Genomic DNA, 55278 nt, shown 5'->3' with positions numbered 1-55278 from the left:
CCGCGACGACATCCACGAAGCCTTCCTCAGCCTGGCCTGCGGCATCATCTGCTGGCGCCGACTGGTCAACCTCTCACTTTGTTAGGAGTTCTTAGCGGGCGCCACGTACCTGCCCTACCACCGGGCACCGGGCGCCGACCGAGCCTCGAGAGGAACAGAACCCGCGGGCGAGTGGCGCGGGCACGCCGGCACGGTGCTGCCCTGGTTCCTGTCCTTTGCCTGCTTCGCGCCGAAGGACGCGAAGCAGGCGGTCGAGGCGGCGATAGGCGACCGGTTCAGGGGCCCGGCCGGCCGCCCAGCGCCGAGGTCGACGCGGTGGGAGAAGACCTGGTGGTGCCTCTGACCGGTCGTCCGCCCTACCGTGACCGGTGACGCTCCGGCAGCACGTGCCGATCAGGCAACAGGCCTACTGGGCTCCGGCGCCGACCACGACGTTCACACCCGTGCATCGAGCGTCGGTGGCTGAACCGCGCCGTGAAGTGGGACCAGCACCGGGGTTGCCGTCGAACCGCGCGAGCGGGCCGCCGTCAATCGGCTGCCGCCTCCTTGCTATGCGGAAGCCACGACTTGGCCGGACATGACCTGGGGAGGGTTGGGGAGCAGCGACGCGAGGTTGTCCCGCACGAAGGCCGCCGCTTTCTCGATCGATTCCTCGGCCCCCTCCTCGCTCTCGAAGACAGTGGTCGAGATCATGACTCCGTCTCCGGCGTCGACCCAGTAGTAGGCGAGCAGTCCCGGGATCCGGCGGACGATCGGCACGAACCCCTCACTCACCTGGCGCCCTGCCTCGGCCGGATCGGTCACCCCTTCGTACCGTCTGACGGCTGCGTACACGCTGCTCTCCTCACGAGTCCGGGGCAACATCTGCTGTCCGCAGACGCCGTACCCCTGCGACCCCTGCTCCGCTCGCAAGTCGTCCGTCAATCACCGGAAGGGGCCGGTCCGTGGTCCGAATGGCGGCCTTCGCTGCCGCGGTTGCGCCTGACCGGCTCGTAGCCGCGTGTCTGGGCGGCCCGCCCGCCATGGGCGCAGTTCCAGGGAATGTGCGAGGTCAGCGTCAGGCGTCGGCATCTCGGAGGCCGACTGCGTCGTGCTGCCAGAACAGCTCCGAGTACACCAGCGTTCCCGTCATCCACTCCTCGTACGCCGGGAGCCTGATCATCTGGAAGGCGGCGTCGGGGATACGCAGGGACGGCTTGCGGAAGTCGAGCTCTCCGCCGGGCACGAACCCGAAACGCGCGTAGTAGGCCGGGTCCCCTTCGCGGAAGACAAGGGGAACCGCCCGCTGCGCGAGGATCTGCACACCGCTCTGGACCAACGCCGCGGTTCTTCGACGGCTTCCAACTGGTCGAGCCGGTCTGGCCCAGGTCCCGTTCCGGCGCCCGGACACCTCGCCGCCGACAAGATCCGGCGGAATAGGTTTCTACGGGGGCGTGGCTCGCAAGACCGCTCTGTCCGCAGGTGCGTGAGCCCTCAACGGGACTCCGGTGAGCATGCGGCAGGCCCCTGCCCTGCGGGCAGGGCTGCCGGGGTGCGGCGAAACGCCTTGGCCACCACCGTGTTCACGATGCCGACGACCGCCATGGTCACTGCGGCAACGTGGTGCCCGACTCCGTGGACGGCCGCTGCGCCACCGCCCAGCACGACCGTCTTGACCACCAGAACGAGCGGCAACCGCGGCCGCCACCGAGCCTTCGGCGCAGCGAACAACGCCGAAGCCCATGTACACCGTAGCTGCGCCACAGCCCGGGAACGAGCGGCAGGTCCCGGGCGGCGCGCCCGGGACCTGCCGCCATGCTCACCGACTCGGCCGGAGCGGGCGTTCGTCCGGCCGACGTCAGGAGCTTGTGAGGATGACGAGTTGCTGGGTCGATCGGGTCATCGCGACATAGTGGTCGACCGCTCCCTCGACGCCCTTGCCGAACCCCTCCGGGTCGATGAGAACGACCAGGTCGAACTCGAGCCCCTTCGCCAGCTCCGGCGTCAGCGACCGGACGCGGGACGTCTCCCGGAACGCGGGGTCGCCGATGACGCAGGCGATCCCGTCGGCCTGCGCGACGAGCCAGGTGTCGAGGACCGAGCCCAGATCCGAAACTGACCCGTGTACGACGGGGACGCCGTTGCTGCGGATGGAGGTCGGCACGTTGGCGTCCGGGAGCACGGCCCGGATGACCGGCTCGGCCTCCGCCATGATCTCTTCCGGCGTCCGGTAGTTGATGCTCAGTGAGGCGAGGTTGATCCGGTCGAACCCGATCCGCTCGAGCCGTTCCTGCCACGACTCCGCGAATCCGTGCCTGGCCTGGGCGCGGTCCCCGACGATGGTGAAGCTCCGGGACGGGCACCGCAGCAGCAGCATCTGCCACTCCGCGTCGGTCAGTTCCTGAGCCTCGTCCACGACGATGTGCGCGAACGGGCCCGCGAGCAGGTCCGGTTCGGTCCGCGGCAGCGCGTCCTCGTCGACCAGGCTGTTCTGCAGGTCCTGCCCGGTCAGCATCGTCATCAGCATGCGCTGCCAGTCGTCATCGGTCCTGAGCAGGTTCTCGGTGACCTGGGCCCGGTACTCACGCTCGGCGGCGACCGCGGCCTCCTGCCGGCGCCTGTGCCGGGACGCCTCCGGGTCGCCGAGCCGCTGCCGTGCCGCGTCCAGGAGGGGCAGATCGGACACCGTCCAGGCCTGGGGGTCCGCGCGCTGCAGTTTGCGGACCTCGTCGGGACCGAGCCAGGGAGCGCACATCCGCAGGTAGGCCGGTACCGACCACAGGTCTCCGACGAGGTCCGCCGCCTCGAGCAGCGGCCACGCGCGGCCGAGGGCCGCGTTCAGCTCCTCGTCCTGCCGCAGCGCCCTGCGGAACAGGTCGGGCGAGACGTCGCCGTCGTACTTGTCCCTGAGGATCGCGACCAGCTTCTCCCAGACCTGGTCGCGCGCCTCGTTGTGCGGAGTGCCCGGCTCGGGCGCCTCGAAGGCCTCGGCCCAGTCGTCGGCGGTGAGCCGGATGTCGGACCAGTCGACCGTGACCGTCATTCCCTCGGCGGGCGGCTCCTCGTAGAACCGGACGGCCCGCTCGATCGCCCTCACCATGTCCGCGGACGACTTCAGCCGGGCCACCTCCGGGTCGGTCTCGACCGCCGCTCCCGCTCCCTCGGCGACGAGGTCCCGCAGGACACAGGTCTGCACGCCCTCCTCGCCGAGGCTGGGCAGGACGTCGGAGACGTACGCCAGATACGGCCGGTGCGGGCCGACGAACAGCACGCCGCCGCGACGGTGACCGAGGCGGGGGTCGGAGTAGAGGAGGTGGGCGGTGCGGTGCAGGGCGACGACCGTCTTGCCCGTGCCCGGACCGCCGTCGACGACGAGGGCGCCCCGGGATCCGGCCCGGATGATGGCGTCCTGGTCGGCCTGGATGGTGGCCAGCACGTCCCGCATCCGCTCCGACCGGTTGGTGCCCAGGCTGGCGATGAACGCGGACTGGTCGTCGAGCGCCGCGTGCCCTTCGAGCCCGTCGGCGGTGAACACCTCGTCCCAGTAGTCGCTGATCCGGCCGCCGGTCCAGCGATACCGGCGGCGGCTGGCCAGGCCCATCGGGTTGGCGTGGGTCGCCGCGAAGAACGGCTCGGCCGCCGGGGAGCGCCAGTCGACCAGCAGCCGGCGGCCCTCGTTGTCGGTGAGGCCCAGTCGTCCGACGTACACGGGGTCGGGGTCGTCCGCGCGGACCATGTGCCCGAGGCACAGGTCCAGGCCGAAGCGGCGCAGGGTGCGCAGCCGGCCGTTCAGCCGGTGGACCTCGATGTCCCGGTCCATCGCCTGCTGGCCCGTGCCGCCGGGCGCCTTGAGCTCGGCGTCGAGACGGTCGGACAGTTCCGCGATCGTCAGCTCGAGGCTCTCCGCGATGGCCGTGAACTGCCGCTCGTCGCGGGCGATCAGCGCCGGGTCGCCCTTGGGCGAGAGGTGGTCGGGAAGGTCGAAAGCGCTGGAGGTCAGGGGGTTCACGTCATCCGCTCCGATGTGGTTCGCCAACGGTCCGGCTCAGCCCGCCGCGTCGAGCAGAAGCTTCGCGGCCACCGTCGCCCCGTCGCTGCGGATCGTGCCGGCCACGGCGGCCGCTCGTGCGCGGGTCCCGGGGGTCAGGGCCGTCCTGAGCGCGGCCGACAGCGACTCGACGGTCGGGGTCGGACCGTCGTGTGCCGCGCCGATGCCCAGGTCGGCCACCCGGCCCGCCCAGTACGGCTGGTCCACGATCTGCGGTACGACCACCTGGGGCGCGCCGGACCGGGTGGCCGTCGTGGTCGTGCCCGCGCCGCCGTGGTGGACGACGGCGGCCACCCGTGGGAACAGTGCCTGGTGGTTGACCTCGCCGACGACGAAGCAGTCGTCCCGGTCGTCGATCAGCGCCAGGTCGGCCCAGCCCCGCCCGACCAGGACCCGGCGGCCCTGCGCGCGGACCGCCTCGATGGCCACCCGGGCGACGTCCGGCGAGCCGTGCATGCGCATGCTGCCGAAGCCCACGTACACCGGCGGTTCGCCGGCCTCCAGGAACGTCAATAGCTCGTCCGGCAGCGGGCGTTCGTCCGGCAGGATCCACGCGCCGGTCGGTACGACGTCGAGGTCCGTGAGGTCCAGCCGCGGCTCCAGGACCGGGTCCACCGCAAGCCATGGGTGGTCGGTGTAGACATGGTCGCGGACGTTGGCCACCGGCGGCAGGCCGATCGAGGCCCGGTGGTTGTTGAGCGCCTCGCCGTACAGTGCGTTCACCTTCTCGGCGTCGAGGGCCCACAGCACCCGGTTGTCGGTCTCGCCGGGCGGGAAGGGCTTGCCCGGCCGTCCCGGCGGCGGGTAGTGCGCCGACGGCAGCGAGAACGGGTGGAAGCACGCGCAGACGTAGCCGATCCCGAGTTTCTCGGTCACCGACCGCGCGCCGGCCGGCATCAGGCCGGTCGCGACCAGCGCGTCGCATCCCTCGGCCGCCTCGGCGACCGGGCCGAAGTGGGCGTCGACCAGCTCGGCCGCGACCCGGAAGGCGTCCTCGGGGGACGGCGGCTTCGCCCCGCTCACCAGCGCGCGCACCGACGGGCCGAACGGCACGTGCTCCACACCGACACCGCCCAGCAGTTCGGAGAACTCCTCGTCCGGTGGTGCGCACACCAGCGCCTCGGCGCCGAGCTCGCGGAGTGCCAGCGCGAGTGCCGCCACGGGTTCGACGTCCCCGCGCGACCCATAGCTCATCAAAAGAACACGCACTTCGTGATTCCCCCGTTTCCGCAGGATCTGACCTTCGGCCGACGATTCTGCGGTACGACGGGGGCCTTGCCGCAAGCCCCCCAGTGCGCTATACGTTAAGAGTGGCAAGGAGTGGGTGACCTCCTTGCCTTTCCCTTTTCGTCGTCCACTGCGGATGGACGAGCCCAGCCCCTTGAGAAGCGGCGGCGCGCCGCGTACGGCGATACGGCCGCCCGGCAGCATCTGCGCCCCTCCCGTCCCGCAGACGTCATGCCGTCAGATGTGCACCGCTCGACTGGGCGTCGTCCTCGGGTCCCGGTTCCCGGGCGCCTCGCGCGCTCACGCGGTCCATCTCGCGCCATTCCGGCCGCAGCCCGGCCAGGTTGGTGGTGAGGAAGTACGTGGCCCCACCGGCGAGGAGCACCGGCACAAGCCCGGCGGAGGCCACCGCCGCCCCAGCGATCAGCCCACCCAGAGGGATGCCGGCCCAGGCCAGCGAGTCGCCGAGCGCGTTGACCCGGCCCAGCATCCGGCGCGGCACCCGCTCGAAGAGCACGGCCCCCAGCACCGGGTTGAGGAAGCCGGCACCGAATCCACTGACCGCGAACACGGCCAGTACCGCCCCCATCGGTGCGTCGAAGGCGAGGATCAGGAATCTCGGCGCCCCGGCCAGCAGGAATCCGGTGAAGAACACAACCCGACGCCGCAGCCGGTGCGCGGCCATCGCGGCGACCAGACTGCCACCGACCGCAGCGGCCCCGCCCACGCTGCCCACCATGCCGATCGCGGTGGGCCCGTTGCCGGACTCTCTGGCCCAGACAGGGATGAGCACCGTGGTGAACCCCGCGTCCAGGAGGTTGGTGATCCCGACCATGACGATGACGCTGAGCAGCAACAGCTCGCCTCGAAGGAAGGTGAAGCCCTCGCCGAACCGCCGCCAGTAACCCGGTCCCGTCGCCCCGGCTTGCGACGGGGTTTCCTCGACCGCATGCCCCATGCCGCGAGGCAGCGCCACCGCGATGATCAACGATCCGAGCGCGAAGCAGCCCGCGTTGACGACAAGACCCGACAGGGGGCCGAGCAGCGCCACCAGGGAGCCGCCGGCCGCAGGGCCGATGGTGGACGCGAGCCGCTCGGTCACACCGGCCAGACCGGTGGCTCGTTCCAGTGGCACCCGGCCGCGCTCGGCTGCCTCCGGAACCATCACCTCCTTGGCCAGGTCGCCGGGGCCGCGGACCGCGCCGATGAGCGCGACCAGGGCGAGCAGGAGCGGAAAGGAGAGCAGGCCCAGGGCATGGAACAGGGGAATCGCGGCGGCGGCGGTGGCGCTGGCCAGATCGGTGGTCCAGGAGACGGACCGCGGACCGATCCGGTCCACGAGTGGCCCGGTGAACGCCTTGACCACCACGTACGGGGTCATCTCGCAGAAGGCGACCAGTCCGGTCCGGGTGGCGCTGCCAGTCGTGACGAGCACGAACCAGGGCAGTGCGACGGCCGAGACCCGCGTACCGGTGAGCGACACGGCGATGGCGGTCAGTACCCCGCCCAGCGGGCGTAAGGACCGCCTGCTGGGTATGCCGTCGGCGCCCGGGACACTCTCGGTCACGATGTCTCCGCTCCTGTCACCGTCTCAGGACCGGGAGGCAACTCCGGTGGGGGAGCGTCCAGTTCGGGCAAGAGATGCGTGACGACACCGATCCGCTCGGCTCCGTCGGGGGCACTCGCGGCCGCCTCCGACGTATCGCGGCGATAGCGGGCGATGACGGCCCTCAGCTCCTCGCGCAGGGCGAGAGCTTCTTCGGGTGTGAGCCGCAGCGCCCAGTCGCTCATGTCGAATGTGTCCCGCCAGGCACGCGGCATCGTCTGCAGCTCGTTCAGCGTCTGCTGGGTGCGAAGGGTGTAAGTGGCGGCGACGGACTGCAGGTAGGCCAGTGTGGCCTCGGGTTCTCGGTCAGCCAGGTCCCGGTCGTTGAGTTCCGTCGCCTGATGCACGGAACGCCACCAGCGCTCTCGCGCGTTGCCGCGTGCCGTGTCCTCCTCGACGAAGCCGGCCGCCCCGAGCTGGCGCAGGTGGTAGCTGGCCGTGCCGGAGTTCACGCCGAGCCGTTCCGCGAGACGGGTAGCGGTCGACGGGCCGTACTTCCGGAGCAGCCCGACCAACTGCACGCGCACTGGATGCGCCAGGGCGCGCAGCCCCTTGGCATCCAGAACAACCGCGTCTCCTTCGACTCGAAGGGCGTCCGGCCCGGCGCTTGTGTCAGTCATATCGCGCACTCTAGACCGCAAACGGTTCTTCGCAAACACTTCTTCGCGAAGAACTGTTTGCGGTTTCGTCAGGCCTAGGATGCGAACGACTGCATCGACCACCTGTGGGGGACGTGTTGAGAGAGTTGGCCTGTGTCGCGCCGGAGGCCCGGGAACGGCTTGTCGTGCGGTTCGGAGCCGAGGTGTCGGCCTGGTGTGACGAGTTGCCGGCTCTCGTCGGCGAACTCGCTGCTCGCTGGAGCCTGGATCTCGTCGCCACCGGCGGGGGAGGCACCTCGCGGGTGTTCCGGTGCTTGAGACGTGACACGGGCACCTCGGCGTGGCTGAAACTCACACCGCAGCCCGCCATCGCCCGAGAGGAAGCCGAAGCCCTGCGGGCCTGGGCGCAGACGCCTTCGGTTGTCACCCTGCTGGCCGACGACCTCGACGCCGGTGCCCTGTTGCTGGAGAACGTCGAGCCGGGGGTGCCGGTGCGGCAGCTCGCCTGGAACCTGCCCGGGGTCGCGGCGCTGCTGCGGGACCTTCGGGGCTCTGCTCCCGTGCCGGGGGAGCACTCGGTACTGCAGCCTCTCTCACACCGGATCAACTTCGTGTTCCACTTGACCGATCGAAGGCTGGCGGCAGCGGGCGTGGCGAAGGCTGGCGGCAGCGGGCGTGGACGGTCTGTTTCCCCCGGCGGTACTCGATCAGGCCCGGGCAGTGGCCCTGGAACTCGCCACCAGTGGTCCCGTGGGACTTGTCCATGGTGATCTTCACCCGGCCAACGTCCTGTCCGGTCCGGGTGCCCGCATGGTGGCGATCGATCCGAGGCCCGCGTGGGGCGACGCGGACTTCGACGCCGTGGACTGGGTACTTGCGGGAGTTACAGGTTTCGCTGTGTTGGAGCAGAGGCTCGAGCAACTGGCGAGGATGGTTCCCGCCCAGTCTCCCCATCGTGTGCTGCGATGGTGCCGAGCCCTGGCCGCCGTCAACGCGGTCCCCAGAATGTGCGCGGGGCGGGACGACGCGGAAACGCAGTTTCTCATGGTCCTGGCCGGCTGCTGATCCGCCCGGTGGGCGAGCCGGATCCGGTCGGCCATTGCCTGGATCTGTCAGCAAGGCAGCCATTGGACGCCTCTGAGCCGGACCGCAGAAAAACGATTCCTCTAACTGGCCGTGCACAGGACCTCAGTCCAGCTCCGGAGGGAAGATGAAATCGCTGAGATCACCGTCGAGATCGCCTCCGATCGAAATGTTGTTGGTCTGATTGATCGTGATGTTCTTGTTGCCCTCGCCGACCTGGCAGGTGAGCTGCTCGGCCAGGTCGCTGTTGGCCAGGTTCGCCTGATCGGGGTCCGTATCGGCTTCTGAACATGCGCTGGCCGGTGAGGCACCACCAAACAGGGCGAGGGCTGTAACAGCCGTTGCCACTCCGATTTTCACGTGCTGACGCACTTTTACCTCCATAGTCCTGACCTTCAGTCTGACAGTTTGATCATCCTGAAGTATGACCAAATTATCCATGGGCGTTGACGCGCATTCGGGTGAAGTCAGTGCCATCCGCTTGCGGGCGTATTGCGCCTTCACAAGCGGCTCGGCATCAGCATGTCCAACACCCAGACGTACACCGAAGCGCATCGGCCGTCCGGCTCGAACGACTGCTTCAACGCCTGGACTGCCCTCACGCACGCGGACAACGGCCGCCCGTGCTCGGCGTCCGTGTCACGCAGGCGCATAAGGTTCCCGAATGATCGAGGTACCGGAAACGTTCGCGCGGACCACGGTGGAGCGCGAAGGTGAGGTGGGAGCGGCATGGCTCGCCGAACTGCCCCGGATCGTGGACGAGTTGCTGCGGCGCTGGGGATGTGGGCTGGACGGCGAGGTCGTGCACGGGGGTGTCGGGATCATCGTCCCGGTCCGACGGGGAGACGGCGCCACAGCAGTCGTGAAGGTGTCGTTTCCTCATCCCGGCAACGTCCATGAGCCGGATGCGTTCGTGGCCTGTGGTGGACGGGGAGCCGTCCTGCTGCACGAGCGCGACGACGACCGTTTCGATGCTGCTCGAGCGGGTCCACACGTCGACCCTGGCGGAGGTCGAAGACGGCGATGAGGTGGTGACGGTCGCGGGGCGGATCAGTCGCCGGCTGGCTGTTCCGCCCCGCCCGGTCTGCCCCGGCTGCGTGAGCAGGCCGATGTCTGGGAGGAGCGGCTGCGCAAGGACGCCCGGGACCTGGCTCACGCTTTGCCGCGTCCTGTCGTGGACACCGCCGTCGCGACCGTCCGAGATCTGGGTCGTGTCCAGCCGGACCTTCTCGTGCACGGCGATCTCCACGCCGGAAACATCCTGCGTGGCGACCGTGAGCCCTGGCTGGCCGTCGATCCCAAGGGGTGTGCGGGAGATCCCGCCTACGACGGCGGCACGCTGCTCAAGTCGCGCGCCCTGACGCTGCTCGAAGCGGACGACCTACGTCGGGCTGTCCACCGCGTCCTGGACATCTTCGCCGAGACGGCGGAAGTCGATCGCGCGCACGTCCGGCGCTGGGCCCAGTTCCACGCCGTTCAGGCCGCGTTCTGGGGCCGCCGTCATGGATTCCGGAGGGCCCGCAGCGGACCACGACGCGACTGGCTCACCGAATTCGCGGGGATCGGACGGCAGCTGCTCGCTCATGGCTTCGGCGAGTCGGGGCTCCATCGGATGTTCGGGCTGCCGGCGTCAGGCGTTGCGCCCGTCGCCGCCGGCAGCCCGAACTTGAGGCTGTCACCGCCAGATGGACTTCAGCTGCCACGCGTGCGTGCCGCTGAAGGTGGCGGTGCCGTTCTCGGCGAAGACGTCGACGCCGGTACTGGAGGGGTCGGGGTAGATCTGGTCGGTGAGGACGACCTGTTCGCCGCGCGTGTTCTCGGCGTAGACCTCGACCGAGGACGCGTCGACGAGGATGCGAAGGTGCAAGGGTTTGCCTTCGAGTGCGAGCGGGGCCCGCTCGGTGACGGCGAAGGTGGGATCGAAGTCGACTGCGCCTGATGCCGTGCGGTCCAGGTACACCTCACCGGTGCTGGTGTCGTAGCCGATCCGGGTGCGCTGCCCGGCGCCCGTGCGGACGTCCAGGCCGAATCGGGTCGCGCTGCCGGCGGTGAGATCAGCCTTGATCTCCAGCGTGCTGCCGCGCACACCGAGCGGGGTGGTGGTGTCCGTGACAGTGGTGGTGGGCACCCGGACGTCGGTGCCGCGCAGGGTGGCCAGTTCGCCGGCCGGCTGCTGGACCAACCGGGTCTTGCCGCTCACGGTCCGCAGGGAGAGTTGGCGGGGGAAGGTGTCGGCGCTGCGCCAGGGGCTCGTGGGGATGTTCCCGGCGTAGTCCCAGTTGTTCATCCAGGCGACCATGACCCGTCGTCCGCCGGGAGCGTCGTTCCAGGAGTTGGCGGCGTAGAAGTCCCGCCCGTAGTCGAGCCAGTGGGCGCGCCGGGTGGCGGACAGGGCAGGCTTGTCGGCGGCGGTGAACTGATCGGCGAGGACGTGTCCCCAGCCGCCGGTTTCGGCGTCGACGACCTGGATCCGCGCCTGCCTGCCCTTGTAGGCGGTGGTGTCGAAGGACGCCCAGTCCAGGTTCTCGGAGTGCGAGCCGGTGGCGCTCTGGACGACCTTGCCGTCGATGAGCAGGTTGACGCCGGTCTCGGTGGAGCGGGGTCTGGCCCGGGTGTCGGACAGGACCACCTGGTCGAGGTTGATGTGTCCCCAGCCGCCGGTTTCGGCGTCCACGATCCTGATCTGGGCCTGCTTGCCATGCAGGTCGGACAGGTCCCAGGAAGCCCAGTTCAGGTGCTCGGCGTCGGCGCCGGTGGCGGAGCGCACCACTGCGCCGTCGACGAGGAGCTCGACCGCAGTGGGGGCGTCGGAGCCGGCGGGGTGGTAGCCGCCGCCGATGAGGAAGTCCAGGTACTTCTTGTCGATGGTGAAGGCCGGCGAGGTCAGCGTGCCCGTGGCGGCGTCGCCGTCCAGGAAGGTGTCGACCAGTCCGTCGCCGAGGTGACCGGAGACTTGCTGCTGGCCGGGCAGGGTGCCCCGGGCCGGTCCTGTGCCGAAGGCGTCGCCGGTGGTGGTCCAGTCGCCGATGGGGCTGGTGTACGTGCTGCCCTCGAAGTCGGCGAGGACCTCACCGGCCGGCGTCGGCTCGTCGCCCAGGACGGGGCACGGTCCTGGCAGACCGTGCCGGCGGCCGGTGACGCGGCCGCCTGTATCGGTGGTGCTTCGCCGTCTCCGGGGTCAGAGTCGGGGCGGCGGAGCGACCGATGCCCGTGCCACCAGCGGGCACGGCAGCATCTCTTGAGTGACCGGACCAGGCTCCCGTCCGGGTGCACCCGTGAGCGCGAGCAGTTGCGCGACTGCGCGCGCCCCCATCTCGTAGTGCGGCAGGGCGACGGTGGTCAGCCCGGGGAACAAGCCGTCACAGATCAGCTCCTGGTCGTCGAAGCCGATCACCGACAGGTCCGCAGGGATCGACAGCTCCAGTTCGGCGGCGGCGCGGTAGGCGCCCATCGCCATCCGGTCGGCGAAGCAGAACAGCGCGGTGGGCCGCGGTGTCGCCCTCAGCAGCGCAAGCGCCGCGCGGTAGCCGCCCGTGGCGTCGGAGGTCTCGGCCACGACCAGCCGCGGGTCGTGGGCGAAGCCGGCTTCGGTGAGGGCGCGCCGATATCCCTCGAGGCGTCCGTGGGTGGCCGGGATGTCGTCGACGTTGGTGGCGAAGCCGATCCGGCGGTGACCATGGCGCACCAGTTCACGCACCGCCGTGTAGCCCCCCTGGACCTCGTCGGGAACCACCGAGGGCATGGACAGGTCGTCCGAGCGTGCGTCCAGCAGCACGGTGGGCACCGTGCGAAGCCGCTCCGGCACCTCGACGACCCGGTGGTACATCGACGCGTACAGGACTCCGTCGACCTGGCGCTGCAGCAGCAGATCGATCTCCTTGCGCTCCAGTTCCGGGTCGCCGCCGGTGTTCAGCATGAGCAGCAGCAGGCCGTGCTCCGCGACGGCGTCCTGCGCCCCCAGGATGATCCGCCCGGCGTGCGGGGTGGTGGCGATCTGGTCACTGACGAAGCCGACGGTGTTCGACCGCTTCAGCCGCAACCCCCGCGCCAGGCCGTTGGGCGCGTACCCCAGCCTGTGGGCCGTCTCGATGACGCGCTGCCGGGTCTCGGGATTGATCCGCTTGCCTTCGACCTCGTTCAGGATGTGGGAGACGGTCGTGACGGAGACTCCGGCGGCCGCCGCCACATCTTTGATCCCGATCCGCCTGCCCATGCTCTGCCCAATCGTTTTGGCAAGTGATTGCGGGATGAGATTGCGCCCCTGGAGCCGTACCTGTCAACGCTCGTCACGAACTCGTGGCCGTGCGATGTCGCCGATGCGCCCCCGCACGGCTCGGTCCGAGGCGGACACTCGCGGCGTCGGCGGAAGAACGCCGCACTGGCCGCCGCAGGGAAGGGCGGGCAGGTGGTGCCCGTGCGGCGGCCAGAGGCGTCTGTGCGATCGCGAACTCGCGGTGATCGGCGAGAGCCGGTCAGATGTGAAAGGAGGAGGGAACCCGTCTCACGCTGTCGCGAGCGCCCCGCTCAGTTGCCGACGTAGTCCGCGAGGTGCTCGCCGGTGAGGGTGGAGCGGGCGGCGACGAGGTCGGCGGGTGTGCCTTCGAAGACGATGCGGCCGCCGTCGTGGCCGGCGCCGGGGCCGAGGTCGATGATCCAGTCGGCGTGCGCCATGACGGCCTGGTGGTGCTCGACGACGATGACCGACTTGCCGGAGTCGACGAGCCGGTCGAGCAGGCAGAGCAACTGCTCGACGTCGGCGAGGTGAAGGCCGGCGGTCGGCTCGTCGAGGACGTAGACGCCGCCCTTCTCGGCCATGTGGGTGGCTAGCTTGAGCCGCTGCCGCTCGCCGCCGGACAGCGTGGTGAGGGGCTGGCCGAGGGTGAGGTAGCCGAGCCCGACGTCGGCGAGCCGGTGCAGGATGGCGTGCGCGGCCGGCGTGCGCGCCTCGCCTGCGCCGAAGAACTCCTCGGCCTCGGCCACCGGCATCGCGAGCACCTCGCTGATGTCGCGGCCGCCGAGGTGATACTCCAGCACCGATGCCTGGAACCGCTTCCCCTCGCACTCCTCGCAGGTGGTGGCGACCCCGGCCATCATCGCCAGATCGGTGTAGATGACACCGGCGCCGTTGCAGGTGGGGCAGGCGCCCTCGGAGTTGGCGCTGAACAGCGCCGGCTTCACACCGTTGGCTTTGGCGAACGCCTTGCGGATCGGGTCGAGGAGTCCCGTGTACGTTGCGGGATTGCTCCGCCGGGAGCCGCGGATCGCGCTCTGGTCGATCGACACCACACCCGCGCCGGCGGGGATCGACCCGTGGACGAGGGAGCTCTTGCCGGAGCCGGCGACGCCGGTGACGACGACCAGCACCCCGAGGGGGATGTCGACGTCGACGCCCCGCAGGTTGTGCGTCGTCGCGCCGCGGATCTCCAGAGTGCCGGTGGGCTTGCGCACCGTGTCCTTGAGCGCGGCCCGGTCGTCGAAATGGCGGCCCGTGATGGTGCCGCTGACACGCAGGCCCTCGACGGCGCCCTCGAAGCAGACGGAGCCGCCCGCCGTACCGGCGCCCGGGCCGAGGTCGACGACGTGGTCGGCGATCGCGATCACCTCCGGCTTGTGCTCCACGACGAGCACCGTGTTGCCCTTGTCCCGCAGCCGCAGCAGCAGGTTGTTCATCCGCTGGATGTCATGGGGGTGCAGGCCTGTGGTGGGCTCGTCGAAGACGTAGGTCACGTCGGTGAGTGGGGAGCCGAGGTGGCGGATCATCTTGACGCGCTGCGCCTCGCCGCCCGACAGCGTGCCCGACGACCGGTCGAGCGAGAGATAGCCCAGGCCGATCTCCGCGAACGAGTCGAGCGTGTGCTGCAGCTTCGCGAGCAGCGGGGCCACCGACGGCTCGTCCAGGCCGCGGACCCACTCCGCCAGGTCGCTGATCTGCATCGCGCAGGCGTCGGCGATGTTGATCCCCTTGATCTTCGACGACCGGGCCGCCTCGCTCAGCCGGGTGCCGTCGCAGTCGGGGCAGGCGGTGAAGGTGACCGCCCGGTCCACGAACGCCCGGATGTGCGGCTGCATCGCCTCCCGGTCTTTGGCGAGCAACGACTTCTGGACCCGAAGGATCAGCCCCTCATAGGTCATGTTGATACCGCTGATCTTCATCCTGGTCGGCTCGTGGTGGAGGAAGTCGTGCAGCTCCGTCTCGGTGTAGTCGCGGATCGGCTTGTCCGGGTCGAGGAGACCCGAGTCCTTGTAGAGCCGCATGTTCCAGCCGCCCGCGTTGTAGCCGGGGATCGTGAGCGCACCCTCGGCGAGCGACCTGGTCTCGTCGTAGAGCTGGGTGAGGTCGATGTCGGTGACCATGCCCCGGCCTTCGCAGCGCGGGCACATGCCGCCGGTGATCTGGAAGTCGCGCCGCTCCTTCACGGTCTTCCCGCCGCGCTCGATGGTGACCGCGCCCGCCCCGCTGATCGAAGCGACGTTGAAGGAGAACGCCTGGGGAGAGCCGATGTGCGGCTGCCCGAGCCGGCTGAAGAGGATGCGCAGCATCGCGTTGGCGTCGGTCGCGGTGCCGACCGTGGAGCGGGGGTCGGCACCCATGCGCTGCTGGTCGACGATGATCGCGGTGGTCAGCCCGTCGAGGACGTCGACCTCGGGCCGGGCAAGCGTCGGCATGAAGCCCTGCACGAAGGCGCTGTAGGTCTCGTTGATCAGCCGCTGCGACTCCGCGGCGATCGTGTCGAACACCAGAGAGCTCTTGCCCGAGCCGGAGACGCCGGTGAACACCGTCAGCCGGCGCTTCGGTATCTCGACGCTGACGTCCTTGAGATTGTTCTCGCGCGCGCCGTGCACGCGGATCAGATCGTGGCTGTCGGCGACGTGCGGCGCAGGCGACTGCGTGTCCGTCCTCGTGGCCATGCTCATGGTGTCTCCATCTGTCGGGCGGGCCGCCTTCGCGGTCTCCGTGGGGATCGCCTGGCTCGATCAGACCGGCTTCGAGCGTAACGGCCGGCCTTCCCCGTGCCGGGCGGATCGGCGGGGCCGACCGAGATCAATGCATCCCGCCGCGTCCACGTCGTCGCGATCCTCGAAGGAATGCTGGAATCCGTGGAGGTCACCCTAGGCGGGCCTCGGTGACCGGTGCTTCTCGAATCCTGATCGGTCACGAGGGCCGGCCGACGCTTCAAGGGCAGTGGCAGACGTCGGAGCGAATCGGGGGAACCGGTACCTCATGGTGGGTGGGGCGGCGCTGGTCCCAGCGCCGGACCCGGACACGGCGCGAGCCGCCCAGGCCTCGGGCCGGTACGCCGCTCGACTTCCTGCAGCGGCGGCCCTTCGAAGGCAGGATGTCCGCCGGGCCGATCGGCCGAGGCCACGGGGGCGTGAGTGGCAGGCATGGCGCTGGAGGCGCTGGACGATGTGCCCTGGGAACGGCTGGAGTCCGGCTGGAGTCGGCGCTCGAGCGTCACACCGCCAAGGACATGCGGCGGGCCCTGCGGCGCCTCGCGCTGAAGGGCGGGGCGGCGACCGAGGAGGACTGCTGTCCGCTGTACGACTGCTTCGCACTGGGCACCGGGCGCGTGGCCTCCGTCGCGACCGCCGCGCTGCCGTTCGTTGCCCTGACCGGTCGGCGCCCCGGTCATCGCGACCTCCTATTGCACCAACAAATCTTGGTCTTATCGAGGCAGGTCGTCAAGACACCCAGACCCGTGAGGTGAGAGGAACCCCTGTGCGCATACGGGCTGGAGGGCAGCGGGTCCGGCAGCGAGTCCTGTGGCTCCTCACCACTCCGCCACCAACGCCGCCATCGACCCGTCGGCGTTCTGAGCGCACGAACTCACGGCGGGTGTGCGGAGGTCAGCGACTTCCCTGGTCAGGCGCGCGTCGGACGGCATGGTCAGGGCTGACGCCGCCACCCGCGGACCGGACTTGAGCTTCCGCTCACGGGTTGCAGGTGACGGCTGCCCCGGAGACTCAGAGGCTGAGCGTGATGGCGGCGGTGATTCCGCCCAGGCCCAGGGCGAAGGCACCCTCGGCCCAGCCGCCCGCACCCCAGCGGAAGAGCCGGTCGATGGCCAGCCGCCCGGGGCCGATGGCGGCGACGGCCAGGGCGACGACGGCGATGCAGACGCCGTACTCCACGCCACCGTCGGTCTCCCACAGGCCGTGGGCGCCGGTCACGGTCGCCATGGCGTTGATCATCACGCCGATGAGGGCGGCGGCCGCGAGCGGGGTGAGCAACCCCACGGCCAGACCGAGGCCGCCGAGGAACTCGGACAGACCGCAGATCGTGGCGAAGACCTTGCCCGGGCGGTAACCGAGGGCTGCGAGCGCCTGTCCGGTCGCGGTCAGGCCCTTGCCGCCGAAGAGCCCGAACAGTTTCTGGGCGCCGTGCCCGGCCATCAGCAGTCCGAAGGTCAGCCTGATGAGCAGGAGTCCGAAGTCGGACGCGGATGACCTCGCTGTGACGGTCTGCCGGACTGCCGGTTCCGCGGGAGCCGAAGCCCGGTGCATAAAACTCTTCGTAACCATGAGATGCTCCCGCGAGCACGTACGTGGGGCGCTTCCCCGGCCGGACCCGGCGTCGGGTCCCCCGGTCGACGACGGACAGCACACGGCATCGACGAAGGATGCTCCGCGCAGTCCGTCCTGCCGCCGGCTCACCGCGCGCAGGCGGTTCCCGGTGCCGAGGGGCCTTTTGGCGCGCCGTCCGCGCGCAGTTCGACGCAGCACGCGTCGGGTCGCGGGGCCAGCACCGCTGTGGTCTTGTCGCTTCCCAGGCCGTGCAGATAGCCGGCCAGGAAAGCCTGGTTGACGGCGCAGACCAGTTCCGGAGCCTTGGCCGCCAGGGGGTGGAAGGGGCAGTTGCGCAGCCGCAAAAGGGCGGGAGCGGCACGCTCCGGCTCGTACCCGAACTCCTCGAGCGTGTCGGCGGCCAGGCTCAGCCCTCGCTCGGCGCCGACCCGCCCGGGGCGTGTCCGTGTGCGTTCGGCGCCGCCCAGGGTTTCCCCGCGCCGGTATGCCACGCGGAGCGCGGCGTCACGGGCTGATTCGGCCTCGGTCTCGGTCAGGACGGCCTCGGTCAGGACGTCGGCGAGCATTCCGAAGCGACGCTCGGGGATGCTTACCGAGACGGCATCGACCATCGGCTCATAGACCTTGGGCCTGCGGCCGACCTTGCGGATGCCGGCGGGGGATTCGTAGTGGGCGTGGAGCAGGCCGACCGCCACCATCTTGTCCAGGTGGAACGCGGCCAGCTTGCGGGAGATCCCGACGCTGTCGGCCACCTCCTCGCGCGTGACCGGGCGCCGCTCCTGCCGGATGAACTCGAACATACGGCGGCGCAGATCGTCGCCGAGGGCGGCGAGGGTGGTCAGCGAGGTGTGATCCAGTCCCACGGCTCCATCATATCGCCAAGGAGATTAGGTGAAACCGTCGAAATCCCGCTTCTTTTGCTGAGGACCGCCCTGCGTTGCTACCGACTGTCTGGGGGAGGGTGCGAACAGCTTGCCGCACCACTCGGTAATGACATCGCCAAGCTTCTTTGAAGTCGGCCTCCGGGAGTTGTTAGGTAAGGCTCGCCTGACTTAGGTTCAGCGCGTCCCCGCACGTCAGACCGGAGCTTCCCCATGTCCAGCGCGAACATCGCCCTGCTCGGCGCGATCGCAGGCTTCACCATCTACCTCGGCCTCCCGATCGGCCGCCTGCGCACCCCCACCCCCCGTCTCAAGGCGGCCCTGAACGCCGTGGCCATCGGCATCCTGACCTTCCTCGTGTGGGATGTTCTCACCCATGCCTGGGAGCCGGTCGACGAGGCGCTGGGCAAGCACGAGTGGGCAACGGTCGCGTCCGGGGGCGCCACCCTGGCCGCGGGCCTGGCGATCGGACTCGCCGGGCTCGTGCACTACGACGCCTGGATCACCCGCCGCCGGACCGCCGCCGCACGGCCCGCCGGGCCCGGTGCCGCCGCCACCGCCGAACTGGCACCCAGGACACGCAGCCAGGCCGGCTCCCTCGCGCTGATGATCGCCACCGGCATCGGCCTGCACAACTTCGCCGAGGGCCTGGCCATCGGCAACTCCGCCGCCAAGGGCGAACTCTCCCTCGCCCTCCTGCTGATCATCGGATTCGGCCTGCACAACGCCACCGAGGGCTTCGGCATCGTCGCCCCCCTGGCCGCCGACGGTGAGCGCCCCTCATGGCCCACCTTGCTGTGGCTCGGCCTGATCGGCGGCGGCCCCACCTTCCTCGGCACACTCGTCGGCCAGCACCTGGTCGACGACACCCTGTCGATCGCCTTCCTCGGCCTCGCCGCCGGGTCGATCCTCTACGTGGTCATCGAACTGCTGGCCGTCGCCCGCAGGACCGGACTCAAGACCCTCACCACTTGGTGCATCCTGATGGGTCTTCTCCTCGGCTTCGCCACGGACGCGGTCGTCACGGCCGCCGGCGCCTGAACCCACTGGCCGTGCACCCGGCATTCAGGCACGCCTCGCTCGCATCCCCGTAACCGCCTACCGGGGGCATGGCCCCACCGCGACCCGGTCCGGACCGGACCGTCGCCGTCTGGGTCCGGCCGTACCACTGCGGACGCCCGGACGTGAAACAGCAGCCTCGAATGGAGGTGGTGTCTCGGGAGGGTCGGCCGGTGCCGTTCCGCCGAACAGGTCCGCGAAATGAGTGGGCGTTGTCCGGCCACCTCATCAGGCACGATGCGGCGATGGCGGGACCGCTGGCTGGGTGACCGATCGGTTGCACAGGGCCACGAGTTCTTACACGGTGGGCTCAAGATCCGACGTTCACCGAAAGGAACACCCATGTGCGGTCTGCCCACACGACGTACCGCTTGCACCGTGCTCTGCGCCGCCTTCCTGGTCGGTATCGCCGGCCCCGTAGCAGTGGCGGGCGACTCGGCCGGCGAGCGCAGCCATGCGGCTTCTCCGCGCACATCCGTCGTCGGCGCGGACGCGCTTCTGGTACAGCTCAAGAGCCTTCGTGACCCCCGGCTCGCCCCGGTCGCCGACCTGGCCAACGCCGTACTGGAGGCCGACAACGGCCGACTGCCCGCCGTCGAGGCCCAGAGGCTCGGCAGCGCCGCGCAGGACGCCCTCGCCCAGTTCCGGGCACAGACGTCGGCAGCTGTGGCCGCGGACCCGGCGAGCGATGCGCTGGCCGCCTTGCAGAAGGCGATCGACGACCTCGTGCAGGCGATCGACTCCGACCCCCGACCGCCACGCCGAGCCCGACCCCCACGCCGACCGTGCCCCTGCCTCCGCTGCCGAGCACCTCGGCCTCCGCGTCAGCCTCGTAGGCCGTCTCGTTCCCGACACGCTGACGGACAGGCTGCCTCCGGCATCGTGAGGTGCCGGCCTGAGGAGTGGTGCCGGCGGCCGCGGTGGGGACGCCGGCACCGCGAAGCGTGCACCGCGGTCAGTGCGTTCAGGTCGTAGAGGTAACTGCCCCACGGTGCCCCTGCATCGGGGCGACCGCCGCGCCCTGAACCGTTGGCAGCGGGGCGGTACGTCACTCGCCCCTGGCGAGGGTGCGCGCCAGGATGCGGGCCGCTGAGGCGATCAGCGTGTTGTCGACCGGGGCGTCCTGTGTGGCCTTCGAAGACAGCACGGTGAGCACGATCGGCGTGTTCCTCGTCCAGGCCACGCCGATGTCGTTGGCGGTCGCGTAGTCACCTGTGCCCGTCTTGTCCGCGACGACCCAGTCCTGCGGCAGCCCGGCGCGAAACCGCTCGCCGCTGGTGGTGTTGCCCTTGAGCCAGGTGACGAGTTGCCGGCGATCGGTGCCGGCCAGTGCCCTGCCCAGCGTCAGCCCTTCCAAGCTCCTGCCGATCGCCTCCGGTGTGGTGGTGTCGCGCAGGTCGCCGGGGACGGCGGTGTTCAGGTCGGTTTCCCAGCGGTCGAGCCGGCTCACCGGATCGCCGACCGAGCGGAAGAACCGGGTGAGGCCGGCCGGCCCGCCGATCTGGCGCAGCAGGAGGTTCCCCGCCGTGTTGTCGCTGTACTGGATGGCGGCCGTGCACAGGTCGCCCACCGTCATGCCGGTGTCGACGTGCTGTTCGGTGATCGGAGAGTTGGGAAGCAGGTCCGCCGGTGGATAGTGGATCACCTTGTCCAACGGCGAGCAGCGGTCGTGGTCGCGCAGGATCGCCGCCGCGGCGAACGCCTTGAACGTCGAGCACATCGCGAACCGCTCCTGCGCCCGGTGGGCCACGACCTGCCCGGTGCGGACGTTCCGGGCGTACACGCCGAGGCGGGCGGCGTACCGCTGTTCGAGATCACGTAACTCGCCTTCGGGGCCGCGCAGTCCCGCGCGCTCCGTCGCCGATGCGGCCGACGCCGTCACGGCGGGGAGGAGTACGGCTGTGGAAACGGCGACGCCGGCCTTGAACACGCGCGCCGCGGCAGAGGGGTGGCACTGGTCATACGCAGAGTTCTCCCGGTGGTCCGTCGTCGATTCCTCGAAGCTTAAGGTCTTTCGAGGCGAGGGAGCCGAGGTGCGCGCCTACCAGGCACAGCACCTTGTCATCCTCGCTGGTGAAGTGCTTGAGGCCGGTGCGGATCGCGACACCGGACGGCCCGAGAGCAACAAACGGCGGATTGATCGAACGAAGGTCAGCCATGCCGGGCGGCCTCTAGGTCCTTGCGGGCGCGGTTCTTCGCCGACCGGCGCCCGTACAGGCGGGCACAGAACGAGGTCAGCACCTCCACCATGTCCGGCACCAGCTCGTCCTCGACCTCGCCGTCGTCCAGCACGACCAACAGGAGCCCGCCGCCTGGCCCGTGGAGATCTGGCCGACCTGGCGGCTGCCTGACGTACGGCACAACCTGATCCGCGTGCTCACCGAAGTCGTCTGCCACAGCGGTCACTTGGACGCGGCGCGCGAACTGATCGACGGCACGACCTGGCTCGTCGCCATCGTGGCGGCCGCGGTCGCCGCCCGTGCCGGGGCGAGCAGTTGCCACGACCGATGATGGCCTCGGGAGGGCTTCGTCACGCGGCGGCCCTGCTCTGTGCCTGCTCGGACTCGGTCAGGGGGTCGCCACCGGTGTGCCAGGGCCAGCCGGTGACCGTGCCGCGGAGTGCCTCGAAGACCGGACGGGCCTCCTGCCATCGGTCGGCCGCCGTCAGCGCGTAAGCGAGGAGGTTCAGGTCGGCAAGTGCTGCGGCATGGCGGAAGAACGCCGGCTGGACCCAGGTGTGTGCCGCACGGTCGAGAGCCTGAGCCGCAGCCCCGTGGGACCAGTGGTTGCGCGCCACCAGCGCTTCGATTCCGCCTCGCGCGAGGACGGCGTGGTACTGCAGGACCTGGGAGGTGAGTTCCGTTGCCGCGCAGGGCGCGTTTGCGGGCATGCGGGCGCACAGGGCGTCGACGAACTCCAGCACCTGGATGCGCGAGCCCGCTTCCTCGGGGCTGAGATAGCGCAGCATGCTCAGGTACGCCTCGCGGTTCCAAGGGTCGCGTGCCAGCACCTCGTTCACACGGCGAACACCTGCTGCTGCTTCCAAAGTTCAAGACGGGACACTCCCAGCAGCACCACCCAGGGAGCGGGGTCTTCCGGTGCGAGCTCGGCGGCCCGGAAGCAGCTCTCGGTGACCTTGGCCGCGTCCTCCAGGTGCCCCTGGGAGCGGCCTTGTACGAGCCGCGTCCATGCGTGCAGGACAAGCGCGTTCGCGTTGCGGGGCTCACGAGTGGCCCAGGCCGACGGCAGATACGACGTGGACAGGTAGTCCGCCAGGACGGACATGCGGTGGGTGCGGCGGTCCCAGTCGTCCGTGTCCTGGTTCATGAGGCGGGACATCTGGGCTATGCACAGGTCCGTCGTCGCGATCGTGCCGGTCTTGGTGGTCGCCAGAAGGGACTTCAGCAGTCGGCGCAGGGGCTCGTCGTCGAGTTCCGGCGCCAGACGTGTCCTTCTGCGGCGGCTTGAGAGAAATGCCGTGTCCGTAGGCTAAGGACGGCGAGCTGTCACACAAGGTGTACGCCAAGATCGTTATCAGTTGCCGTGCCGCCCTGCGTCACCTGGTTGTTCGGCGAGTCGCGACCCGGCCGGGACCAGCTCGCACCGATGATGCCTGCATCTCTTGGCAGAGCGTCGCCGTTGAGGCAGCGCCAGGGCCGGCCGCGGCCGTGCGGTCTGCCGCCACCGGTCAGGAGTAGGTCCAACGCCACCTGCTGCCGCTCGGTGCGCAGGTGATGCTCGTACCGCTGGCGTCCGTCGTCGATGCTCCGTGGCCCGCGCACACGCCGACCGTGAACCACGCGCCCGCAGTGACCCGAGCGACAGCACGGACGGCCCACACGGCCCGCCGCGGCACCCGGACCGGGGCGCCGGCGCCGGCCCGGGTCAGCTCCTCCACGACCCGCACCTTGTCCTCCGCGGGACCTGCGAAGCTGCCGCCGGACGACACAGCAGGTCGGTGGTCACCTCGGTCGCGACTTTTCGGGATGCAGGTCCAGCGACCCGTTGGGAGTGCGGGGCGGCGGCCGTGCAATCCCGTGGCCCCTGCGGACCGTATCTACTGATGTGCAGAGGTTCCGGTTTTCCGTGGGCCGTCTCCCGGACGAGGCTCTGCTGTCCGGGCTGGCCACCGGTGATCCGGAGCTCGCCATCGGCTTCGTACGGAGGTTCCAGGACCGGGTCGTCGGTGTCGCGATCGCCGTCACCGGGGATCCGCAGCTCGCTGAGGACATCGCCCAGCAGACGTTCGAGCGGGCGTGCCGTCATGCGCAGATCTATGACTCGCGCCGCGGGTCGGTGATGACCTGGCTGACGACCATCGCCCACAACCTTGCCATCGACGCCGTCCGTTCCCGGCGGCCGGAGCCGGTGGCGCCCGAGGACCTGGACGCGATGCTGGACGTCGTCAGCGAGACGCCCGAGCACCGGGCCCTCGCCGACGAGGCGTCGTCCCGGCTGCGGGCGGCCGTGGCGGAACTCCCGCGCGAACAGGGCCGTGCCCTGGTGATGGCGGGCATCTACGGAATGACGGCCCAGCAGATCGCCGACTGGGAGAAGATCCCGCTGGGCACCGCCAAGACGCGCATCAGGGCGGCGATGGGAAAGCTGCGCACCACCCTCGCGTCTCCGAAGTGAGGCGACCATGTGCCGTGACGTGACCTGCGAGCAGCTGCGGGAGGACGGTCCCGAGCTGGCTCTCGGCGTGCTGCCCGCACGTGAGCGGGCCGGGGCGGTCGCCCATCTGGACCGTTGCGCGGACTGCCGGGAGTACGTCGAGGAGCTGACCCTCGTCGGCGACCGGCTGATCGGGCTGCTGCCGTGCGCTGAGCCGCCGGTCGGGTTCGAGACCCGGGTGGCGGAGGTGCTGACGCAGGGCGTGCCGGTGCGCGAGGGGCGTCCGCAGGCCCGCGGGTCCGGCTTCCCGCGCCGCCGCCTGCGGGGACGGGTCCGGCTGAGGGCCGCCTCTGCCATGGCCGCGTTGGCCCTCGCCTTCGGGTTCGGGGGCTGGGCGGTCGGCACGGCGATCGAGGGCGTCACGACCGGGCCTTCGCGCCCCGCCGAGGCGGGAGCGCGCATGCTCTGGGCGGGGCTGACGTCCCCACGGGTCAGTCAGTCGACGGGTGAGGTCTTCGCCCATCCCGGTTCTCCGGGCTGGGTCTACATGACCGTCGACCTCGCCGACGCCGGCATTCCGTACAGCGGGGCGGCCTCGCTCCAGCTGGAGCGCCATGACGGCACCTCGGTCCGGGTCGGCAGCTTCGCCCTGCACGACGGCTACGGCTACTGGGGCGGCCCGGCCCCCGTCGATCCCTCGGAGCTGACCGGCGTCCGGTTGACGTCGTCCGACGGCAGGGTGCTCGCCACGGCCCACTTCGACGCCTCCCACCAGGCGTAGGGGGTGGGCGCCATGTGCGGTGGTGAACGGCCGAGCTCAGCTGCGGCCGAGCAGGGCGAGCCGGGCGCCTTCGACTCGTGGGGGCGGCGGCGCGGACCCTCCTTCACCCGCCCTGTTCCTTCTGCTGGACGAGACACATGCCCGGAATGTGAGAAAAATCCACGAACATCCAATACGCCAGTGCGTGTGACTCGTATACAAGGCATGGGGTCAGAACCGAAACTCGCGTCAGGCGCACGCGGAAGCGCAGCAGGCAACAGTCGGCCAGGGGGTCAGGCTGCCGTCGACGAAGCACCGCCTGATGCGGGGCCTTCCCCGCCTCTCCAGGCAACCCGACAGGGAGAGCCGGCCGAACCGCTCGTCGCCGAGGACATGGAGCAGGCTCTCGCGCAGGTGCTGGCCGAGGTCGTGGGCATCGAGCAGGTGAAGGCCGACAGTCACTTCTTCGACGACCTGGGCGCCGATTCCCTGGTGATGGCGCATTTCTGCGCGCGGCTGCGCAAGAGGGCGGACCTGCCCTCGGTGTCGATGAAGGAGATCTATCAACACCCCACGATTCGAAGTCTGGCGGCAGCGGTGCCCGGCACCACGCCCACACCCCCCGCGCCCGCCCAGGCTCCTGCCCGGGAGCCGCAGACCACGGGCGCCCGGCTCGGGGACACAGCCGGCATGGCGGACTACGTCCTGTGCGGAATCCTTCAGGCCCTCGCCTTCCTCGGCTACACCTACGTCGCGGCGACGGCCACCGCCTGGGGGTACGAGTGGATCTCCGCCAGGTCGGGCCTGCTCGATGTGTATGTGCGGTCGGTGCTGTTCGGCGGTGCCGTCTTCGTGGCGTTGTGCGCCCTTCCGATCCTGGTGAAGTGGACGCTCATCGGCCGGTGGAAGCCGGGGCAGATCCGGATATGGTCCCTGGGATACGTCCGCTTCTGGGTCGTGAGGACACTGATCCGTATGAACCCGCTGACGTTGTTCGTCGGCTCGCCCCTGTACGTGTTCTATCTACGGGCACTGGGCGCCGACATCGGCCGAGGTGCCGTGATCCTCTCCCGCAACGTGCCGGTCTGCACCGACCTGCTCACCATCGGTGAGGGCACCGTCATCCGCAAGGACTCCTTCTTCCTCTGCTACCGCGCCCGAGCGGGCGTGATAGAGCCGGGCCCGGTCACGATCGGGAAGTCGGTGCTGGTCAGCGAAGCCACGGTGATGGACATCGGGACAGCGCTGGGCGACGGAGCCCAGCTCGGCCATGCCTCCTCGCTGCACAGCGGGCAGGCGGTGCCGGAGGGCGAGCGCTGGCACGGGTCCCCCGCACAGCGGACCGAGGCCGACTTCCAGGTCGTGGGCGAGACGCCGCACGCCACGCTGCGCAGAGCCCTGCACAGCGCACTGCAACTGGCGACCGCCTTCCTTGTGTACGTGCCGCTCGCGGTCGGTGGCACCATCATGTTGCTCGTCGCGATTCCGCAACTCCACTCGGTCATCGAGCCGGGCCCGGCGGTCCTGACCAACGGCGCCTTCTACCGTGATGTGGCGGTGGCCGCCGCCGTGCTCGTCCTCGGCGGCGTGATCCTCGGCCTGCTGCTCGTCAGCGCTCTTCCCCATGTGCTCCGTCGCGCCGTCGTACCGGGCCGGGACTACCCGTTGTACGGATGGCGCCACTCCGTCCACCGAGCCGTTTCGCGGCTCACCAACAGGCGAATCCTCACGCGTCTGTTCGGTGACAGTTCCTGCATCGTGCACTATCTGCGCGCCATCGGCTACGACTTCTCCCGCATCGAGCAGACGGGGTCGAATTTCGGCATGGAAGTCAGGCACGAGACGCCGTTCATGAGTTCCGTCGGCAGCGGAACGATGGTCGCCGACGGCCTGTCGATCGTGAATGCCGACTTCTCCAGCACCGCTTTCCAGGTATCCCGGGCCTCGATCGGGGCGCACAGCTTCCTGGGGAACCGGATCGCCTATCCGGCGCGGGCACGCACGGGTGACAACTGCCTTCTGGCGACGAAGGTCATGGTGCCTGTCGACGGAGAAATCCGGGAAGGCGTGGGGCTGCTGGGCTCACCCAGCTTCGAGATCCCCAGGACGGTCCTGCGCGACAGCCGGTTCGACCGGTCCAGGAGCGGAGCAGAGCTGCGCCGTGGCCTTGCGGCGAAGAACAAGCACAACGCGGCCACCATGGGCTGGTTCCTGCTGGCGCGGTGGATCTACCTCACGTGTGCCGCCCTGCTCGCCGCCGGGGCGGCCGACACCTACGCCCGGCTGGGCGCGCCTGCCATCGCACTCGCCGATGTGCTCGTCGTCGTCTTCACCGCGGTGTACTTCGTGCTGGTCGAGCGTCTCGTCACCGCGGCGCGCCGTCCAGGTGCCCTGTACTGCTCGATCTACGATCCCCGGTTCTGGTGGCGTGAGCGGTACTGGAAGGTGCCGTCCGAGACGTATCTGCGCTTGTTCAACGGCACTCCGTTCAAGAACGTGATCTGGCGGCTCCTGGGCGTCCGGATCGGGCACCGGGTGTTCGACGACGGCAGCTACGTGACCGAGCGGCCGATGGTGACCATCGGCGACGCGTGCATCCTGAACGCGGGAAGCATCATCCAGTGCCACTCGCAGGAGGACGGCACGTTCAAGTCCGAGAGCATCACTCTCGGTCGTGGCTGCACGATCGGTGTCGGTGCCCTGGTCCACTACGGCGTGACGCTGGGCGACGGGGCGGTGCTCGCCGCGGACTCCTTCCTCATGAAGGGAGAGGTGGTCCCGCAGAACTCCCGGTGGGGCGGGAATCCGGCCCGCGAGCTGGAGCGGGGCCACGACGACGCGGGAAGGAGCAGCCGATGACCCTCGCACCCAACGCCCCTGTGCTCCAGCCCGGGGACGAGGAGTTCTGGCGGTCCGTCCTGACCCGCGGCGGGTTCACCACCGTTCCGCGCTGGACGCTCACCCCGGTGCCGGGCGTGGCACAGCACGAGGTGCCGATCCCCCCGGACGTCATGGCCGCAGCGCGCCGGTTGGCCGACGACACGGCCGTGCCGCTCAGCTCGATCCTGCTGGCGGCGCACGCCAAGGTATTGGGCGCCCTGTCCGGCGAGCACAACGTCACGACCGGCTACATCGCCGAGCCGGGCGCCCGGCCGCTGCCGTGCAGGCTGACGACCGATCACCCCCACTGGAGGGCACTGGTACGGGCAGCCCGGCGTGCCGAAATGGACCTGCTGGCGCACAAGCAAGCCCCGGTCGAGGACCTTGAGCGCGAGTTGCAGCTGCCCGGTCCCCGGAGCGAAGCCTCGTTCGCCGCGTTCCCGGCCGACCGAGAGGCCGATGCCGCAACGGCTGCTGAGCTCCGCGAGCTCCCCGCCGGCACCGTATGGCAGGTCATGTCCACGTGGACCGACAGCGGACACACCCTGCGGCTGCGGTACCGACGCGATGCAGTGGACGCCCCGTGCGCCGCGCGCATCGTGGGCTACCACCTGACCGCCCTGACCTTGATGGCCTCCGATCCCGCCGCCCCGCACGGGCAGCAGAGCCTGCTGTCCGCGGAGGAGGTCCGCCTCCAGCTCGACGGTCTCGCCGGGCCGCGGCGAAAGCTTCCGCAGCGCTGTGTCCACGCCCTGTTCGAGCAGCGTGTACGGGACCACCCCGACAGCGTGGCCATCGTGCACGGGACCCGGCAGTGGACGTACACCGAACTCAACGAGCGTGCCAACGACGTGGCTCGGGCCCTTCTCGGGCTTGGGGCGGGGCGCGAGGACGTCGTCGCGGTGGTGACGGAACGCAACGTGGACTGGGCGGCCGCCGTCCTGGGCGTCTTCAAGGCCGGGTGTGTCTACCTGCCCGTCGAGCCGCACTTCCCCGCCGACCGCATCGCGACCATGCTCTCGCGTGCCGGGTGCCGGCTGGTGCTGACCGAGCCCGGCAGCACCACCACCCTCTCGCGAGCCGTGGACGCACGGCCCGGGGTGCGGACCCTGCTGGTCGAGGCGGCCTACGGCGCGACGGACGCGGCCGGCGACCTGGACCTCGACGTGCCCCTGGACCAGCTCGCCTACATCTTCTTCACCTCCGGCTCCACCGGCGAGCCCAAAGGAGCGATGTTGGAACACGCCGGGATGCTCAACCACATCCACGCCAAGATCGACGACCTGCGGATCAGTGAGGGCCAGGTCGTCGCCCAGACGGCGCCTCAGTGCTTCGACATCTCCCTGTGGCAGTTGTTGGCGGCGCTCGTGGCCGGCGGTCGCACAGTGCTGGTTCCCCAAGAGGTGATCGAGGACGTCCCGCGATACCTCGACACGATCTCCGAGGGCCGCGTCAGCGTCCTGCAGGCCGTGCCCTCCTACCTCGACGCCGTGCTGTCCTCGCTGGAGAAGTGCCCGCGTGAGCTGCCGGACCTGCGGTGCGTGTCGGTCACCGGCGAGGCCCTGAAGAAGGACCTCGTGGAGCGCTGGTTCCGCGCCCAGCCGGGGATCACGCTCGTCAACGCCTACGGGCTCACCGAGACGTCGGACGACACCAACCACGAAGTCATGGACCAGGCGCCGGACACCGACCGGATCCCGCTCGGCCGTCCAGTGAACAACGTGCGGGTCCGCGTCGTCGACGACAACCTGTCACTGGTGCCGCTCGGCGCACCCGGCGAGATCGTCTTCGCCGGAGTCTGCGTCGGCCGCGGCTACGTCAACGATCCCGAGCGCACGCGCCAGTCGTTCACGACCGACCCCTACCGCACCGGCGACCGGCTCTACCGAAGCGGCGACTACGGCCGCTGGCTGCCCGACGGCAAGCTGGAGTTCCTCGGCCGCCGGGACAGCCAGGTGAAGGTCCGCGGATTCCGCGTCGAGATCGAAGAGATCGAGAACGCCCTGCTGAAGGTGCCCGGCGTGCGCGCCGGCGCCGTCGCGGTCGCCCAGGGCGATCGGGGCCGGCGCCTGGTGGCCTTCTGCTGCGGTGAGCACCCGCCTGATGACGACACCGTGCGAGAGCACCTGAGCAGGCAGCTGCCCGCCTACATGGTCCCCTCGGCCTTCCACTGGCGCGATCGCCTCCCACTGACCGGCAACGGAAAGGTCGACCGCAAGGCCCTGGCATCGCTCGCCGGGGAACTCGACCACACCGGACCTCACGACACCTCCGCCGCAGCGGCGTTCGAGATCGGCGAACCACCGCGCACACCGACCGAGCAGCGCCTGGCCGCCGCCTGGGCCGCGGTGCTCGGCATCCCGCAGCACCGGATCGGTCGGCACGCCCACTTCTTCGACGACGGCGGCGGCACCTCACTCACAGCGCTCCAACTCGCCATCCGGCTCGACCGCGCGGTGTCCCTGAAAGACCTCACCCGCCATCCGGTGCTCGCCGATCTGGCCCGCCTGCTCGACGCCCGAGCCGCGTCGTCCCGAGCCGCGTCGTCCCCGACCGTTTCGTGAACCGCTGGAGGCAATGCGAGATGTCGTCCTCATTCACCACACGACCGGTCGATCCGGACCTTCGGCTCGGCCCCGTACCGATCGTGACCACCGGCCCGACCGACGAGCCCGACCGCTGGGCCGCCGAACACCGGGACCTGCTGCGCAGCCTGGTCACCGAGCACGGTGCCGTCATGGTGCGCGGTCTGGGGCTGCACGACGTCGCCGGAACCGCGTCCGTCTTCAGCCGACTGGCCACCGGGCTGATGGTCGAGACGGAGGCGTTCGCCGCACGGCGCAGCTACGGCACCGGCGTGTACTCGTCGTCGACGTGGCCGCCCAACCGGACGATGTGCATGCACCACGAGCTCAGCTACGCGCTGCGGTTCCCGAGCCTGATGCAGTTCGCCTGCCTGGTCTCGCCCAGCCGTGGCGGTGCGACCGCCCTCGCCGACTCGCCGACCGTACTCGCCGCCCTGCCCGAGGCACTCGTCGAGCGGTTCGAGCACGAGGGCTGGTTGCTCGCCCGGAACTACAACGACGACATCGGCGCCTCCTGGACCCAGGCGTTCGGAACCGACGACCGCACAGCCGTCGAAGACTACTGCCGTGCCGCGACCATCGAGTTCGCCTGGCAACCCGACGGCGGCCTGCGCACCAGGCAACGCCGCAGCGCCGTGATCAGTCACCCGCTCACGGGGCGGCGCTGCTGGTTCAACCAGATAGCGTTTCTCAGCGAATGGACGCTGGATCCGGAGATACGCGAATACCTGGTGGATCTCTACGGGTCGGACGGGTTGCCGTTCAACACCCGTTACGGCAACGGCGATGCGATCTCACGGGACACCGTCGACCTCATCAACGAGGTCTACCAGGCCCACACCGTGTGCGAACCGTGGCAGGACGGCGACCTGCTGCTTGTCGACAACCTGCGCACCGCGCACAGCAGAGAGGCCTACGAAGGACCGCGCGACGTCATGGTCGCCTTGGCCGACGCGGTGCACCTGGCCGACTGCTCGCCGACCGTGGAGGTGATGACGCGATGACCACCACCTGCTCGCCCGCCACCCGGCTCACCCCGTCCGGGACTCTACGGGTGCCTCCCTTCGCCGTCATCTCCGGCGCGCAGGTGCAGCGTGCCCTGCAGGGGCGCGAAGAGCACATTGTGGAGCTGGTGCAGGTCGCGTACCGGCTGCACGCCGCAGGAGACTCGGTGAACCCGCCGTCCTCCTTCCTGCGTTTCCACGACCGTCCGTCCTCCCGGATCATCGCGCTACCCGCGTCGCTCGGTGGTCAGACACGGGTGGACGGCCTCAAGTGGATTTCCAGCTTCCCCCAGAACGTCACGGCCGGCATTCCGCGGGCATCGGCGGTGCTCATCCTCAACGACCATGACACCGGCTACCCGTTCGCGTGCCTGGAAAGCTCGATCATCAGCGCCTCCCGGACAGCGGCGTCGGCCGCGCTCGCAGCCGACTGGCTCAGCCGGAAACGGCCGCGCCCGACCCACCTCGGCTTTGTCGGAGCGGGTGTGATCGCCCGTTACATCCACACGTTTCTGGCCGGCACGGGCTGGTCGTTCGAGAACACCGGCGTGTTCGACCTGTCGCCGGACAACGCGACGGCCTTCCGTTGCTGCCTGGAGCAGTCGGGGGCCGCGGGGCCCGTCACCGTGCACGACAGTGCCGAGCAGGTGATCCGCCTCAGCGACCTGGTGGTCTTCGCGACGGTCGCCTCGCGTCCCCACGTCCACGACCCGGCGTGGTTCGCGCACGATCCGGTGGTGCTGCACATATCGCTGCGCGACCTGGCCCCCGCGGTACTGCTCGCCTCGGCCAACATCGTCGACGACGTGGAGCATTGCCTGCGAGCCGACACCTCACCGCACCTGACCGAACAGCTCACCGGGAGCCGGCAGTTCCTCGACGGGACGTTGGAGGACGTCATGTCCGGGCGCGTCACACCGCCGCCGGACCGTCCTGTGATCTTCTCACCCTTCGGTCTGGGAGTGCTCGATCTGGCCGTCGGCAAGTACGTCTACGACCAGGTCGCCGAGTCCGGAGGACTGAACGTCATCGACGACTTCTTCCACGAGCTGAACCGCTACGGATGAGCGGTCGGCGGCACCGCGCACCGAGCCGCCCTTCGATCCACGGAGGCCATCGTGCCAGTCATATCCGATCCGTACAGCTTCAACGAGGAGGACCTCTACGTCGACCTGCGGTCGATCTGCGGGCAGCCGCTGTTCCTGAAGTGCGAGGGGTTCAACTTCGCCGGCTCCATCAAGCTGAAGCCCGCCAGGGAGATGGTGGAGGCCGCGGAACAGGCAGGGGTCATCACACCCGACTCGGTCCTGCTCGAGTCCTCGTCGGGCAACATGGGCGTGGCCATGAGCGTGATCGCGGCCAGCAAGGGCTACCGGTTCCTGTGTGTGACGGACTCGCGCTGCAACCTGTCGACCCGGTTGTTGATGGAGGCACTCGGCGCCCATGTCCACGTCGTCACCGAGCCCAGCCCGCACGGCGGTTTCCTCGGTGCTCGCCTCGACTACATCCGCACGCAATGCGCTCGGAGCGGGAGGTACGTGTGGCTGAGCCAGTACACCAACGCGAACAACTGGAAGGCGCACTATCAGCGGACGGCCCCGGCGATCGCGCGCTCCTTCCCCCGCCTTGACGTGCTGTTCGTCGGAGCGGGCACCACCGGAACGCTCATGGGCTGTGCCCGCTGGTTCCGGCGCTGGCACCGCCCCGTGCGGATCGTCGCGGTCGACACCGTCGGCTCGGTGACCTTCGGCGGAGCGCCGGGACGCCGGATGCTTCCCGGGCTGGGGATGAGCATGCAACCGCCGCTGCTCGACACGTCGTACGTGGATGAGGCGATAGAAGTCGAAGAGGCCGACACCATCCGGGCCTGTCACCGCCTGGCCAGGCACGGTTTCCTCTTCGGGGGCTCCACGGGCACCGTGGTCAGCGGGGCGATCGACTGGCTGGCCCGATATGACACGCCGGCCCTGACCGCGGTGGCCATCGCGCCGGACCTGGGGGAGCGTTATCTCGACACCGTCTACCAGACCAACTGGATCCGGGATCTCTACGGCGACGCCGTCCTGGGCGACGATGTCGTGACGAGCGACGCGCAACTCCGTACCGATCTCCCTGAAACCAGGCCGGCATCGTCGGCTCGGTCGCCGGGCAAACGGTCGTAGGCGCCGGACGCGAAGCTCTCGGCACCTGACAGAACCGACGTGCCCACAAGGCAGTCAGGGGCGGTGTCGTTCCGGCCGTCACCGGTCTCCCACGCCTGACTGGAGCGGCCTGGCCCCGGCCACGGTGACGGCCGTCAGCACAAGGCCGGCGCCCACCACGAAACACCCGTCGAAACCAGCCGGCACCGTCTCGTCGGCGACGCGCTCGAGCAGACGCCCGTGAAAGCTCCCGCCGGAAGAGTGCACGGTGACGAACACATCGGTGAAGTCGAGCCACGTACGGGTCAGCGTGAACCGCGCCTTGTAGATGCTCTCCTTGGCGCTGAAAAGGACCCGGTCCCAGCAGACGGGCCGCGAGGGCAGGTCTTCGAGAGCCGCCCGTTCCGCTGGGGAGGTGATCGTTTCCAGGACACCGGCCGGCAGCCCCTCGTGAGGCTCCGCGTCGATCCCCACCGCCGCCAGGTCCTGCTCCAGCGCCACTGCCGCCGCGCAGTAACCAGGGCAGTGCGTGATGCTGCCGACGATTCCCCGCGGCCACACCGGTTCGCGATGCGCTCCGATCAGGATCGGGGAGGCCGGCAACCCCAGAGCTCGCATGGCGCGCCGGGCGCAGGTCCTGCCGGCGGCGAACTCCCACACCCTGGCTTGCGGGACCCGCCCCAGAACCGCGACCTCCTCGGGCAGGATCCGTACGTCGTCGTCGTGCCCCACGATCTGCGCGGCACGGGCGACGGCCGGCAGCAGCCCGCCCATCGACACCACCGGCTCGGGTACGGAAGGGACGGACATGGCACACCCACCCCACCCCTCACACGCACACAGGCGCGGCCGCGAACCGTGAGGGGGCCGGGACACGGCGGCCTTTCCTTCTTCACCCCACGACCCTGTTGTTTCCCCCTTTGTCCCATTATCCAGCGGCCGGGGCGGTTTCGGAGCCGGGAGGAAGCGGGCCGCGTGCAAGCCGGGTCGGGATCCCTAGCAGAGCACGGCGAGTGCTCCGGGCAGCACCCGGGCCGTGACGGGAAGGACGGCGTCGACCTCGCCGTCGGCGCCGCACGGCACTTCCCGGTCGGCCTCGATGCGCACCTCTCTTCCCTGCGCGATCCGTACTTCGGGCCGGTGGACGTGGGCCCCGGACTTGAGCTCGTTCATCAGGGTGAAGAAGAGCCGGCGCGGTGCTTCGCGGATCATCACCACTTCGAGCAGTCCGTCGTCGATGCGGGCGCCGGGAGCGATGATGCGGCCGGAGCCGTAGTAGGGGGAGTTGGCGGCGACGACGGTGTAGCCGCGGTGCGCGAGGTGCTCGCCGTCGACGGTGACCCGGTAGGCGGCCGGGCGCCAGGTGGCGACGGCTCTCAGTCCGCCCGCGTAGTAGGAGGCGGCGCCCTTCAGGAGTGCGGAGCGGTTGGCGTGACGGTTGGCGAGGGCGTCCACCCCCGCGTACACGCTGCCGAGGACGACACTGCGGCCATGGGCGGACTCCACTTCGATGGTGTCCACTGACCGGGGAGCGCTGTGCAGCAGTACCCGGGCCAGTGCCTCCGGGTCGGTGGGCAGGCCGAGCGCGCGGGCGAAGTCATTGCCTCGGCCGGCCGGGACCAGGCCGAAGAGCGTGTCGGTGCCGCTGAGGGCCCCACCGATGCCGCCGACGACGCCGTCGCCGCCGACCGCGAGGACCACGCGGTTTCGCTGCCCTGCCTGGCGGGCGAGTTCACAGGCGTGGGCCAGGCTGCGGCTGTACTCCGTCTCCAGCTCGGCCCCGGCCTCCCTCATCAGCCGGGCCACGTGGAGCAGTACCGGGACCCCGGTGGATCCGCCGGCGGTGGGGTTGACGATGGCGGTGAACTGTCGCATCGGTGTGCCTCCAGAGGCGCCTGACGGCTTGTGGACGGGTTGGGGGTGGGCCGGGTGGGTCAGTCGGCGGGCAGGAGGACGCCGGGATTGAGCAGACCTGTCGGGTCCAGCCGGCGTTTGACGGCCTGGAGGGCGCCGATGCCGAGCGGACCGGCCTCTCGGACGTACCAGTCGCGGTGGTCCGTGCCCACGCCGTGGTGGTGGCTGATGGTGCCGCCGGCCGTCAGGATCGCCTCGTTGGCGGCGCGCTTCGCGTGGGCCCAGTGCGCCGGGGCGTCCTCGCCCTGAGCGGAGACCACGGTGAAGTACAACGAAGCACCGTTCTCGTAGACGTGGGAGATGTGGCACATCACCAGCGGCGGCGTGCCGGACTGCGTGAGCGTGCCGGTGAGCGCCTCGCGGACGGCGGCGTACAGTCCGGGGAGGCGGGACCAGAAGGCGGCCGTCTCCAGCGTCTCGGCGAACGCCCCGGCGTCCAGCAGCGCGTCCCGCAGGTACGGAGCCGAATAGCGGCCGTGGGCCCAGCGCTCTCCCGGCTCCCGGCCCAGACAGGTGCCGCCGCCGTCGCGCAGCACGGCCGCGGCCCGTTCCCGGCGGTACGCGGTGTCCTCCTCGGTGCCCTCGTAGCCGGTGATGGCCAGACATCCGGCGTTCTGCGGCAGGCCCGAGGTGCCGATGGCGTCGGGCTGGGCGAGGCCGATCAGCGACTCCGTCTCGTCCGACAGGCGCAGCACGGTCGGCCGCGGCCCGTCCTGGGCGAGGTGCCGCAGGGCGGCTGCGCCCGCTTCGAAGGAGTCGAAGCGCCATCCTTCGTAGACGCGCGTGTGGGGGAGAGGACGGACCCGGACGGTCACCGAGGTGATGACGCCGAACGCGCCCTCGGAGCCGAGGATGAGCTGGCGCAGGTCGGGCCCGGCCGCCGAACGCGGGGCACGACCTGCCTCGAGGGTGCCGGAAGGGGTGGCGAGGGTGAGGCCGAGGACCATGTCGTCGAAGCGGCCGTACCCGGCGGAGGCCTGACCGCTGGAGCGGGCCGCGGCGAATCCGCCGATCGTCGCCCACTCGTAGGACTGCGGGAAGTGGCCGAGCATGAAGCCGTGATCGGCCAGGAGGGCTTCGGCGTGCGGGGCGCGCAGGCCGGATTGCAGGGTGGCCGTGCGGGAGACCGGGTCGAGGTCGACCAGGGCGTTCATGCGGCGCAGGTCCAGCGCGACGAAGGGGCGCCGCGGCTCGGGGGCGAGTCCGCCGACGACGGAGGTGCCGCCACCGAAAGGGACCAGGGCCAGGTCGTGCGTGGCACATGCCGTCAGCACCGCGAGCACCTCGTCGTGGCTCGCCGGGAGGGCCACGGCCGCCGGGAGGTCGCTCACGTCGCCGTCCCGGATGCGGAGCAGATCCGGCGTGGACTTGCCGCGGGTGTGCCGGATACGGGGCTCGGCGTCGGTGCGCAGATGCTCTTCACCGCCGACGGCGGTGAGCAGGGCCCGGAGCGCGGCCGGGTCGAGGAGCGGCTCGGGTACGGCGATCTCATCCAGGGCAATCGGCTCCGCGCTGCGCGGTTTGACCCCGAGCAGGTCGCGCAGCAGCCCGATCACCGAATCGGGCAGCGGTGTCGCCCTGGCCGGGTCACCCCAGCCGCTCCACAGCATGTCCATGGCGCTTGTCCTCACCGGTCGTCGCGAGTCAGTCGTCGCGGCAGTGCGGTGGCGGAGGAGTCCCGCCCCTCGCACCACCGAGGGCGTTACACTGTGACACATGACGCCTATTCGTCACAACGCCTCGGACGGCGATGCAGTGCTCGACGCGGTCCGCGACTGCGTCCTGGCCGTCGGCGTGCGGCGCACCACCCTGACCGATGTGGCCCGCCGTGCGGGCGTCTCCCGCATGACGCTGTACCGCCGCTGGCCCGATGTGCGCTCGTTGGTGGGCGACTTGATGACCCGGGAGTGGATCCAGGCGGCCACCGGCGCGATGCCCGACCCAAGGCCAGGGGCGACCACGCGCACGCGGATCGTGGACGGCCTCGTCAACGGCGTGGACGCCTTCCGGAGCCACCCCCTCTTCCGCAAGATCGTGGACGTCGATCCCGAACTGCTCATCCCCTACGTGCTGGACCGGCGCGGGGCGAGCCAGGAAGCCCTCCTGGAACTGCTTGCCGACGCCCTGCGCGAGGGGCACGCGGACGGGTCGGTACGCCCCGGTCACCCCGAACGGCAGGCCAGGTCCCTGCTCCTGGTCGCCCAGTCCTTCACCCTGTCGCTGCGCACCATGACCGACGAGGACGACGCCGAGCTGAGCACGGAGGCCTTCTCCGCAGAACTGCGGACCATCCTCGAGAGGACCCTCACACCATGAGCTCCAGCAGCAGTCCGGCCTCCTCGCAACGACCGGTCGCCGGCTCGTCCCTGACCGCGGGCCGCCGCCTGCGCGAACTGGCTGAGACCGTCGGCGGCGCGCCCGTGGACGTCCTGGTGGTCGGCCTCGGCGCGACCGGCGCCGGGGCCGCCCTGGACGCCGCCGCCCGCGGACTGACGGTCGCCGCCGTCGACGCCCACGACCTGGCCTTCGGCACCTCCCGCTGGAGCTCCAAGCTCATCCACGGCGGACTGCGTTACCTCGCCTCCGGCCAGCTCGACGTCGCTCACGAGAGCGCCCTCGAACGCGGCCTCCTGATGGAGCGCACGGCTCCGCACCTGGTGCGGGCCCAGCCGTTCGTGCTGCCCCTGACCCCGCTGGTCTCCCGAGGCCAGGCGGCGTTGGCCTGGGCCGGGTTCCGCGCCGGCGACACGCTGCGTCTGGCGGCACGCACGGCGCGGACCACACTGCCTGCACCGCGCAGGCTCTCCGCTGCGCAAACCCGTCACCTGGCTCCCGCACTGCGTGGCTCCGGGCTCCGCGGCGGACTGCTGTCCTGGGACGGCCGGGTGACCGACGACGCCCGCCTGGTCACCGCGATCGCGCGTACGGCGGCGGCGCGGGGCGCACGGATCCTCACCCGGGTGCGGGCGCTGGAACTGACCGCGTCCGGTGCCCGGATACGGGACGAACTCACCGGCGAGGAAGGCGAGATCCGCGCCCGCGCGGTGATCAACGCCTCCGGCGTGTGGGCGGGCGGCCTGGTGGACGGGGTCCGCATACGGCCCTCGCGCGGCACCCACCTCGTCCTGCGCGCGGACCACCTGGGCTTTCTGCCGGCCGGCCTGCACATCCCGATCCCCGGCGAGACCAACCGCTTCGTCCTCGTCCTGCCGCAGGGCGACGGCCGGGTCTACGTCGGGCTCACCGACGAACCCGTGGAAGGCGACGTACCGGACGTGCCCGACGTACCGGAGACCGACATCGGATTCCTGCTCGACGTCCTCGGCTCCGCACTGGACGTCCCCGTCCACCGCGGCGACGTCGTGGGCGCGTTCGCGGGACTGCGGCCGCTGCTGGACGGCACTTCGGGCGGGGACCCGGGCGCGGCGCCGAGCACCGCCGACATCTCCCGCAGACACGCCGTGCTCACCTCGCCGGAGGGAGTGGTCACCGTGGTGGGCGGCAAACTGACCACGTATCGGCGCATGGCCGAGGACGCGGTCGACGCCGCTGTCGCCACCCACGGCCTGTCCGCCGGTACCTCCCCGACCAGCGCCCTCCCTCTGGTCGGTGCCGCACCGCCCCGGGCGCTCGGCGCCCTCCGTGCGCCGCGACGCCTGATCAACCGCTACGGCACCGAGGCACCGGCCGTCCACGCGCTGGTCACGGCCGACCCCCGGCTCGGTCGGCCCGTCCTGGAAGGGCACCCGGTGACCCGCGCGGAGCTGCTGTGGGCCGTACGCCACGAAGGGGCACTCGACGCGGCCGACCTCCTCGACCGTCGCACCCGCATCGGGTTGGTCCCCGACGACCGAGCCACCGCGCTGGAAGCCGCACGGGAAGTACTCGACGAGTCCGGGTCGGCGACTGACCGGTAGCGCGTCTGACCCGCCCGCGAAGGACGCGGGCGGGTCAGACGCGGCTGGGCTCGGTGGCGTTCCCGCCGCCGTCCCCCATCCCGTCTGCTGCCGGACCTGGAAGGCGACGAAGGTGCTCATGGCGACGGAGGCGATCGACCGGCAGACCACCGCGAGCGAAAGCCGCACGAACGAAGGCCAGTGGTCCCGCCCCGCCGCGGCCGGCGTGCTGGGACCTGTGCGCGGCGCCTTCTCCACGGCGCGCAGCACCGGCAGCGTCAGCACGCCGCCGACCAGACCGCGAAGGATCAGCAAGGGTCACGGTCGTGGCGCGCCGGTGCGGCTGGTCATCGGCGAGGGCGTTCATCGATGTCTTCCGCCGCGCCTTCGGCTACACCCCGGGACCGCCTCGGGCGGGCGGCCGGCGGAGTGACAGTACGCGTGGCGGGGGGTCGTCCTCCGCAACGGTGTGCACGGCTGCTGGTACGGACCGGATGCCCGGCCTGCGCGTATGCGCTGGACAACCTGACCGAGCGCCGTGTCCGGCGTGCCGTGGTAGCGTCGCGCGGAGTTCGCAGGTGCCCGCCCCCTCGACGAGATGGGCGCCGTATTCGGCGTGCCAGGGCGACACACCGGAGGGTCCTCATGGAGACGGACAAGCACTGGGTCGAATTCGCTGGTGAGGATCCCCGGCCGCGTCCACTCGACGTCCGATGGATCCATGGCTCGCCGTCGGCCAAGCACAACACCGACCCGGACATCCAGGTCCACAGGTACGACGAGCACACGTTCGTTCTTCGGCAGAACATGGCGATCAATTACGAAGCGCCGTTTCTCTTCCTGCTTTTCGGCCGTGCTCAGGCCGTGTTGATCGATACCGGTGCCACCGCATCCGCCGAGTTCTTCCCCTTGCGCCGGACGGTCGACGAACTCGTCGCCGACTGGCTCGTGCGACACCCGCGGGACGGGTACCACCTGCTGGTCCTCCACACGCACCCGCACGGAGACCACATCGCGGGCGACGCCCAGTTCTCCGACCGTGCCGCGACCACGGTGGTGGGAGCGGACCCGGCCACCGCCTGGGCGTACTTCGGATTCGGCGAGGATCCCGACGCCGTGGCCGAGGTCGACCTCGGCGGTCGTGTGCTGGAGTGCCTGGCCACCCCGGGCCATCATGAAGCGGCGGTGACGTTCTATGACCGGTGGACCGGGTTTCTGCTCACCGGTGACACGGTCTATCCGGGCCGGCTCTACATCCAGGACTGGACCGCCTTCGCGCGGACCATCGACCGCCTCATCGAGTTCTCCGACAGCCACCCCGTCACCCACGTGCTCGGATGCCACATCGAGATGACCCGGCAGCCGGGCGTGGACTACCCGATCCGCACCACCTACCAGCCAGACGAGCCCCCGCTGCAGATGACCACCCGTCACCTGCATGACATCCGCGCGGCGATCACGGGGATGGGCGACCATCCCGTCCGACGCGCCTTCCGCGACTTCGTCCTGTGCCCGAATCCCTGAACAGCGGGGCCGGTCCCATCCTGTCAGTTCACACGGTGGCGGGCGACAAGTGGGGCCTTGACCAGGCGTCGTGCCACTGCTTAGCGTGCTCGCAGTGGCTGAGCCACTGGTCCATGAGCGCAGTGGAGATGGTCCGTGGCGGCAGAGAGCATCCGGCGTCAGACGGGGGTCGACCTCCTGGAGGCCCGGCTGCGCGACGCCATCTTCAGTGGGACCCGCCCCCGGGGTGTCTCCAGCCCTCGGAGCGGAGTCGACGCCGTCGCCGCTCAGCTCGCCGATGTGGAAGTCCGCCGTGAGCCGGCTCGGTCCACCGGCAACAGGGTGTACCTGCTGTTGCGCCCTTCGAGGACCCGGCCAAGGCGGCTGCCCAACTCGGCCCGCTGGTGCGGGCCGTGATCGACCGCAGGCCGCAGGACGCGGAGCGGGCAGCGGAGAAGTATCTGCGTGACACGGAGAAGGTCATGCTGGGCGCGCTCGGGAATCGACGCTCCAAACAGTCGGCCCGTGTCTCCTGACCGGCCTGCGACCGCGGCAGGCCGCACGGCGGGCGAGGACCGTCCGGCTCCGGCCCGTGGACAGTACAGCGCCCGTCACATCGGCCGCGGCGCGGGAACCCCCACCCGCTGTCGAAGGCAATCAGTCGGCCCAAGCGGCCGGAGGAAGGCGGAACGGTGGTCAGCCGGATCAGCGATGCCGAGGCGTTCTTCGAGCAGGTGGCGGAAGAGCGCTTCGTTCCCACGGCCTACACCCGGGGCCCCTGGGATGCGCACTGCCAGCACGCCGGGCCACCCGCTGCCCTGCTCGGCCGAGCCGTGCAGTTGCGTCCGGGCGCCCGCGAAGACATGCGTCTTGCCCGGATCACCTTTGAGATTCCCCGTCCGGTGCCGTTGCGTCCGCTGTCCGTGACCACCCGTCTGGTGAAGGAGGGGCGCAGTGTGGAGTTCGTCGAGGCCGCCCTGACAGCCGAATCGGGGGAGGAGGTGATGCGGGCCAGGGCACTGCGGATTCGTACCGTCCCCGGGTCCGTGCCGGCCACGAGTGAGTCTCTCGCCGTACCGGCTCCCGAAGCCTCCCGTCAGGAGCCGTTCTTCCCGGTGCCCTGGGACATGGGTTACCACACGGCCATGGAATGCCGCTTCGCAGCAGGTTCCTTCCTGGAGCGCGGGCCTGCGACCTGCTGGATGAGGATGCGCGTCCCCGTGGTGGCCGGGGAGAAAACCATGCCCTCGGACCGTGTCCTGGTGGCCGCCGACTCCGGTAACGGCCTGAGCAACGTGCTGGACTTCGCCACGCACGTGTTCATCAACCCCGACCTGACCGTACACCTGCACCGGCATCCCATCGGCGAATGGGTCTGCCTCGACGCCCGTACCAGCATCGACGCCGACGGACTGGGGATGGCCGAGGCCGCACTCCATGACCCCCGGGGTGCGATCGGCCGCAGCGTACAGAGCCTGTTCGTGAGCAGCCGTGGGTGAGGCGTCGGCGGGACGCCCATCGCGGTGGGTACCGGTGTCGGGCGAGCGTGGTGGTCAGGCGGATCGGGAGGCGGCCAGGGCCACGGCCGAGGCGGTCCGCTGGAGGCCGTCGCCCGCGCAGTCGGGGAAACCGCCGCACCACCGGGGAGCCGTCCCGAAAGGCGCCGCCCGTCACCGCTTTCGCGCGGCCACCGGCACTCTCAGTGGGCGGGCCAGGCCGACGACCGCCTCGTCCAGGCGCTGCAGGTGCCGCAGCACCCGGTCGGTGATCCGCCCGTACCGCGGTGCGCCGGCCGTGTCGGACACCAGCAGGGAGGCGATGCTCGGTCCCGTCTCGACCTCGTCGGTGGCGTGTTGGTCCGCCACATGCGCGCTGATGGCCGCGATGTTGTCCGTGATGCGGTCACATGCCCGGCGCAGCCGCGGATCCGCCGCGATCGAGGGATGGGTGGCCACGAGCTCGGCGGTCGCGGCCAGGGAACGCGCGTGGTAGGCACATGTCTCCAGGACCGCGACCACGTACTGGGCCGTGTTCCGCCGCGCCCGCAGCGGTGTGATCGGGTGGGTCAGCGGCTGCGTGGCCGCCCGCAGGTCGCCGAGTGCCTCGTCCAGGTCGCGCGCCTTGTCGAGCAGACCTGCCCCGGGCCCGCCGCTGAGCTGGTCGACGGCGGCGTCGGTGACGTCGGCGAGCCGCTCCAGCACAGTGGCGAGCAGCTCGTTCGTGCGGCGGTCCGTGGCCACCGGAAGCACCATTGCCGCCGCGACGATCCCGCAGGCCGCGCCGAGCGCCGTCTCCTCCACGCGCAGTACCAGCACCGACAGGCTGTAGGTGTGCAGCAGCGTGTACAGCAGACCCAGCGCCGCGGTCACGAAGAACGACATCAGTGTGTACGACAGCGGGGCCGTGTAGAACATCGCGAAGACGCACAGCAACACCAGCCCCAGCGCCGTCCACGTGTGGTGCCCCACCAGCCCCGCCAGGACGATGCCGGCCACGACACCGAGGACGGTGCCCACCAGACGGCGGTAGCCCTTGACCAGGACCTCGCCCGTCGACGAGGTGTTCATGAAGACGATCCAGCAGGTCAGCACCGCCCAGTACCAGCGATGGCTGGAGAGGAACTCGCCACCGACGATGGCCAGGGCCGAGCCCACGGAAACCTGCACTGCCGCACGCGTGGTGGGCCGCCGCAGCCCCCTCGGCTCCTGCTGTGTCTCGCGCTCGCTCTCCTGGGCGCCCTCGATGGCGGCGTTCTCGGCGTCCAGCTCCTCCCTCGAGCGCGTCGTCGCGGGCGTGTCGTCGGACTCGTCCTGCGCTTCCTCCAGCGCGACCCTGAGCCCCAGCACGGCCCGCGCGGCCTCGCCGATGCCCCGGAAGACGTCCTGCACGGCTCTCGACGCCGACGGCAGGTTCTCCTCGTCCCGGTAGCCGAGCAGCCGGTTGCGCACATGGGCCACTCCCGTCCCGCCGCGCTGCCCGACGGGCCGCAGCAGGAGCAGGCGGAGCGCCTGTAGTTCGCGGCGGAGCGTGTCGATCGCCTCGTCCCGCACCGGCAGGTGGCCGCCCGGGGGCACGTGCGCGCCGGGCAGGTGCAGGGTGAGTGTGTCCGCCCGCTCGGCACTGCGGGCGTTCAGCAGCAGCAGCCCGAGCCGCTCGGCGGCGATCTCGGCGTCCGCGATCCGGCGCTGCAGCACCTGCGCCACGGCTTCGTCGGATGTCCCGTCGTGCAGCCGGCCCTGGATCATCATGGCCGTCTCGTGCAGCCGTGCGGTGCCCTCTCGCACCTCCTCCAGAGCCTTGTCCGCGTCGTCGGGACCCGCGTCCAACAGCTCCAGCTGCGCCGACACGAGCTGGGCGAGGCGCACGCGGAAGGCGTCGCGCAGTCGTTGCAGGATGCCCGCGGGCGTCTCGTACACGACCAGGAACCGTACGAAGGCGCTGCAGGCGAACGCGAGCGCGATGACGCCGTACAGCCGCGGCAGCGTCGAGAGTGTGGCGCCGACGAACAACGACAGGAAGTACATCTGGAAGCCGATCAGCCCCAGCGCGGTGCCCCGGTCACCGAACCGGCGGCTGTAGACCGCGCAGAAGATCAGGAGGACGAAGAACACATCCCCGGCCACGACGTACGCATTCAGCAGCGCCCCCAGGGACACGGACGCCAGGGCCACCGGCAGACCCAGGGCGAGCGTGACGGCCTGCCGGCCGCGCTGCTTCTCCCGGATGACGAAGGTGGCCACCATGGCCGCGATCGCGCCGGCCACCAGATGCGGCAGGGGGGCGCGCAGCACGGCGAGCACGGCCAGGGTCAGAGCGATCGCGCCCGCCGTCCGCGACCCGGCGGCGAGTCTGAGCAGCCCGGGGTCCGACGCGGTGATGCGATCCCGCAGCCGTGCTGCGACCGGCCGTCCCGCTGCCTTCACGCCGCTGTACTCTCCCCACTCGACTGGATGATCTGCTTCCCCAGCATGCCACTGCCGGAGGCACGTGACGCGGTTCCGGCCGTGGCCGACGGCCGGTCCCCCCGCTCACCGTCGTGCCGTCGACCGCGACTCCGCCTGCGTGGCCGTCCCGACGCGCTGCAACTAGGTCTGGACCATTGACATGGGCATGCGCTAGACGTAGGGAATGCAGTGGTTGGGCGCAGGTCCCCATTCCTCCCCAGCACGAGGAAGCGGCCCCACATGTTCAGACCTCGCACCGCCCGCCGGTGGTCCCGGACCCTGCCACGGTTGTTGGCGCTGTTCGCCGTGCTGCTCGGCCTGCAGGCGGGTCCGGCGCACGCCGCGCAGGCGGCGCCCGCCTTCAAGGTGATCGCCTTCTACGACGGGACGTACGACGCGGCGCACATCAGCTTCGTCCACGAGGCCAACTCCTGGTTTCCTCAGGCCGCCGCGCAGTACGGCTTCTCGTACACCGCGACGAACGACTGGAACCAGCTGAACACCGCCAACCTGGCCGACTACCAGGTGGTGATGTTCCTCGACAACTACCCCCACACCGCCGCGCAGCAGTCGGCGTTCCAGACGTACATGAACAACGGCGGCGGCTTCCTGGGTTTCCACGTCTCGGCTTTCAACACCGACAGCAGCGACTGGCCCTGGTACCACAACACTCTCCTGGGAACGGGCACCTTCCAGACCAACACCTGGGGGCCGACCGCCGAGACGCTCAGGATCGACGACCCCACCCACCCGGCGACGGCGGGCCTGCCCGCCACGATCACCTCCTCGGTCAGCGAGTGGTACAGCTGGCAGTACGACCTGCGGCAGAACCCGGCGATCGACATCCTGGCGTCGATGGATTCCTCCACGTTCCCGGTCGGCACGGACCCCGGCCAGTCCTGGTCCGGCGGCTACTACCCGATCATCTGGTCCAACCGGAACTACAAGATGATCTACGCCAACTTCGGCCACAACGCGATGGACTACTCCACCAACACCACCCTGTCCTCGACCTTCGCCAGCGCCCAGCAGAACCAGTTGCTCCTCCACGGCCTGCGCTGGCTGGGCGGACAGTCGGGCCCGGTCACCCCGCCGCCCCCCACCGGGCCGATCCACGGCTACGGCGGCTAGTGTGTGGACGTGGCCGGTGCCGGCAGCGCCAACGGCACGGCGGTGCAGCTGTACGACTGCAACGGAACGAGCGCGCAGAACTGGACGGTGGCCGGCGACGGCACCCTGCAGGCGCTCGGCAAGTGCATGGACATCACCTCGGGCGGTACGGCAAACGGCACCAAGGTGCAGCTGTACGACTGCAACGGCTCCGGCGCGCAGAAGTGGCAGCGCGGCACGGCCGGTTCGCTGGTGAACCCGCAGTCCGGGAAGTGTCTGGATGCCACCGGTCCCAGCTCCGCCAACGGCACCCGGCTGCAGATCTGGTCGTGCACCGGCGCGGCCAACCAGAGCTGGACACTGCCGTCGTGACGGCGAGTACCTGCTGACGGAGAAGCACCGGGACTTCGGCCCGGTGCTCGCCGCGTGACGCTGGTCAGACCGGCAGCAGCCGGGCGATGAGCGCGCTGAGCTGCCTCGCGTTGCGGCACTCGTACATCTCGACGACATCGGCGTAGGCCGGTGCCGCCGAGTCACCCGTGCCCCACTGGGAGCGCGGCTCGGGGTTCAGCCAGTAGACGCAGCGGGCTCGCTGGGCGATGTGCCGCACAGTCGGCAGATTCGGATCAGCCATGTTAGTCCGGGCATCGCCCAGGACGAACACAGTGGTGCGCGAGCCCACGGCGTCGCCGTACCGCTCGGTGAACTCGCCGAATGCGGTTCCGTAGTCGCTGCTGCCGTGCCAGCCCGTCAGTGCCGCTTCCGAGCGGATCCGGGCGCCCAGAGCGCCGGGATCGGCCGCGCCGTGCACCAGCATCCTCGTCACCTCGTCGATCTGATTGACGAAGGCGAAGACCCGTACCTTGCTGAACTGGTCATGCAGTGCTTGCACCAGCAGCATCGTGAAGTCCGAGAACCCCTGCACCGAACCCGAGACATCGCACAGCAGCACCAGCTCGGGCCGGACGGGACGGCGCCGGCGCAGCACGGGCCGTATCGGCACACCGCCCGTCGACAGCGACCCGCGCAAGGTGCGCCGCAGGTCGATGGTGCCGCGGGCGGCGCGCCTGCGGCGCGCGGCGAGCCGGGTGGCAAGTTTGCGTGCGAGCGGCTGAACGATCCTGCGCAACTCGGCGAGTTGATCCCGCCCGGCGGACAGGAAATCGACCCGGTCCGCCGTGGTGGCCACGGCCCGACGCGCGATCTCGTCCCGGCCGCGCCGCTCGGCGACACGGCGCCGCGCCTCCGCGGCCACCTGCTCACGGAAAACTTGGATGCGCCTGCGGATCTCGTCCTCGAGCAGCCGGTCGGTGAACCCCGCCTCTGCTTCCTGAGCCCGGATGCCGTCGCGGACGCGCGCCAGCAGCGTCTGCGGGCGGAGCCGCTCGAGGGTCTGGTACGACGACCAGCCGTCCGACTCCGGCGATGATCCGTACCCGCCGAAGCCGTCCACCGCCTCAGCCGCCAACTGCGCCATCGTCCCTCGGTCGTTGGCTGCCAGTGCCTCCGCGAGCCGGTTCCGCAGTCCCTCCCGGTCCGCAGGAGCTTCGGTGGCGTGGACCCCGACGCGAGCCGGGAAGTACACATCGAAGACGGCGTCGAACACCCGCCGCTGGCCCTCGGTGTGCAGCAGGCCGGCCGCCAGCCCCTCACGCAGCAACGCGCGGTCCGCCAGGCCGAGTACTTCCACCACCCGCGCGGCATCCAGGGTCTCGCCCGTGCCGATCCCTATGCCGTGCGAACGCAGCGCGTCGACCAGACCCGTCAGCCGCTCGGGGACACCGGTCGCCGGTGCGGAGGCGCTCACACGGCATCCAGGTCGAGCTTCGACGCCGCCTTGAGGACATCCTCCTGATGCTTGAGGACCACGCCGAGGGTCTCGCGCACGACGGTCTCCTCGAGCGTGCCGGCGCCGAGGGCGAGCAGGGTGCGCGCCCAGTCGATCGTCTCGGCGACCGAGGGAACCTTACGCAGGTCCATCTCACGCAGCGCCCTGACCACCCGCACCAGGGACTCGGCCAGCGCCTCGTCGAGGCCCGGAACCTTGAGCCGGACGATGCGATGCTCCAACTCCTCGTCCGGGAAGCCGATGTGCAGGAAGAGGCAGCGGCGGCGCAGCGCCTCCGACAGCTCGCGGCTCGCGTTCGAGGTGAGCACCACGAAGGGGCGCCTGGCCGCAGTGATCGTGCCCAGTTCGGGGACGGTGACCTGGAAATCGCTGAGCACCTCCAGGAGCAGGCCCTCCACCTCGACGTCCGCCTTGTCCGTCTCGTCGATCAGCAGCACCTTCGGTTCGTCCCCGCGGATGGCAGTCAGCAGCGGACGCGCCAGCAGGAACTCCTCGCTGAAGATGTCCGTGCGCGTCTCGTCCCACGCTTCGTCACGGCCCGCGCTGATGCGCAGCAGCTGTTTGGCGTGGTTCCACTCATACAACGCCCGCGACTCGTCGATGCCTTCGTAGCACTGCAACCGGACCAGCCGTGCCCCGGCGACCTGCGCGACGGCCTTGGCGAGTTCGGTCTTGCCGACCCCGGCGGGACCCTCCACCAGCAGCGGCTTGCCGAGCCGGTCGGCGAGGAAGACCGTCGTGGCCACCGCTGGCGACGCCAGATACCCGGTCTCGGCGAGGCGCGCGGAGACCTCGTCGACGGATGCGAACAGCAACGGAGCCTCCATCCTTGCGCGGTACACGTCCGTGGCTATCTAAGCGCTTGCTCACCGTGTTGTCACCCGTGACGGTGCATGCGTTGCCGGCGGCGGGGCCGGTCGCGTACGACCTGCGAGGTCGACGACCGGTAGCAGTTCGCACGGTGACGGGACGTGTCGTGCCCTTGCCGCGCGGGCCACGTGTACGGGGCCCACCGGGGGCGGCCCGCCGGGAGGCCGTCAGGCCGACCGCGCCAGGCGGGCCGACAGAACCCGGGCCCGGGCCTGCTGGACCGCGCCCGCCTGGGAGGCGGCGAAGCGCAGCAGACCCGGGGGCGTCCGCAGACGCAGGGTGTCGGTGACGACGCTGCCGACCTCGTGATGGTCGATGGCGAAGCGGTAGCTCATGCGGACCCGGCCGGGGCTGCGGACCTCGCCGGAGATCTCGGCGGAGTGCGGGAGACCGTCCGGGACGGCGACGAGCGTGACGTCGATGATGTTGTCGTGCCGCAGGACGCCCAGGAACCGGAAGCGCTCCACGGCCGTGTAGTGCACGGTCCCCCCGCTGCGCTGCACGTCGCGGACGGCGACGAGGAGTGGCGACAGGCCGATGTAGTGCGACGGTTCGGCCAGGTGCGCGAAGACCTCCTCCGGCGGCGCGGCGATCTGGAACGTGTGCTTCAGCTCGGCGGACGGCACCTCGGACCCCTCCTCGAACAGCGCGGTGGCACGGTGATCCTCCCATCGCCGGAGCGAGCGCGGCGGGCGTCAGAGCGGAAGTCCCCGCCGGGGGTAGGGCGGCCTGCCCCGTTCTTCACCGTTGCTGCGCGAGCCACTCGTCGAAAGTGGTCGGTGCGATGCGTCCGTCCTCGCTGGGCAGGAGCACGTCACCGGCCATCTCCACGCCGTGCACCGACGACCACGTCGGCACGAGTTTCACTGCGTGGCCGCGCGCGTCGTGCGTGCGCCGGGCGACGAGGGCCTCCACGCCGGCCAGGGCGGCGCCAAGGCCTCGCCGGTCGACAGGTCGACACCGAGCGAGCGGCTGATGCGCACGACGTCGTGTCCGGCCCCTTCCAGGGCGGCCACGGTGAGGGCCCCGATGGTCCCGGTCGCACCGGCGACGGCGATTCGCATGGTGTGCATGGCGCGCCCGGTGCTCCCGCCGGGTGGCCGGTACGAGCACAGGCTCTTCACCGAGGGCCACGGCCGCGCCACCGTCTACCTCCCGGCCGAGCCGCCGCTGCGACCAGGTGCACCGGCCACCGTGAGGAAAGTCCAACTGCCCCGGCGGACCGCCGCCGTCGCCACCCGCTGCGGTCCGCACGACGACCTCGACCCCACCTGCGCCGCCGTGGGCTCCTTCGCCGCCCAGAACGGTCTGCGGTCCCATGACCTCGTCGAGGGGGTCTATCTCGTCGGGCCGCCGACGCCGACCAGCCCGATCGCTGGCGCACCATCGTCGCATGGCTGCTCGCCTCCCACGCCGGTCCACCGCCGGCGTAGAGGCAGGAACCGGGGGAGGGGCGGTTCACCCCCGTGGGTGAGGATCGCCCGCGTCCGCGGAGCCCTGAGCCGGACGGCCCGGGGTCGGTCGTCACCCTCTTCACCGCTGGTCATGGGCGCCGGTTTCGCAGCTGCGATGTGGCCTGGGGTGCGGTGCCGGTGTCGTCGTCCTCTCGGTCGGCGTGGGGCTGGCAGGTGGAGCACAGTTCGTGGTGGCCCCAGTGGGTGATCACACTGCCCCAGCCGTTGCATACTTCACAGCCGAGGGCGGAAGCAGCGTCGGCGCGGGGGTTGGGCTCGGGAGCTTTCGCTCCGTGGATCATGCGGTCTCCTGGCATCGAGGCTGTCGGCGGTGGGTGCGCGTCTTCCCTACGCGATGCCCACTTTATACCGTTTACCGCCCGATTGTGCCCGTTTTGGCAGTTTTTCTGACCGGTTCTGATTGCGGCAAGAAAGACGGCATCAGTGCGTGACCCCGGAAGCACGAACCGTCACCAAGGTCGGCATCGGGCAACGCTTGCCGCCGGCAGCGTGCGGCCCGCTCCGTTCAAGGCGTCGGTCGTCGGTGCCGTCGAGTGTGAAGCACACAGTGAGGCCGTCTACGGCACAGCGGCGCCGTACGGGGGTGGCCGTAGGTGATATCGGCTCGTGGTGTGCGTGGTCCGGTGATTTCGGCCGACGTTGCCGCTGCGTACGGCCCTCGTCGACATGCACGCTCCGGTACTCGACCGCATCCTGAGAGCGGCCCGATCAGGTGCCAAGAACCGGCCGAACCGGAGAAGTCCGTGATCCTGCTCGTCTTGCTCCTGCCCACCCTGTTGATCATCCTCCTTGTGCGGGCCGCTCCACATCTCATGGCCCGGCAGGGACGGGACGTTCTGCGTGATGCACAGCGCCGGGTGCGGCGCCGGCTTCCGCGCCCGCCTCCGCGTTGAGGCCGCACCGGGGTCGCTCGTCTCGCGGGGGTGCTCCGTGGTGGGTCGTCCGGGGAGGCGAAGCCGTGCTGCTGAACAGGGCACCCCGGCCGGCGTGCGTCAGCAGAGCCGGGCGAGGGCGGCTTCGGAGGGGCTCAACGGCAGACGGCTTGCCGACAGGCGTCCAACTCGTCGCCACCTGGTACGCCGAGGACGTGCTGCTCCGGCTGGCATCGCTCCTGGAGTCCGCCAGCCCGGTACGCGAACGCCGCCCACCACTGACCACCGGCCCGGCCGCCACCGACTCCTGAAGCCGAGTACGTCCGCGGTCGTCCTCCAGGTCAGTGACCTTGGACGTGCCGGGAATGGGCACATGACCTCGGAGCGGGCCGGCAGCCAGGGAAGCAGGGCCACCGCCAGACCCGCAGCACGCAACCGGTCACGCCTGCAGAAGAGCAGAGCGACCGCGAAGACCCTGGTCCAGGGCGGAGGCCTTTACCCGTCGCGGAATGCTCATCAGTCGATGGTGAGGTGGGTGGTGAAGTAGTCGGTGAGCTTGTCGACCGCGGGGTCGATGTACTGCTTCTTGTCGTAGAGGTCGACGTGGCTGGCGCCCTCGATCCAGTGGATCTCCTTGGGGCCGGTGGCGCGCTGGTGGGCCTCGACGGCCATCCAGGCGGTGACGGCGCGATCGCCGATGATCTGGAGGATGGGGCGGGGGCCGATCAGGGGGACGGCGAAGAAGGCGTCGTGGAAGGCCATCCTGTCGATGCTCTCCCAGGCGAGGGTCTTCGCGGAGCGCTCGTGTTCGCCGCGCGGCGTGCAGTAGTACTCGAAGCCTTCGACGCCGTGCTGGCCGCCGAGCGCGCGGGCCTGCTCCGCGGTCTCCGGGAACATGGTCATCGTGCCGGGGTCCTCGCCGTGTGCGGCGGCGCTGCGGGCCGCTGCGGCGGCGTCCAGCAGGGCCTGGAAGACGGCCGGGTCCTGGGTGCCGTCGGCGCCGAGACGGAACTGGCGGGCGGGCTCAGCGGTGGACACGGTGGCCACTGCCTTGACGCGGTGGTCACCGCCGGTGGCGGCCAGCGAGTAACTGCCGGACGCGCAGATACCCAGCAGACCGATCCGGTCGGCGTCGACCTCGTCGAGAGTGGTGAGGTAGGAGACGGCCGCCTTGAAGTCCTCCACCCGCTGGGCGGGGTCCTCCAGGCCCCGCGGCAGACCGCCGGACTCACCCTGGTACGCGGCGTCGAAGGCGAGGGCGACGAAACCCCGCTCGGCCATCAGCTGCGCGTACGTGCCGGAAGTCTGTTCCTTCACACTGGTGCCCGGGTGACCGACCACGAGCGCCGGCCGCGGACCCGACGCCGGCGCGTCGGGGATGTAGAGGTGGCCGGCGAGCGGGATGCCGGCGCTGTCGAAGCTGACGGTGGTCCTGGCCATGAGGGACTCTCCCTTTGAGACGGTGAAGACGTGTCGTGACGCACCCGAGCCGCGGACCCGGGGCCCGCACCCTGCCGGGCACACATCCACGTTCCGTCAGTCTCCACACGAGTGGGAGAGCCAGGTTTCTGCCTGGGAAAGAACTTGCCCCCTCACACATGTGCCGTGGTCGTCGCAAAGCACGGACACTGAGAGCATGACTTCAGACTCCGACTCCCGGGCGCTGGGAGCCTTCCTCAAGGCCCGCCGGGCCCAGCTGACACCGCGGGAGTGCGGCCTTGCCGAGACGGACTCCGCCCGCAAAGTCGCCGGACTGCGCCGCGAGGAGACCGCCCAGCTCGCCGCCATCAGCGTGGACTACTACACACGGCTGGAACAGGGCCGCGTCCGGGCATCCGTACCCGTGCTCGCCACCCTAGCCCGCGCCCTGCGCCTCGACGACGACCAGCAGAGCTACCTCTACGAACTCGCCGGCCGAAGCGATGCCCGCCCACGCCGCCGTCGGCCCGCCCAACGCCTGCGTCCCGCCATGCGGCGTCTGCTCGACCAGCTCACCGAGACCCCCGCGCTCGTCCTCGGCAAACGCCTGGACATCCTGGCCTGGAACCCCGCCGCCGTAGCCCTCTACACCGACTTCGCGGCCATACCGGCCCACCGGCGCAACTACATGCGGCTGCTGTTCACGGACCCGGTGGTCCGGCAGCTGCACCAGGACTGGGCCCACGACGCCCGGGAAGCCGTCGCCGCGCTGCGCATGGAGGCCGCGGCCGACCCCGACGATCCCGACCTCGCCCAGCTCGTCGGCGAACTGTCCCTTCAGGAACCCGACTTCCGCACCTGGTGGGCCGAACACCGCGTCAACAGCGCCAGTTACGGCGCCAAGCACTACCGCCACCACCTGGTGGGCGAGCTCACCCTCGACTGCGACACCTGGACCAGTCCCGACGGCTCCGGGCAGCGCCTGATGATCCTGACCGCCGAACCCGGCAGCCCTTCCCACGACGCCCTTCGCATTCTCACCTCATGGACCACCCGGCAACCGAGCACCGACCGGACGGAGGACTTGACGCAGTGACCACCTGGACACCCGAAGATCTCGCCCTTCTCACCGCGTCCGAATCCCTCGTCCTGACCGCCGGGGACGACGGTCACCCCGGCGTGGAGATCGGTATGGTCCTGGTCCGCGGCGAACTGTATGTCCGCGCCTACCGGGGAGTCCGCTCCCGCTGGTACCAGGCGGCGCAGAAGCACAGCCACGGACAGATCCGGGTGGGGGCCGTCACCCGCGACGTCCTCCTGGAAACCCGTGACACCAGGCCCGCTTACGAGATCGACGCCGCCTACCGGAACAAGTACGGACAGGCGGCCGGCGCCCTCGTCGCGAGCCCCGCGGCACACGCCGCGACGATACGGATCGACCCGGCGCCCTCTGCCCGGCGAGACTGCTCGCCGGGTTGAGAGCGCGCAGGCGTGTGTGCCGCCTGCTCGACGCGACCGTTCCGGGACCGGTCTACGCCGGGATCCGGCCGACCGTCACGCACGCAGACCCAGTCGTCCCTGTAGTGCCGGCTGAGCCAACAGAGGGAACCATGCGGCTCCGTGACGCGAGCCCTGGCTGCAACGTATCGGCTCTGGACAAACTCGTTGTGCTGACCGCCCGTCGCGGGGCACCCGCGCGTGAACGCATTCCTCCCCTCCCCTGGAGGCACCCCCCATGACCTTCAATCCGCTCGAGCAGCGGGGCATCCCGCTGGACCGTCAGCTGCGCAACTGGCGTGAGCTGAATGTGGAGCCGATCGACCCCGACCACTGCGACCCGTACACCCGGTGCCGGATCATCACGATGAACGGCATCGAGGTCGAGGCCATCCTCTTCAGCCACCAACTCGCCCGCAACACGATCGACCCCGAGGTGAAGCGGCAGCTCGCGCGCACCCGCTATATCGAGGCTCAGCAGCAGAAGGCCGTGAACTGGTTGCTGCCCGGCGTGTCGTCGGTGCTGGAGACGACGATCGCCTATGAGCAGGTTGCGGTGGATCTGACGGCGTGGGTGGCGCGGATGGAGCCGGACCCGTACCTGAAGCAGGCGTACCAGTTCGGTGTGCTGGAGGACTTCGACCATCTGTACCGGTACGCGAACCTGTACGAGATGATCGAGCACCGCAAGGCGGAGTCGATCGTCGACAATCTGACCGAGGTCATGCCGGGCCGCCCCACGAAGTTCCACCACCGCGACCCGGTCGACAACGTGCGCGATCCCTATGACAAGGACGCCACCGACCCGCTGTCGAAACTGCACGCTTTGACGATCATGTCGGCGGAGCAGCAGACGATGAATTTCTACATGAACACCGGCCCCACCTACATGGAGCCGATCGCCCGTCAGCTCTACCAGGAGATCGGTCTGATCGAGGAGGAACACGTCACCCACTACGAGTCCCTCGTCGACCCGGGTGAGACCTGGTGGGAGCAGTTGGTCAACCACGAGTACAACGAGTGCTACTTGTACTACTCCTTCATGGAGCAGGAGAGCGACCCCAAGGTCAAGGCGATCTGGGAGCTGCACCTCAACATGGAGCTGGAGCACCTGCACACCGCCTGTGACCTGATGCGCCGTCATGATGGCCGCGAGCCCCAGGAGATCCTGGCGCCCGAACTGCCGAACGTGCTCACCTTCGAGCCGAACAAGCAATACCTGCGCGAGCTGCTGGACACGCAGATGGACCTGACCACGCTGGGCGCTGGCTACGTGCGCGAGGCCCACGAGCGGTTCGAACGGATGCAGGAACAGATCCACGGCGGCGAGGAGCCCCCGAGCGAGCGGGTCATGGCGGAGCACGAGGAGATGTTCGGCCGCGAGTACCGCGTGCAGTCCGAGGGCGAGCACCCCGACCCCGCCATGCGCGAGAAGTGAGGCTGCCCCACATGTCCGACCTCAACACCCCGCAGGCCGGCGACGACCACGCCAAGGATGCCGACGTCATCGCCCTGCTCATGCGCCAGCACGGCGACATCCGCAACCTCTTCGACGAGGTCGAACAAAGTGCGGGCGAGGAACGCCGCGATGCCTTCCGGCGCCTGGTGCGGCTGCTCGCCGTGCACGAGACCGCCGAGGAGGAGGTCATCCATCCCTTCGCCCGGCGCGCTCTGTCCGGCGGCGACCAGGTCGTGGACGATCGCCTCGCCGAGGAGCGAGCCGCCAAGGAGACCCTCGCGGACCTCGACGCCATGGACACCGACGACCCGGAGTTCCTGCCACGGCTGAGGGCACTGCGCGCGGACGTGCAGGAGCACGCCCGCGCGGAGGAACGCTACGAGTTCACCCACATTCGCCGCAGCGCCGACCCCACCAGCCTCGCTGCCATGGCCAACGTCATCAAGGCCGCCGAGGCCGTGGCTCCCACCCGGCCGCA

48 protein-coding genes and 4 pseudogenes (1 of these 52 running past the window's edge) are annotated in these 55278 nt (G+C 70.2%); 24 read left to right on the top strand and 28 right to left on the bottom strand.

Features of this window, described 5'->3' with window-relative positions; genetic code table 11:
• Positions 1-549: 549 nt before the first annotated feature.
• From AB0N14_RS26895 to AB0N14_RS26865, 7 genes are all read right to left on the bottom strand, one after another.
• Positions 550-834, bottom strand: a complete 285-nt coding sequence (locus AB0N14_RS26895; RefSeq protein ID WP_366028264.1) for a hypothetical protein — start codon at positions 832-834, stop codon at positions 550-552.
• A gap of 223 nt (positions 835-1057) precedes the next feature.
• Positions 1058-1318, bottom strand: coding sequence for a hypothetical protein (locus AB0N14_RS26890; RefSeq protein WP_366028263.1), 261 nt, complete (start codon positions 1316-1318; stop codon positions 1058-1060).
• 155 nt (positions 1319-1473) lie between these two features.
• Positions 1474-1743: a DUF2568 domain-containing protein gene (locus AB0N14_RS26885; RefSeq protein WP_366028262.1), complete on the bottom strand. Its 270-nt coding sequence runs from the start codon at positions 1741-1743 to the stop codon at positions 1474-1476.
• A 94-nt stretch (positions 1744-1837) separates the two neighbouring features.
• The gene (gene helR, locus AB0N14_RS26880; protein WP_366028261.1) at positions 1838-3988 is read right to left on the bottom strand and encodes an RNA polymerase recycling motor ATPase HelR; all 2151 of its coding nucleotides are present in this window, start codon (positions 3986-3988) and stop codon (positions 1838-1840) included.
• A 36-nt stretch (positions 3989-4024) separates the two neighbouring features.
• Complete coding sequence (locus AB0N14_RS26875) at positions 4025-5236, bottom strand: glycosyltransferase (protein WP_366028260.1); 1212 nt, start codon at positions 5234-5236, stop codon at positions 4025-4027.
• 247 nt (positions 5237-5483) lie between these two features.
• The gene (locus AB0N14_RS26870; RefSeq protein ID WP_366028259.1) at positions 5484-6821 is read right to left on the bottom strand and encodes an MFS transporter; all 1338 of its coding nucleotides are present in this window, start codon (positions 6819-6821) and stop codon (positions 5484-5486) included.
• Positions 6818-7480, bottom strand: coding sequence for a winged helix-turn-helix domain-containing protein (locus AB0N14_RS26865; protein ID WP_366028258.1), 663 nt, complete (start codon positions 7478-7480; stop codon positions 6818-6820). The genes AB0N14_RS26870 and AB0N14_RS26865 overlap by 4 nt, the downstream gene beginning before the upstream one ends.
• 654 nt (positions 7481-8134) lie before the next feature.
• Here AB0N14_RS26865 and AB0N14_RS26860 point away from each other — a divergent pair.
• Positions 8135-8524 carry an aminoglycoside phosphotransferase family protein gene (locus tag AB0N14_RS26860; protein ID WP_366028257.1) on the top strand — a complete coding sequence of 130 codons (390 nt, stop codon included), beginning with the start codon at positions 8135-8137 and terminating at the stop codon, positions 8522-8524.
• 123 nt (positions 8525-8647) lie between these two features.
• Here the strand turns inward: AB0N14_RS26860 and AB0N14_RS26855 are convergent, their stop codons facing one another.
• Positions 8648-9097 (bottom strand): hypothetical protein, encoded by a 450-nt coding sequence (locus tag AB0N14_RS26855; protein ID WP_366028271.1) that lies wholly within the window; start codon positions 9095-9097, stop codon positions 8648-8650.
• Positions 9098-9206: 109 nt separating this feature from the next.
• Here AB0N14_RS26855 and AB0N14_RS26850 point away from each other — a divergent pair.
• Positions 9207-10100 (top strand): annotated as a pseudogene (locus AB0N14_RS26850) (aminoglycoside phosphotransferase family protein); the annotation flags it as partial.
• A 117-nt stretch (positions 10101-10217) separates the two neighbouring features.
• Here the strand turns inward: AB0N14_RS26850 and AB0N14_RS26845 are convergent.
• The 5 genes from AB0N14_RS26845 to AB0N14_RS26825 all read right to left on the bottom strand — a co-directional run bounded on the left by AB0N14_RS26845 (position 10218) and on the right by AB0N14_RS26825 (position 17931).
• Complete coding sequence (locus tag AB0N14_RS26845) at positions 10218-11309, bottom strand: GH32 C-terminal domain-containing protein (protein WP_366028256.1); 1092 nt, start codon at positions 11307-11309, stop codon at positions 10218-10220.
• Between the two features lie 411 nt (positions 11310-11720).
• The gene (locus AB0N14_RS26840; protein ID WP_366028255.1) at positions 11721-12755 is read right to left on the bottom strand and encodes a LacI family DNA-binding transcriptional regulator; all 1035 of its coding nucleotides are present in this window, start codon (positions 12753-12755) and stop codon (positions 11721-11723) included.
• 311 nt (positions 12756-13066) lie between these two features.
• Positions 13067-15457 carry an excinuclease ABC subunit UvrA gene (locus tag AB0N14_RS26835; RefSeq protein WP_366028254.1) on the bottom strand — a complete coding sequence of 797 codons (2391 nt, stop codon included), beginning with the start codon at positions 15455-15457 and terminating at the stop codon, positions 13067-13069.
• A gap of 1050 nt (positions 15458-16507) precedes the next feature.
• Entirely contained in the window at positions 16508-17047 is a 540-nt protein-coding gene (locus AB0N14_RS26830) for a DoxX family protein (RefSeq protein ID WP_366028253.1), read from the bottom strand.
• A 146-nt stretch (positions 17048-17193) separates the two neighbouring features.
• Positions 17194-17931: a helix-turn-helix domain-containing protein gene (locus AB0N14_RS26825; protein WP_366028252.1), complete on the bottom strand. Its 738-nt coding sequence runs from the start codon at positions 17929-17931 to the stop codon at positions 17194-17196.
• 231 nt (positions 17932-18162) lie between these two features.
• On the opposite strand from AB0N14_RS26825, the gene AB0N14_RS26820 reads away from it, so the two are divergent.
• Positions 18163-18990 carry a ZIP family metal transporter gene (locus AB0N14_RS26820; protein WP_366028251.1) on the top strand — a complete coding sequence of 276 codons (828 nt, stop codon included), beginning with the start codon at positions 18163-18165 and terminating at the stop codon, positions 18988-18990.
• A 1066-nt stretch (positions 18991-20056) separates the two neighbouring features.
• Here the strand turns inward: AB0N14_RS26820 and bla are convergent.
• The 3 genes and pseudogenes from bla to AB0N14_RS26805 all read right to left on the bottom strand — a co-directional run.
• On the bottom strand, positions 20057-20938 hold the full coding sequence (gene bla, locus AB0N14_RS26815; RefSeq protein ID WP_366028250.1) for a class A beta-lactamase: 882 nt from the start codon (positions 20936-20938) through the stop codon (positions 20057-20059).
• A 28-nt stretch (positions 20939-20966) separates the two neighbouring features.
• The gene (locus AB0N14_RS26810; protein ID WP_366028270.1) at positions 20967-21167 is read right to left on the bottom strand and encodes a hypothetical protein; all 201 of its coding nucleotides are present in this window, start codon (positions 21165-21167) and stop codon (positions 20967-20969) included.
• A pseudogene (locus AB0N14_RS26805) lies at positions 21160-21306 on the bottom strand (IS607 family transposase); the annotation flags it as partial. The pseudogene AB0N14_RS26805 and the gene AB0N14_RS26810, both read right to left, overlap by 8 nt.
• 21 nt (positions 21307-21327) lie before the next feature.
• Here AB0N14_RS26805 and AB0N14_RS26800 point away from each other — a divergent pair.
• Positions 21328-21519: a DUF664 domain-containing protein gene (locus tag AB0N14_RS26800; protein ID WP_366028249.1), complete on the top strand. Its 192-nt coding sequence runs from the start codon at positions 21328-21330 to the stop codon at positions 21517-21519.
• A 19-nt stretch (positions 21520-21538) separates the two neighbouring features.
• Here the strand turns inward: AB0N14_RS26800 and AB0N14_RS26795 are convergent, their stop codons facing one another.
• Positions 21539-22027 (bottom strand): hypothetical protein, encoded by a 489-nt coding sequence (locus AB0N14_RS26795; protein ID WP_366028248.1) that lies wholly within the window; start codon positions 22025-22027, stop codon positions 21539-21541.
• Entirely contained in the window at positions 22024-22335 is a 312-nt protein-coding gene (locus AB0N14_RS26790; RefSeq protein ID WP_366028247.1) for a hypothetical protein, read from the bottom strand. The genes AB0N14_RS26795 and AB0N14_RS26790 overlap by 4 nt, the downstream gene beginning before the upstream one ends.
• 738 nt (positions 22336-23073) lie before the next feature.
• Here AB0N14_RS26790 and AB0N14_RS26785 point away from each other — a divergent pair.
• The 7 genes from AB0N14_RS26785 to sbnA all read left to right on the top strand — a co-directional run bounded on the left by AB0N14_RS26785 (position 23074) and on the right by sbnA (position 33013).
• Complete coding sequence (locus AB0N14_RS26785; protein WP_366028246.1) at positions 23074-23643, top strand: sigma-70 family RNA polymerase sigma factor; 570 nt, start codon at positions 23074-23076, stop codon at positions 23641-23643.
• Positions 23644-23650: 7 nt separating this feature from the next.
• Positions 23651-24403 carry a zf-HC2 domain-containing protein gene (locus AB0N14_RS26780; protein WP_366028245.1) on the top strand — a complete coding sequence of 251 codons (753 nt, stop codon included), beginning with the start codon at positions 23651-23653 and terminating at the stop codon, positions 24401-24403.
• A gap of 372 nt (positions 24404-24775) precedes the next feature.
• Positions 24776-27241, top strand: a complete 2466-nt coding sequence (locus tag AB0N14_RS26775; protein ID WP_366028244.1) for a Pls/PosA family non-ribosomal peptide synthetase — start codon at positions 24776-24778, stop codon at positions 27239-27241.
• Entirely contained in the window at positions 27238-29826 is a 2589-nt protein-coding gene (locus AB0N14_RS26770) for an amino acid adenylation domain-containing protein (RefSeq protein WP_366028243.1), read from the top strand. The genes AB0N14_RS26775 and AB0N14_RS26770 overlap by 4 nt, the downstream gene beginning before the upstream one ends.
• 20 nt (positions 29827-29846) lie before the next feature.
• Positions 29847-30851: a TauD/TfdA family dioxygenase gene (locus tag AB0N14_RS26765; protein WP_366028242.1), complete on the top strand. Its 1005-nt coding sequence runs from the start codon at positions 29847-29849 to the stop codon at positions 30849-30851.
• Positions 30848-31918 (top strand): 2,3-diaminopropionate biosynthesis protein SbnB, encoded by a 1071-nt coding sequence (gene sbnB, locus AB0N14_RS26760; protein WP_366028241.1) that lies wholly within the window; start codon positions 30848-30850, stop codon positions 31916-31918. The genes AB0N14_RS26765 and sbnB overlap by 4 nt, the downstream gene beginning before the upstream one ends.
• A gap of 51 nt (positions 31919-31969) precedes the next feature.
• Positions 31970-33013 carry a 2,3-diaminopropionate biosynthesis protein SbnA gene (sbnA, locus tag AB0N14_RS26755; protein ID WP_366028240.1) on the top strand — a complete coding sequence of 348 codons (1044 nt, stop codon included), beginning with the start codon at positions 31970-31972 and terminating at the stop codon, positions 33011-33013.
• A gap of 78 nt (positions 33014-33091) precedes the next feature.
• Here sbnA and AB0N14_RS26750 read toward each other — a convergent pair whose 3' ends face one another.
• The 3 genes from AB0N14_RS26750 to AB0N14_RS26740 form a co-directional block, all read right to left on the bottom strand.
• Complete coding sequence (locus AB0N14_RS26750) at positions 33092-33802, bottom strand: 4'-phosphopantetheinyl transferase superfamily protein (RefSeq protein ID WP_366028239.1); 711 nt, start codon at positions 33800-33802, stop codon at positions 33092-33094.
• Positions 33803-33988: 186 nt separating this feature from the next.
• Positions 33989-34867: a YegS/Rv2252/BmrU family lipid kinase gene (locus tag AB0N14_RS26745; protein ID WP_366028238.1), complete on the bottom strand. Its 879-nt coding sequence runs from the start codon at positions 34865-34867 to the stop codon at positions 33989-33991.
• Between the two features lie 59 nt (positions 34868-34926).
• Positions 34927-36522 (bottom strand): FAD-binding oxidoreductase, encoded by a 1596-nt coding sequence (locus AB0N14_RS26740; RefSeq protein WP_366028237.1) that lies wholly within the window; start codon positions 36520-36522, stop codon positions 34927-34929.
• Positions 36523-36622: 100 nt separating this feature from the next.
• Between AB0N14_RS26740 and AB0N14_RS26735 the strand changes: the two genes are divergently transcribed.
• From AB0N14_RS26735 to AB0N14_RS26705, 7 genes and pseudogenes are all read left to right on the top strand, one after another.
• On the top strand, positions 36623-37222 hold the full coding sequence (locus AB0N14_RS26735) for a TetR/AcrR family transcriptional regulator (RefSeq protein WP_366028236.1): 600 nt from the start codon (positions 36623-36625) through the stop codon (positions 37220-37222).
• A complete protein-coding gene (locus tag AB0N14_RS26730) occupies positions 37219-38823 on the top strand; it encodes a glycerol-3-phosphate dehydrogenase/oxidase (RefSeq protein ID WP_366028235.1) in 1605 nt (534 codons plus the stop codon). Before AB0N14_RS26735 ends, AB0N14_RS26730 begins: the two co-directional genes overlap by 4 nt.
• Before the next feature lie 296 nt (positions 38824-39119).
• Positions 39120-39206: pseudogene (locus AB0N14_RS26725) on the top strand (AraC family transcriptional regulator); the annotation flags it as partial.
• Between the two features lie 241 nt (positions 39207-39447).
• Positions 39448-40326: an MBL fold metallo-hydrolase gene (locus AB0N14_RS26720; RefSeq protein ID WP_366028234.1), complete on the top strand. Its 879-nt coding sequence runs from the start codon at positions 39448-39450 to the stop codon at positions 40324-40326.
• Positions 40327-40461: 135 nt separating this feature from the next.
• Positions 40462-40722: a hypothetical protein gene (locus tag AB0N14_RS26715; protein WP_366028233.1), complete on the top strand. Its 261-nt coding sequence runs from the start codon at positions 40462-40464 to the stop codon at positions 40720-40722.
• Positions 40719-40841, top strand: a complete 123-nt coding sequence (locus tag AB0N14_RS26710; protein ID WP_366028232.1) for a hypothetical protein — start codon at positions 40719-40721, stop codon at positions 40839-40841. The genes AB0N14_RS26715 and AB0N14_RS26710 overlap by 4 nt, the downstream gene beginning before the upstream one ends.
• A gap of 156 nt (positions 40842-40997) precedes the next feature.
• Positions 40998-41804 carry a thioesterase family protein gene (locus AB0N14_RS26705; RefSeq protein WP_366028230.1) on the top strand — a complete coding sequence of 269 codons (807 nt, stop codon included), beginning with the start codon at positions 40998-41000 and terminating at the stop codon, positions 41802-41804.
• 171 nt (positions 41805-41975) lie between these two features.
• Here AB0N14_RS26705 and AB0N14_RS26700 read toward each other — a convergent pair whose 3' ends face one another.
• Positions 41976-44228, bottom strand: a complete 2253-nt coding sequence (locus AB0N14_RS26700; protein WP_366028229.1) for an FUSC family protein — start codon at positions 44226-44228, stop codon at positions 41976-41978.
• Between the two features lie 261 nt (positions 44229-44489).
• Here AB0N14_RS26700 and AB0N14_RS26695 point away from each other — a divergent pair.
• Positions 44490-45731 (top strand): annotated as a pseudogene (locus AB0N14_RS26695) (ThuA domain-containing protein).
• Between the two features lie 64 nt (positions 45732-45795).
• On the opposite strand, the gene AB0N14_RS26690 reads toward AB0N14_RS26695, so the two are convergent.
• The 5 genes from AB0N14_RS26690 to AB0N14_RS26670 all read right to left on the bottom strand — a co-directional run bounded on the left by AB0N14_RS26690 (position 45796) and on the right by AB0N14_RS26670 (position 49834).
• Positions 45796-47166 (bottom strand): VWA domain-containing protein, encoded by a 1371-nt coding sequence (locus AB0N14_RS26690; RefSeq protein WP_366028228.1) that lies wholly within the window; start codon positions 47164-47166, stop codon positions 45796-45798.
• Complete coding sequence (locus tag AB0N14_RS26685) at positions 47163-48020, bottom strand: MoxR family ATPase (protein ID WP_366028269.1); 858 nt, start codon at positions 48018-48020, stop codon at positions 47163-47165. Before AB0N14_RS26685 ends, AB0N14_RS26690 begins: the two co-directional genes overlap by 4 nt.
• Before the next feature lie 225 nt (positions 48021-48245).
• On the bottom strand, positions 48246-48704 hold the full coding sequence (locus AB0N14_RS26680; RefSeq protein WP_366028227.1) for an SRPBCC family protein: 459 nt from the start codon (positions 48702-48704) through the stop codon (positions 48246-48248).
• Positions 48705-48941: 237 nt separating this feature from the next.
• Complete coding sequence (locus tag AB0N14_RS26675; RefSeq protein WP_366028226.1) at positions 48942-49151, bottom strand: hypothetical protein; 210 nt, start codon at positions 49149-49151, stop codon at positions 48942-48944.
• A 470-nt stretch (positions 49152-49621) separates the two neighbouring features.
• Complete coding sequence (locus AB0N14_RS26670; RefSeq protein ID WP_366028225.1) at positions 49622-49834, bottom strand: hypothetical protein; 213 nt, start codon at positions 49832-49834, stop codon at positions 49622-49624.
• A gap of 761 nt (positions 49835-50595) precedes the next feature.
• On the opposite strand from AB0N14_RS26670, the gene AB0N14_RS26665 reads away from it, so the two are divergent.
• Positions 50596-50736 (top strand): hypothetical protein, encoded by a 141-nt coding sequence (locus AB0N14_RS26665; protein WP_366028224.1) that lies wholly within the window; start codon positions 50596-50598, stop codon positions 50734-50736.
• A 205-nt stretch (positions 50737-50941) separates the two neighbouring features.
• Here AB0N14_RS26665 and AB0N14_RS26660 read toward each other — a convergent pair whose 3' ends face one another.
• Positions 50942-51865, bottom strand: a complete 924-nt coding sequence (locus AB0N14_RS26660; RefSeq protein ID WP_366028223.1) for an alpha/beta hydrolase — start codon at positions 51863-51865, stop codon at positions 50942-50944.
• Between the two features lie 196 nt (positions 51866-52061).
• Here AB0N14_RS26660 and AB0N14_RS26655 point away from each other — a divergent pair, with 196 nt between their 5' ends.
• The 4 genes from AB0N14_RS26655 to AB0N14_RS26640 all read left to right on the top strand — a co-directional run.
• Positions 52062-52940 carry a helix-turn-helix domain-containing protein gene (locus tag AB0N14_RS26655; protein ID WP_366028222.1) on the top strand — a complete coding sequence of 293 codons (879 nt, stop codon included), beginning with the start codon at positions 52062-52064 and terminating at the stop codon, positions 52938-52940.
• Positions 52937-53323, top strand: a complete 387-nt coding sequence (locus tag AB0N14_RS26650; RefSeq protein ID WP_366028221.1) for a DUF2255 family protein — start codon at positions 52937-52939, stop codon at positions 53321-53323. The genes AB0N14_RS26655 and AB0N14_RS26650 overlap by 4 nt, the downstream gene beginning before the upstream one ends.
• Positions 53324-53579: 256 nt before the next feature.
• The gene (locus AB0N14_RS26645) at positions 53580-54779 is read left to right on the top strand and encodes a hypothetical protein (RefSeq protein ID WP_366028220.1); all 1200 of its coding nucleotides are present in this window, start codon (positions 53580-53582) and stop codon (positions 54777-54779) included.
• A gap of 11 nt (positions 54780-54790) precedes the next feature.
• Positions 54791-55278: the 5' portion of a hemerythrin domain-containing protein gene (locus AB0N14_RS26640; protein ID WP_366028219.1), read on the top strand. It continues 103 nt past the right edge of the window; the window shows 488 of its 591 coding nt (coding positions 1-488); the start codon lies at positions 54791-54793; its stop codon lies beyond the right edge, outside the window.

It is taken from the genome of Streptomyces sp. NPDC051104 (assembly GCF_040682835.1).
GTDB classification, from domain to species: Bacteria; Actinomycetota; Actinomycetes; order Streptomycetales; family Streptomycetaceae; genus Streptomyces; species Streptomyces cynarae.
Note: the sequence above shows the minus strand (reverse complement) of the source record. Positions and strands in the feature narration are given on the sequence as shown.

What these genes read in the sequence shown, in the direction of transcription:
- AB0N14_RS26675 (WP_366028226.1), bottom strand. Translation starts at nt 49,151, where the DNA reads ATGCACACCATGCGAATCGCCGTCGCCGGTGCGACCGGGACCATCGGG.
- AB0N14_RS26645 (WP_366028220.1), top strand. Translation starts at nt 53,580, where the DNA reads ATGACCTTCAATCCGCTCGAGCAGCGGGGCATCCCGCTGGACCGTCAG.
- AB0N14_RS26780 (WP_366028245.1), top strand. Translation starts at nt 23,651, where the DNA reads ATGTGCCGTGACGTGACCTGCGAGCAGCTGCGGGAGGACGGTCCCGAG.
- AB0N14_RS26790 (WP_366028247.1), bottom strand. Translation starts at nt 22,335, where the DNA reads ATGAACCAGGACACGGACGACTGGGACCGCCGCACCCACCGCATGTCC.
- AB0N14_RS26750 (WP_366028239.1), bottom strand. Translation starts at nt 33,802, where the DNA reads ATGTCCGTCCCTTCCGTACCCGAGCCGGTGGTGTCGATGGGCGGGCTG.
- AB0N14_RS26840 (WP_366028255.1), bottom strand. Translation starts at nt 12,755, where the DNA reads ATGGGCAGGCGGATCGGGATCAAAGATGTGGCGGCGGCCGCCGGAGTC.
- AB0N14_RS26670 (WP_366028225.1), bottom strand. Translation starts at nt 49,834, where the DNA reads ATGATCCACGGAGCGAAAGCTCCCGAGCCCAACCCCCGCGCCGACGCT.
- AB0N14_RS26720 (WP_366028234.1), top strand. Translation starts at nt 39,448, where the DNA reads ATGGAGACGGACAAGCACTGGGTCGAATTCGCTGGTGAGGATCCCCGG.
- AB0N14_RS26865 (WP_366028258.1), bottom strand. Translation starts at nt 7,480, where the DNA reads ATGACTGACACAAGCGCCGGGCCGGACGCCCTTCGAGTCGAAGGAGAC.
- AB0N14_RS26660 (WP_366028223.1), bottom strand. Translation starts at nt 51,865, where the DNA reads ATGGCCAGGACCACCGTCAGCTTCGACAGCGCCGGCATCCCGCTCGCC.
- sbnB (WP_366028241.1), top strand. Translation starts at nt 30,848, where the DNA reads ATGACCACCACCTGCTCGCCCGCCACCCGGCTCACCCCGTCCGGGACT.
- AB0N14_RS26740 (WP_366028237.1), bottom strand. Translation starts at nt 36,522, where the DNA reads ATGGACATGCTGTGGAGCGGCTGGGGTGACCCGGCCAGGGCGACACCG.
- AB0N14_RS26820 (WP_366028251.1), top strand. Translation starts at nt 18,163, where the DNA reads ATGTCCAGCGCGAACATCGCCCTGCTCGGCGCGATCGCAGGCTTCACC.
- AB0N14_RS26835 (WP_366028254.1), bottom strand. Translation starts at nt 15,457, where the DNA reads ATGAGCATGGCCACGAGGACGGACACGCAGTCGCCTGCGCCGCACGTC.
- AB0N14_RS26745 (WP_366028238.1), bottom strand. Translation starts at nt 34,867, where the DNA reads ATGCGACAGTTCACCGCCATCGTCAACCCCACCGCCGGCGGATCCACC.
- AB0N14_RS26765 (WP_366028242.1), top strand. Translation starts at nt 29,847, where the DNA reads ATGTCGTCCTCATTCACCACACGACCGGTCGATCCGGACCTTCGGCTC.
- AB0N14_RS26855 (WP_366028271.1), bottom strand. Translation starts at nt 9,097, where the DNA reads ATGCGCTTCGGTGTACGTCTGGGTGTTGGACATGCTGATGCCGAGCCG.
- AB0N14_RS26810 (WP_366028270.1), bottom strand. Translation starts at nt 21,167, where the DNA reads ATGGCTGACCTTCGTTCGATCAATCCGCCGTTTGTTGCTCTCGGGCCG.
- AB0N14_RS26775 (WP_366028244.1), top strand. Translation starts at nt 24,776, where the DNA reads ATGGAGCAGGCTCTCGCGCAGGTGCTGGCCGAGGTCGTGGGCATCGAG.
- AB0N14_RS26770 (WP_366028243.1), top strand. Translation starts at nt 27,238, where the DNA reads ATGACCCTCGCACCCAACGCCCCTGTGCTCCAGCCCGGGGACGAGGAG.
- AB0N14_RS26730 (WP_366028235.1), top strand. Translation starts at nt 37,219, where the DNA reads ATGAGCTCCAGCAGCAGTCCGGCCTCCTCGCAACGACCGGTCGCCGGC.
- AB0N14_RS26735 (WP_366028236.1), top strand. Translation starts at nt 36,623, where the DNA reads ATGACGCCTATTCGTCACAACGCCTCGGACGGCGATGCAGTGCTCGAC.
- AB0N14_RS26830 (WP_366028253.1), bottom strand. Translation starts at nt 17,047, where the DNA reads ATGCACCGGGCTTCGGCTCCCGCGGAACCGGCAGTCCGGCAGACCGTC.
- AB0N14_RS26655 (WP_366028222.1), top strand. Translation starts at nt 52,062, where the DNA reads ATGACTTCAGACTCCGACTCCCGGGCGCTGGGAGCCTTCCTCAAGGCC.